The following is a 46,548-nucleotide window of genomic DNA, read 5'->3' on the forward strand; positions in this document are numbered from 1 at the left end:
CAGTTCCTTAATGTTTGTACCTGTCAAAAACAGAATGGATTATCAAAATAGAATTAGAAAACGACAACAAAATAAAATTAAATACCAATATGCCTTTTTTCAATAAATTTATTCCGGACAGCAGTGCGTAAAAACGGGAATCTAAATAACAGGATTTCGGTTTTTGACCCAAAGGTCAAAGCCTTGTGGGCAACTTGATTGGGTATGAAACGAGCGAAATACCTCTATGGCTCTGCCGAGGATAGTTCGTTTCAAGAAATTCTTATTTCTTTTTTTAACATATGATAGTCTAAGTTGGTAAAATTTTACTGTTTTCAGGTAATATTTTACAGTTTTTAATTTATTTTATTCTCTTCCTTTGTTAAGGATATGTTAATTAATCTGTGTTGATTTTTTATGGTCATAAAAAACGTAACACTTCTTTAATTTACCATATACCTCTAAAAATTAATAACTTAAACTAAACTAACTTATGAGAAAACTAAAATTTATTTTAGGAGTTTTTTCTTTAGCTACATTTAGTCTTCATGCAAGTAGTTCAATACTTAATTTGAATGCTTCTGGCAAGCTAAATTCTAGTCCAATTGAAAAAGTTTCAAATTTAGACCAAACCATTGACATTTCAGGAACGGTCTCTGATGCAGACGGGCCATTACCAGGTGTAAATATTGTGGTAAAAGGTGCGTTAAAAGGAACACAAACTGATTTTGACGGGAATTTTTCAATTTCAGTTGAAAGCAGTAATACAATACTGGTATTCTCTTATTTAGGATACAAAACCCAAGAAGTTGTCATTGGAAATAATACAAATATTAATGTTGTTTTAGAAGCAGACATTGCGGGATTAGATGAGGTGGTTGTAGTTGGATATTCTACCAGAAAGCGTGGCGAATTAACAGGATCAGTAAGTACTGTAAGTTCTGAGGAAGTTCAAAACACAGCAAATAGAGATGTTGCTAAATCTTTATCTGGTAAAGTGTCAGGTTTAATTGTTGCCGATAGAGGTGGTTATCCAGGTTCTACAGATGCTGACGATATTACACTTTTAATACGTGGTGTTTCAACATTAGGAAATAATTCTCCATTAATATTAATTGATGGAATTCCTTCAGGCTCTTTTCAGCAATTAGCGCCTCAAGATATTGAGTCTTTATCTGTTTTAAAAGATGGTGCAGCTGCGATTTATGGAACTAGAGCAGCAAATGGTGTCATTTTAATTACAACAAAAAGAGGTAAATCAGGAAAGCCTAAATTCAATTTCTCCTCACAATATTCAATTTCTCAATTTTCTACTTTTCCTACTCAAATGTCATCAGAGCAGTATGCGATTTATGAGAATGAAATAGCGGAAAGAAATGGAACAGCGTTGCCCTTTTCTCAATCAGATATTGAACTGTTTGCTAATGGTAGTGATCCAATAAATTTTCCTAATACGAATTGGGGGGATTTAACATTTGCTAATTCTTCACCAGAAACAAGAAATTCATTATCTATATCAGGAGGAAGTGAAAACGTGAGTTATTTTGTAAGTGGAGATGCGCTTTCTCAACAAGGTATTTATAGATCTGGGGATTTAAAATTTAAGCAATACCAATTACGCTCTAATATTGATGTTAAGTTATTTGAAGGGTTTAAATTGGGAGTTGATTTAACAGGTAGAATAGGTGAGACTAATGAGCCTGGTGTTAATAGATCAAATATATACAAACATGTATACACGAATTTACCAACAGAAGTTGGAGTATATCCTAATGGGTTACCTGGTTTTGGTGGTGAAAATGGACAAAACCCATATATAATGGCTAGTAATGCATCTGGTTTTGTGAATAGAATTACTCACAATTATAGAGCTAGAATTTCTTATGACTGGAAACTAGATAATTATATTGAGGGTTTAAGTATAAGAGGTTTTGCAGGTCTTGGGCAGGTTAGCTACGAAAATAGATCTTGGGATAAACCTTGGACATACTATCAATTAGTTAATGGTGAATATGTAGCATCCGAAGGATTCCAAGTAAGTCCAGATAGAGTGCTAGAAGACACTTTTAATAAAAGCAACCAAACATTATTGAATACCACAATTCATTATTCGAAAACTTTAGGAGAAAATCATAACATAAGTACTTTTGTTGGATATGAACATTCTTCAACTAAAAATCGCTCATTTTTTGCTCAAAGAACAGGTTTTAATTTAGAATCAATTACGGAGTTAGATCTTGGAGCAGGAGATAATCAAACAAATGGAGGTACTTCTCAAGACTTTGGGTTTGTGAGTTATTTTGGGTCTTTATCTTACGATTACCAAAAGAAGTATTTTATTGATTTAACTATACGTCGTGATGGTTCTAGTAGATTTGCTCCTGGAAATAAATTTGGTACTTTTCCTGGTGTAGCAGTATCTTGGGCTATAGATAAAGAATCATTTATGGAAAATGTAGATTGGATTGATGCTTTAAAAATAAGATCTTCATTTTCAAGAATGGGTAATGATAGAATAGATCAATTTCAATATTTAAATAGTTATGCTTTAGGTTATCCTACAAACAGACAAGGTAATGGTTGGTATCAACCTAATGGATATGTTTTTGGTACGCCAGGTGTGGCTTTAGGAGGTTTTGGTAGAAGTGTTGTTCCAAACGAAGCGGTGACATGGGAAACAGCAGACATGATGAATATTGGATTAAGTTTTTCATTATTTGAAAGCAAATTATCAGGAGATTTTAATTATTTCTACCAAAAGCGATCTGATATATTAGTTGGGAGTAGCGGTGTTCCAGATATCTCTGGTTTAACAGGAAGTGCTCTACCAGATGAAAATATTGGAGAAGTGAACAATTTTGGTTGGGAATTTGAATTAGCTTGGAGAGATAAAATAGGCGAAGTAGATTATAACCTTGGTTTTAATTTTACAAATGCTCAAAATGAAGTGGTTACTCTTGGAGAGTCCGATAATGTACCTGAATATAGAAAAAGAGAAGGGAAATCTGTAAATTCTTATATTGTATTCCCTACAGCAGGTATTTTTAGAGATCAAGCACAAGTGGATGCTACAGCAGTTAAAAAAGACGGTACCGTAGAAGGAGAACCTATTTATTTAGACACGAATGAAGATGGCGTTATAAGTGCCGATGATAGGATAAGAGTTGATACTTCTGCTATTCCAGAAATACAATATGGTATTTATGGAGGAGTGAATTATAAGAAATGGAATTTAAACTTTCTTTTTCAAGGTCAGGCGCAAGCAGATGTTTTAGTGTTTTTTGATCAAGCAGGAGCTAAACCAGATTTTGTCTTTAATGATAGATGGACACCTAATAACCGTGATGCGTCATACCCAAGAGCCTTTGGTCAAGGTGATACGTTTAGTGGGGTGCAAAATCAAATAGGGGCTGCCCAAGTAAATAGTGGCTTTGAAGGTGCTGATTTGTATTTAAAAGACGCTTCTTTTTTAAGATTAAAAGAGATAGAAATAGGATATACCATAACAAAAGACATTACAAAATTTGCGGATATTAAAATATCTCTAAGAGGGTTTAACATACTTACAATGTTCTCTGATATATATGATTTAGGTCTAGATCCAGAGGCGACAGGTTACAATAACTTTAGAAACAGTACTTATCCGTCATTAAAAAGCTATACTTTAGGTTTAAATGTTAATTTCTAGGTTTATGATGAAATGTAATTTAAAAAGAAAAAAAATGAAAAACATAAAGATAACATCGATTATTTGTCTCGTTGCCTTTTTTGCAATTTTTGGTTGTGAGGATGTAATAGACGTAGAACCTCAGGACAGGGTTACAGAAGTAGCTGTCTATGACGATATTGATCAGGTAGAAGCCTTAGTGTATCCAATGTATAATAGTACAGAAGGTTGGGCTATAAGAAGAAATGAATTTTGGGGTCAAAGAGTTAACCTTGAAGGGGCTTCTTTTGAAGCTAAATTTAATTTTAAAGACTTTAATACTATTTACCAATTAAGAAATGGTGGATGGTCTAAGTCTAACGTTGGATTAGCATTTGCTGTTAAATGGCAAAACTATTGGTCTTATGTACAAGCTACCAATGAGTTTTTAAGTAAAATAGATGATAGTCCAGCGTATGCTGCAGACCCAGACAAAGCAGAGGTTTTAAAAGCAGAAGTAAGATTTTTAAGAGCTAATTTATACACTAAGTTAATTAAATATTTTGGAGGTGTACCGCTATTAACAGAGCCTGCGAAAATTTCAGATAGCTTTGATTATACTAGAAATAGTTACCAAGAATGTGTTGAGTTTATTGTAGCGGAGTTAGATGCCGCAGCGGCAATATTACCACTAACACGTTCAGCGTCAGAATTTGGTAGAGCAACAAGGACAGCAGCTTTGGCTGTAAAATCTCGTACATTATTGTATGCTGCTAGTGATTTGCATGATCCAAACCTATTACCTCAAACAACGAATACTGAGCTTTATTCTTATCCTGTTGCAACTAAATGGGAGGATGCTGAAAATGCTGCAAAAGCTGTGATTGACATAGTAGGTGAGGATGTTTTAATTCAAGTAGCAGATGCTCAAGCATATCAAGCATTATTCTTGTCTCCTAACAATAATATTATTTTTGCAAGACCTTACGCAGCTGGTTTATATGAAGTTGGTACAGGCGGATTTAATGCTGCAAATTCATTACCAGATCAAGCGCAATCTCCTAATGGTTATGGTGGTTGGGGTCTGTGCTCTCCAACTCTTAATTTTACTTTAGAGTTTAATTTTGATGATGGAACAAGCACAGGAGGTATTACACCTGCAGATCCAAATGCTAACAGAGAGATGAGGTATTATGCAAATCTTAATTTTCAGGGAGCCGATTTTAGAGGACGTCCAATTAATTATGCATTGTCTGATACTATACCAGGTCAAACTGAACCTGCATTCCCTCATGGATTAGATTCTCCACAAGGAGGAGGTAACAAATTACATGCATCTAAAACAGGCTATAATATTAGAAAGTTTCAAGACGAATCTTTAAGTGCAACTAATGGTATCTCTGCTGATCGTCCGTATATTTTATATCGAGTAGCTGAAATATACTTAAATTATGCTGAAGCTCTTGCTGAGCAGGGTAAGGATGGTTTAGCTAGTACTTACCTTAGTAGAGTGTCTGTTAGAGCACTACAACCAGCTATTAACTTAACGGGAGATGCTCTTAAAGAAGCTATAAAAAGAGAAAGACGTGTGGAACTTTGTTTTGAAGGACACAATTTCTTTGATGAGAGACGTTGGTTAAACGAAGACAATTTAGGTTTTGATATCAAAGGATTAAAGTGGAAGGTAGATACAAGTGGGGTTTTATCTTTTGAGGAGTATTCGCTCTTTCCTGATCCTGCTCTAGGTAGAGTATGGTTAGATAAACTATACTATTTACCTATACCTGAAGGTGACTCAGAAATAGTTCCTACATTAATTCAGAATTTTGGTTATACAGAATAGTATTAAAAATAACTAGTTAATATAAAAATACCGAAGACTTAACCCCTTCGGTATTTTTTTTATCTTTAAAGACGTTGACTAAAATCAACTAAACTAAACCAATGACATCAAAAAAATCAACCAAAAAACGCTATAATATATTGGCACTTATTTTTGGAACAGTTGTTATTAACTATTTAGACAGAACTAATATATCTGTAGCAGCTTCGGCTATTAGTGAGTCTCTGAAATTAAGTACCGTGCAAATGGGGTCTATTTTTTCTGTATTTGGTATTGCCTATGCAGCGTTACAAATTCCAGGAGGTATTATTGTAGATAAAGTAAGATTACGTTTCTTATACGCGTTAATGCTTTTTTTGTGGTCTGTAGCTACTTTATTTCAAGGTTTTGTAAATTCCTTTAAAGTTTTATTAGGATTAAGAGCAAGTATTGGTGTTTTTGAAGCGCCATCTTATCCTGCAAACAATGCGATAGTAACGAAGTGGTTTCCAGAAACCGAACGTGCTTCGGCTATTGCCATATATACATCAGGTCAATTTATAGGGCTTGCATTTTTATTTCCTGCTTTAACTTTAATTCAAGATAAAGTAGGTTGGAGAGGGTTACTAATCATATCAGGTATTGTCGGAATTGTTTGGGCTGTCGTTTGGTATGCATTTTATCGTGATCCAGATCAGCATAAAACGGTTAGTGACAAAGAGTTAAAACTCATAAAAGACGGTGGTGGCTTTGTGAATACAGTTAAGAAAGCCTCTAAGAAAGAAACGTTTAATTGGGATGATTTTTTTGAAGCTTTTAAACATCGAAAGCTTTGGGGAATTTATCTAGGTCAATTCTGCATGGGTTCCATGTCCATATTCTTTTTAACTTGGTTTCCAACATATTTGGTAGAATATAGAGGATTTGATTTTATAAAATCAGGGTTTTTAGCTTCTATACCATTTTTAGCAGCATTTTGTGGTGTGCTTTTAGCTGGATTTTCCTCAGATTTTTTAATAAAAAAAGGAAAAACACCCGAATTCTCAAGAAAAGCACCCGTATTAATTGGATTGTCTTTATCAACCTTAATCATAGGTGCAAATTTTACAGATAGTACATTTTTAATTATTTTATTCTTAACAATTGCCTTTTTTGGTAACGGGCTTGCGTCTATTACATGGGTATTTGTATCCTTAATAGCACCAAAACGTATTATCGGGCTTGTAGGAGGTGTATTCAATCTTATAGGAGGCTTGTCTGCTGTTATTGTACCGTTTGTAATTGGCGTACTGGTACAAGATGGCGATTTTAGTCCAGCTTTATTTTTTATTGGAGTTTTAACAGTTATTGGATTTCTATCATTTTTATTAGTGGTTGGAAAAGTAAAGCGAATAGAGTTGAAAGAATCAGGAGATGAAATTAAAGGTATAGGTTCGTGAAAAATTCATGATTTAAAAGAATAATTCTAAAAAAATATCATTAATGAATGTTACATGTAACTACTAGATAAAAGAGAAGAAGATATGAAAATAACAGATATAAAGGTGTTTCCAGTAAACATTGCAGGTAGAAGTCAATTAAATATTAAGGTTGAAACTGATGCTGGGATTTATGGTTGGGGTGCTTCAGGAATTACGGGAAGGGAGTTTGCAGTTATCGGTGCCATTAACCATTACCGTCCATTATTAATAGGTAAAGATCCAAGGCAAATAGGTGCGATTTGGCAAGACTTGTATCGAGGCCAATATTTTGAAGGCGGAAGAGTATTAACTGCAGCCATTTCTGCTATAGACATTGCACTTTATGACATTAAAGGAAAAGCTTTAGGTGTTCCAGTCTATGAATTACTTGGAGGAAAACAGCGCGATTACGTAGAGTGTTTTGCATCATTACGATTTAGTAGTAAAGAAGAACTTATTGATAGAGCAAAAGTACTTATTAAAGAAGGCTGGCGCATGTTACGTTTAGCACCTGCCGAATATGAAGAAGGGAAATATGCTTCAGAATTTGAACCAAGAGATTCCATCGCGATTATAGCCGATTGGGTTTCAGCATTACGAAAAGAGGTTGGAACAAAAGTGACTATTGGAATAGATTATCATCACAGGTTATCTGTTCCAGAAACAGTTTCTTTTTTGCAGCGAATGCCAACAGGAACTTTAGATTTTATTGAAGAACCTATTAGGGATGAAATGCCGGAAGTCTATCAAGAATTAAGAAAAATGGTAAATGTGCCTTTTGCAATAGGAGAGGAGTTTTCTAGTAAATGGCAATTTTTACCCTATATCGAAAAAAATATTACACAATTTGCAAGAATAGATGTTTGTAATGTTGGTGGAATTACTGAAGCCATGAAAGTAGCGAATATGGCTGAAGCACATTACATAGATTTATTACCTCATAACCCAATTGGTCCTATTTGTACAGCAGCTACTATTCACTTAGCAGCGGCTTGCCCTAATTTCACATGGTTGGAAGAAATGAATACACCTGTTGAAAACCCAGGATTAGATGATATCAACTATTATCCAGTGCAACCAAAATTAGAAGGCAATCGTTACAAGGTTTCAGATGCTCCTGGTTTGGGAATAGAGTTTAATGAAGACCTGGCACTTAAGGAAGGGTTTAATATTGTTGAGACACCGCGTTTAAAGCGAAAAGATGGATCTTTTACAAACTGGTAATTACATAAAACTTTAAATTCACAATGAAACTAAATTTCTTACTATCTATTGCATTTTTACTAGGGTTTTATAATGCTCAAGCTCAAGAGAGTCCAAATATAATTATCATGATGACCGACGACCAGGGTTACGGCGATATTGGTGCACATGGGAATCCTTATTTAAAAACACCACAAATAGAATCGTTAGGAGAACAAGGGTTAGAGATGACACATTTTTTTTCATACCCTAATTGCTCCGCTTCAAGAGCAGCGCTTTTAACAGGTAGATACCCTTACAGAACTGGAGTAACCGCTGTGACCCAAGTGGATCATTTTATGAATACATCTGAAATTACAATAGCAGAAATTCTTAGAGATAGTGGATACAGAACGGGCATCTTTGGCAAATGGCATTTAGGGGATAATGCTCCAATGCGCCCAATAGATCAAGGTTTTCAAGAAGCTTTGGTTCATAGAGGTGGCGGTATTGGTCAAGCTGCAGGACCAGCGGGAAATACCTATTTTGATCCTGTTTTAGAGCACAATGGCATTCCAAAGAAATATGAAGGCTATTGCGATGATATTTTCACCGAAGCTACCATAGATTTTATTAGAAAAAAGGATGGTAAACCATTTTTTGCTTATTTAGCAACAAACCTTCCCCATTTTCCTTTACAAGTACCAGAAAAACGAGTACAACCTTATCGGGATATCGGCTTGCATGAAGACAACGCCCTTACATACGGCATGTTAGATAATATAGATTATAATGTTGGAAGGGTTATTAATACCTTGAAATCACTAGGAATAGAGGATAATACCATAGTAATTTTTCTGTCTGATAATGGCCCTCGTCATAGAAGAACCAAGAATGATTCCTATCCAGGTAGATGGGTAGCGAATTTAAGAGGTACTAAAACAAGTGTTTACGATGCAGGAATAAGAGTTCCGTTTTATGTGATGTGGCCTGAAAAAATCAAATCAAAAATTAAAACTTCTAATATGGGAGCTATAATAGATGTGTTACCAACGCTATTAGATGCAGCAAATGTAAGGCCTCCAAAAGAGGTTGCTTTTGATGGGCAATCCTTATGGCCACTTTGGACTAAAAATCAATCAGAATATCTTAAAAATCGCAAGTTTTTTGTTCAAATGCATTATGGTCCCACACCTTTTAAGTATATGCATTTTGCAGTAAGAACTCAAAAATATAAGCTGGTAAGTCCACACGATTTTCCTCATGGCATTGTACATCAGCCTACAGATTTTGTGCTTAAGAATGTGCTAAAGAATTTAGAGCTTTACGATGTTGAAAACGATCCTAGTGAGCGTATAAATATAGCCAAAGACCATCCTGAAATAGTTGAAATGCTCTTGGAAAAATATGATGATTGGTTTGACGAGGTTAATGAAGAAAGAGATGCAAAAGGAATTCAACGCATACACCTTGGAACTATGGAGCAACCACAGGTCATTTTATCTCGTTTTGATTGGGGAGGTCCGCGAGTAATTTCTCGTTTTGATTATGGAGGTCCACGCGTAGTTGAAGATAATCAATTGGGGTATTGGCGAGTAAGTACAGAAGAAGGCGTTTATAAGGTTGTATTGGACTTACCTGAAATAACTTCAGATGGAATGGCTCATCTTAAATATGGCAAGTTACATCTTAAAAAGACAATTAAAAAGGGAGAGAAAAAAGTAATTTTTAATGAGATAAAATTACCAAATTCAGAAGGTAATTTTCATGCGTATTTTAAAACTGACCGCTTAGCGATTGGTCCTCTTTTTGTAGATGTAATTAAATTGAATAACTAAACAATTAATCCAGGAATATTTATAACCCAATAATTTAAAGGATAATATAGACTTAATAAAGGTTAACTTTTAACTAGCAAATGGTGTATTCTACAGTTAATTTTGAAAGAAATTGATTTAGAACCCCATAATCATGTTTAAAAACGAGCATTTTTTTAGAAAAAAAGCACTCCTGTCAGCATTTATGTTATTGTTTTTTTTTGTTACTATTCGGCTTTCTGCACAAATTTATCCCAATTCCGATCCTTCAAATTCGGGAGGTTGGATTCTTAATACAGATGTTAGTGATGAATTTGATGGAACTGTATTAGATGAAGTAAAATGGCAAATACAAGGGAAAGATGGTATTTATAAATCTAATTTCAAAGGAAGGCAACCATCTCAGTTTTCGCCAAATAATGCATTAGTTGAAGACGGTAAACTAAAAATTAGAACAAAATGGGAACCTGATTTTCCGTTTGATTCGGATTGCAGAACTGAAGGGGGAGTTGAGCGTTGTTTTGAAAACATTACTACAGCAGCAGTAATAAGTAAGCAGCAATTTCAGTATGGTTATATGGAAATTATGTGTAAAGCTGCCAATGCAGAAGTTACCAGTTCTTTTTGGACAACTGGTTTTCAGTCTGAATTGGACATGTTTGAGATGTTTGGAGGTCATAAAACCAATGATGCTTGGAAAAAACGTTTAAAGTTTAACATGATAAGTTGGGATCCCAACAATTATTACTATTTACCAGATGGGAATGGCCCCGCTTATACCGAGAATATTCAAGCAAGTGAAAACACAGCAGATGCCTTTCATATATATGGTTTTGACTGGACTTCAGAATATGTAAAGGTCTATATTGATGGTGTACTTACTAGTGAAATATATAAAAGTGATGTTACAAATAACGGAACAGACCCAGATGCTTGGGTAACCGATGTGCCTTATTGGGTATGGGTAGATTCTGAAACTTTTTGGTGGTTAGGTTTACCTGAAGCGGCCGATTTAGCAACACCAGTTGATTACGAAATTGAATACATACGGGTTTGGCAAGAAAGCAAAATATCGGTTACTGCCACAGCAAATGCTTCAGAACCGAGCACCAATGGGGAATTTAAGATAAGCCTTCCTAATGGCAATTTGGCTACTCAAGATATAAATATTAGTTATACTGTAGGAGGTACAGCTTCTCAGGGTGCAGATTATTCTGCATTATCTGGAATAGCAACAATAGCAAGTGGTAGTAATAGTACGCTTATTGCTATTAATGTTTTGGACGATACTGAAGTGGAACAAGATGAGACCGTTATAATTACTCTAACATCGGCTAGCATAGGAAATGTAAATACTGCGCCTGCTCAAATTAATATTTCTGACTCAGCAACGATACTTACAGCTGGTGATATTGCGATAGTAGGATGGAAAGCCGAAGGGAATGAAAATGGAGCAGTAGCCTTTATGTTACTAAAGGACATTACAACAGGAACAAAGGTTTCTTTTTCTAACAGGTCTTGGAAGGGCACACAAGATGGTTGGACAGGAGATTATAGTGTTGATGATGTTTGGACGTGGACAGCTACTATGGCACATAATTCTGGTGAAATTCTTGTCTTAGATTCTGATGGCCAGGTAAAAACCGTTAAAGGAGGTTCTCAAATTGTGGTAGGTAACACTGTTCATGATTTGGCAGGTAAAATAGCATCTTCAGATGATGATTCAGATTTTGATCTTTCAAACAGCGGAGATGCCATATTGGTTTATCAGGTTTATGGAACATTTTCTGAACCAACAGACCCTAATAGCTCAAACTGGATTACAGGGATAAATATCAATGGTGGTTGGGGAACAGGCGGAGGAAATACGTTTTGTGCACTTCCTACTGCATTAACAAATGGATTGAATGCAAATGCAGTAGGTTCAGACCAAAATAATGGAGTTTATAAGGAAAAATTATTAGGAAGTATTTCTTTGCTTAGAAATATGATTAATAATAGTTCAAATTGGATTACAGATGAAAGTTTAAATTACAATTTATGGAGTTATAATGAGAGCTTGAATAGCAGTTCTGGAGATATTGGTATAGCTGGTACACTAGGTTTAAATACTATCCAAGATTCTAATAGAATAATTGTTTATCCAAATCCAATAAATACATTTTTTTCAAAAGACTTGTACATCTCATCGCCTATTACTAATCACGTTAATATCTATAATATTTCCGGGGTAAAAGTTATAGATCAAAATAAAGAAGTAGATCCATTAATACTACCTCTTGAAGGTTTAACATCAGGAATATATTTTATTTCTTTGAAATCGGAAAGAGGAACAATAACAAAAAAAATAATAATTGAATAAGCTTAGAAAAATGAAAAATCTTACTTTAAAAACAATAATGTTAATGGCAGTTTTGACTGCATGTAGCATGTATTTAGAAGCACAGACTGCAGGGACTAAACCAAATGTAATAGTAATATTAGCAGATGATTTAGGATATGGAGATGTAGGTTTTAATCGTGATGGAAGCTTTCCAGCAGATTTAGGAGTCATACCAACTCCAAATATTGATAATCTAGCAAATGCTGGGGTTATTTGCAAAAATACGCATGTTGCCCATCCATTTTGTGGCCCTAGTAGGGTGGCTATAATGACAGGTATGATGCCGCATAGAATTGGAGCACAATACAATTTGCCTAATAATATCACAACAACTTTGGGTATTCCTACTAATGAAACCTATTTCCCAAAATTACTTCAAAATGCTGGTTACAATACAGCAGCTATTGGTAAGTGGCATCTAGGGTTTGAAGAAGGTTCTTACCAACCTTTAGATAGAGGTTTCGATTATTTCTTTGGTTTTTTAGGTGGAGGAAAAGGCTACTTTGAAAATGGATATGAAGACAATTATTATAATAGATTAGGAGGTAGTAACCCTGTTACAAATGAGTACCAAGACCCTTTGTGGAGAAATAGAGGATACGTAGCGGAAAATGAATTTAGTGATGCTGTAGATGAAGACTATTTAACAGATGTGTTGACAGATGAAGCCATTTCATACATAAGTGCAAATGCAGCTTCTTCTGATCCTTTTTTCATGTATGTATCCTATAATGCACCACATACACCATTGCAGGCTCCCGCTGCAGAAATAGCGCAGTTTAAAACAGATAACCCTAATTTTGAAACTTTAGTGAGAAATAGTAGCTACATGTACAATGCGAATCAAGTTAGCGATTCAAAAATGGAACAAGATGTAAGAGATGATATTGGTGATGCAGCTTTTGATGCCATGACTCAGCCGGAAAAAGATGCTGCTATTGCTGCTGCTAGAGAGGCAAAAATAGAAACGTTTACACAAGCCAGAATAACTTATGCCACTATGGTTTCAAATATGGATACCAATATAGGTAGAATTGTAACAGAGCTTAAAAAAGATATCAATGAGTTTAATAACACAGTGATTATATTTTTAAGTGACAATGGGGGCTACACCTATAGTAAAGGAGCTGTAAATTATCCATTAGATGCGCTTAAAGGAAGTGTAAAAGAAGGCGGACATAAGGTGCCTATGTTTGTGCATTGGCCTGCTCAAATAACGTCTTCGGCTACATATAATCATCAAATCAGTTCTTTAGATTTATATCCAACATTGGTAAATCTTGCAGGAGGGACAATTCCTAACGGAAAGGTTATTGACGGAACGGATTTCATGGATAATTTAATTGCTGGAAATGATACGAGAACAGATGAAGCTTTATTAATTATGAGGCCTTATAACGGATTTCACAACGGTGGTTTAGCAATGGGTAAGTGGAAAATTGTTAAAACGGGTAGTAATGGTTCTTGGAAACTATATGATATTCTAAATGATCCAGGAGAAACTACAGATCTTAGAAGTACTGAACCTAATGCAGAACAAATTATTCAAGATATTTTAGATCAAGCTATTACACATGTGGCAGAGTACAAGGATGTAAAACCTGCATGGTATGACAATGATGGTGATGGTTCTGGACACCCTCATAGTTTTTTATGGAATGATGGTACTTTACCGGGTTACAATAGGCTTTTTGAAAGTTCGCTGCTATTGCTTGAGAGTGAAATAAGCGAAATAAGTATAGAAGGTGTAACAGATGCTGTAGAAGGAGAAACCAATGGTATTTTTACAGTAAGCTTGCCCCAAGGGGTTACAGCTAGTGAAGATATAAATATTACCTATACAATTAGTGGGGAAGCAACTAATACTACAGATTACAGTACTCTATCTGGAACTGTGACTATACCAAATGGAAACAATAGTGCAAACATAACTATAGTATCGGTAGTCGATGGCTTAGATGAGATAAGCGAAACGATAACAATTACCTTACAGTCAACTAGCACAGGTACTGTAAATAGTACACCTGCAAGTATTTACCTTTTAGACGCTATTGTGCCAACAACTTTAACAGCGGGCGATATTGCTATTGTAGGTTGGAAAGCGGGATCTGGAAGTGGAGCATTAGCATTTATGCTTTTAAAGGATATAACTGCCACTACCAAAATATCAATATCTAATAGATCTTGGAAGGGATCACAAGATGGTTGGACAGGAGACTATAGCATAGATGATGTTTGGACATGGACAGCAGGGGGATCATTTAATACTGGAGATATTTTTAAATTAGATGCTGATGGTTTAGTAAAACAAGTAACAGGCAATGCCGAAGTGGTTGTTGGTTCAACTTCACATGATCACACTGGAAAAACTACAGAAACTAGTGATGGTGATTTTGACCTAGCTACAGGAGGAGATGGTATATTAATTTATCAGGTAGATCCTTTTGTTTTACCAACTAACCCAAATTCTAGTTCATGGATTACAGGATTGAATACCAATGGTGGTTGGGGTACTGGAGGTGGAAATACGTTTTGTGCACTTCCTACTGCGTTAACAAATGGCGTAAATGCAAATGCTGTTGGTACAGATCAAGACAATGGTATTTATAATGGGCCATTATCTGGTACGCCAGGGCAATTAAGAGCAAGTATTAATGATAGTGCAAATTGGACAATTTCTGAATCTACTGGATATAATTTATGGGCATTTAACAAAACTTCAGTAGGAGTATCAGGAAATATAGGTTCATTGGGAACCTTAAGCCTTGACAAGAATAAGTTTGATAAACTGTTTACAGTTTACCCTAATCCTGCTAAGGAATACTTCATAGTCAATTTTAATAAAAATATAAACAAGGCCGATATTGAAATAGTAAACCTAACAGGAAAAGTTCTAAAGAAAGAACGTATTAGTAAAAACAAATCTTTTAAGGTTGATGTTTCTAATTTACCCTCTGGATTGTATTTACTAATGGTTAAGTCAGAGGATAATGTAACAATCGATAAAATTGCAAAGATGTAGGGAATATTGGGGTTAATAACAACATTTCATAGAGTGGATTAATTATTTTTTCTAAATTTAATCATGTATCAGGTGCCAAATTTTATTTTGGCACCTTTTTGTTGGTGTAAGGTCAATACTAAATGAATCATGATTTATTTTGTCATCTTCCATAAAAATCCTTTATTTTAATTAACGTCATTTCGGTATAAATTTTAATATAGTGTCACACTTTAAAATGCTGAATTTTATACGTTTGTCATTTCTACAGAGCGAGGAACGAGTGACGAGAAATCTCAGAAAGCACGAGATTTATTAGAAAGAGAGAAACCAATGTAGTCTTTTGGTTAATCTTAACTCCTAAATAATAATAATAATAACATGAGTTTTCTATATAGTATTCCCATCAGTTATGAATGAATTGTCACTTTTTCTAAAAATCACTTGAAAATAAACACCACCAATATAATTAGCATGAGTAACTTCAAAAGAAACAGTTGAAAATTGCCCTGAAGTATTTGTTCCAATACTCGTTGTGAGCATTTGTCCATAAACCTCCATTTGTTCTTGTTCTTATACGTAATAAATCTATTTGTGAAGATTCATTACTAAATTTTACTTGTATAAATTTATTAAGTACTGGCATCTACATCGCCATAATCTCCACCGTTAGAGTCTGGTGCATACATAACAGCATTTTTAGAAGTAGCTGAATAGGTCATCACCAACACGCCATTAGGGCTATTGGCAAAAACCGAACCAAAGGCGGTAATTCCAGATTGAGCGGTCCGGCCTTCCCATGTTAAATCAAAAGAATAAGCGATTTGGGCATTTAATTGAAAGGCACTTAATGTTCCAATAAAAGGTTAATAATACAATGTTTTTGAGTAATAGTTTTTTCATAATGTTCTTATTTTTATTTATATTTATGTAAGAAATGAATTATAATACCGAAGTTACGTACGTTCCTAAATAAATAATAGTATTAAATTATCCTCTAGTAGTTAGTAGTACTAAATTATCTGATTTTTAATAAGATACAGATTCATGTATTATTTAGGGTAATTTTTGATAACTAAAGGATAAATATTGCTAAAGAACTTAAGGCTATCACACTTAATTTTATCCATTTGGTATTGTAAAGAGTATCTAGTGTTTTTCAAGAGCCGACAATGCCAGATTAAAAATTAAAAAGAGCAATTATTAAATGTAATTGTTTGAATAACAAACAGTAAACTAATAATTAAAAACATGAAATTAAAAAGTACGTATGATACCAAGAAACCAAGAAGCATTTGTTTGCTGTTCGTTTTTCTTTGTTTTTATGGAACGTTGTTGGGGCAGAACCTTCCAATAACTGTAAAGGGTATAGTAACTAGTTCAGAAGATGGTTTACCAATTCCAGGTGTTGCAGTTGTGTTACAAAAAAGCGGAAAAACTACTGGAGCTGTAACAGACTTTGATGGGGCATATCGAATTGAAGCCAGCATTGGAGACGAGCTTATATTCAGCTATATAGGTATGCGTAAAGTAAACCAAAAGGTTATTGGACCTCAATTAAATGTACAAATGGATCCTGAAACCAACGAACTCGAGGAAGTTGTAGTAATTGGTTTTGGAACTCAAAAGAAAAAGGAAGTTACGGGAGCCGTTAGTCAGGTTAAAGCTGAAGAAATTGAGAATGTTATTACCAGTGATATTGGGCAAGCTTTACAAGGACAAATAGCTGGTGTGAGTGTAACCGCAAATAGTGGTGAACCAGGTGAGGGTTCAGGTATTTTAATTAGAGGTGTGTCTTCTCTAACAGGTTCTAACTCACCATTATGGGTTATAGACGGTGTACCACAGTCTAACGGAGACCCAGGCTTAAATCCTAATGAAATTGAAACAATTGATGTATTAAAAGATGCTGCTTCTGCAGCTATTTATGGAACACGAGCTGCTGGTGGGGTAATATTGGTTACTACCAAGAAAGGGAAACCAGGCAACACCAGAATTAATTTGGAGTTTGTGAACGGGTTTCAAATTATTACGCGCCAAACGCCTTTGATGAATACGCAGGAACAAATTTTCTTTGATCTTAATAATCCAATACGAAATGGAAGCCCAGCAAGATCAGATAGATTTAGTTTATTAAATGATAATGATTTAAGAGACCTTACTGAAAATGATTTTGCCAGAATTTCTAGATATAATGTTAACATGTCTGGAGGTAATAATGATGCTAATTACAGTATTGTGATGGGATTTTTTGAGCAGGACGGTATTGTTGTAAATTCTAGCTTAAAACGATATAACTTGAGAGCAAACCTTGAGCTAAAAAAAGATAAATGGTCATTTGATAATGGTTTTGGTTTTACGATTGATGATAGAGAGCGTCCCAATTTTAACTTATTAATTCTTGGGCAAAGAGCATTTCCATACCTTGATGAGGTTGGTACTGGAAGTTCAAATGTGATTAACGAAAACGATGAAAGTGCAGGTCCCTTACAGCAAGTATTGGAGGCTTTAACTAGAGATAGACAGGTAGATAGGTATAGATTTGAAGCCCGCTCAAACATTAAGTATAAGATAAACGATAATTTAGAGTTAACGACTTTAATTGCAGGTGTTTTTACAAATCAGAAAGAAAAGCAGGTGCAACCAAGATTCAATTTATTTGATTCTAATGGGGTGAACTTAAGAAGCGATGAAGATAGTTTTGTGTTTGAAGGTAGAGAGGAAACCGTTTTAATAAACTGGAATGGAGGAATTAATTACAAACAACAATTTGGAAAGCACAATATTGGAGTTCTGGCTTTAATGAATATAGAGCAGGATTTCTACACCTCTATTGGTACAATTAATAAAGGATTAAGTTTTGCGACACCAACAAATCTATCACTTGGTACCGTTGGAGCAGAAGCAATATCCAGTGGTACAATTAGTGTAACTAGAGGTACAATAAATGTCCTACCTGATTACAGGATAAAACGTGTTGGTACAATTGGACGTATTCAATATGATTTTGATGACAAATATTTGTTTAGTGCCAGCGCTAGAATTGATGCTTCAAATCAGTTCTCAAAAGACAATCGTTCTGCGTTTTTCCCCTCTATATCTGCTGGGTGGAATATTTCTGAAGAAAAGTTTTGGAGAGGAGGTATTAAACGAACAATAAACAATTTAAAGTTAAGAGGTAGTATTGGTACTACTGGTAACGATCGTTTTGCACCTAACGCAATTTTCAGTCCTGTAACCACAAATTATAATGCTAACTTTTCTAGTGGATCTGGAACAAATAGTTTGAATCCTGGAATTGTGCAACAATCATTTGGAAACCCTGCACTAAAATGGGAGGTGACCACTCAGAAAAATATAGGTATAGACTTAAACATGTGGAAAAACAAATTGACGTTTACCGCAGACTATTATACTACTGATAAAAAGGACTTGCTGTCTAATATTAGATTAAACCCAAGTTTTGGAGCACCTGCAACAGCTGAACGTTTCCAAGGTACTAACTTTGCAGTATTCAATGTAGGTAATATGACTAATGAAGGTTTTGAAGCTTCTTTGAGATACCGTCCAAGAACTGGTAAAGTAAGATGGAATATTCTTGGAACCTTAACAACTAACAAAAACCGAGTTACAAGTATTAACGGGAATTTAGATCAGCAATTATTCCCAACATTAACAGTATTCGGAGATATAGAGTCTTTAGCTACTGGATTAAGAGTAGGTAGAGAAGCTGGTTCATTCTTACTTTTTGAAACAGATGGTTTATTGAGAACTCAACAAGAAGTAGATGATTACAATACCCAATTCCCTGGAGAAAATGCACAATTGGGCGATTTGAGGTATGTTGATGTTAATGGGAATGGTGCTTTAAGAGATGAAGCAGACAGAGTATATAAAGGTAGTGGATTGCCTGATTATGAGGTAGGGCTAAATATTCAAGCTACCTACAAAAATTGGTTTTTTGCCACAAACTGGTATGGCTCCTTTGGTAATGAAGTTTACAATGCAACAAGAGCTAATGCTATGAGACAAGGCCGCCATAAAGATTTGCTTTTCCAATTTATTCCTGGAGTAAACGAGGACACTAATATTCCTGCATACAGAAGTAATAATAGAGGTGATGCTAATTTTAATGGTAGTTCCGATTTCTTTGTTGAGGATGGTTCCTTTATCAGATTAAGAAATATCGTAGTATCATACTCACTTCCTAAGGATGTAACAGAAAAACTTGGTTTTTCAAGATTTAATATTTATGCGAATGCGCAAAATGCATTAGTTATTTCTAAGTATACGGGACTTGACCCAGAAGTTGGTGGTAATAACATTCAAGTAAAAGGAATTGATAGAGGACTAATTCCAATTAGTGCCAGTTTTAATTTAGGTTTAAGATTAAATTTTTAAGAAATGAAAAATATAAAAATAATATTTACAATACTTTCAGTTATTCTGCTTGCATGGTCGTGCGAAGAATACTTGGATGAACCAAACCCAAATGCTCCAGAGCTTCTTGAAGCGGTAAATAATTTGGAGGATACAGAAAAGGTACTTAATGGGGTGTATAACTCTTTATTTAATCATTTCTTGTTAAGTATAGAAGAAGATAATTATAGATCTGATATAGGGTCTATGAGGAATAGAATCACGCCTAATGTTGGTTTAAATGAACATCTAGACTACTACTTTAAGACGGTAAACCCTAGTACAAGACGTGTAGACCAGAGATGGGGTGCTCTATACCGAGGGATTTTCTTTGCTAATCAAGCATTGGCAGCATTAGATCAAATCCGTCCTGGTCTCGAAGGAGATGATTTAGATGAATGGAACCTTCAACGTGCTCAAGCATTGTTTTTTAGAGGAACATATCACTTTTACTTACACTCGGTATTTAACGAAGGAAAAATAATTATTAGAGATGGTTACGAGCCAGATGTCACAAAACGTCATAAAGATGTATCTAGCTCAGAAGAAGTGATAGCATTTTTTAGAAAAGATTTAGAAGAGGCAATAGAATACTTACCGATGCCATCTGAAATTACAGAGCTAGGAAGAGTAAGTAAAGGTGCCGCTACCATGATTTTGGCCAATTCGTATTTATATGAAGGTACTCAAGGAGGTACAAGAAACATGGTACTTATTAATCAGGCGATGCAACTGTATGAATCTTTAAGAGATGATTTTGGATATGCATTGGAAACCGAGGTTAACCCAATTGAAGGTTCTATGATGTTTACCACAGCTGGTGAGTTTAATAGCGAGTCTATTTTTGAAATAAATTATACGACAGATTTTGGCTTAGAACTTAATGAATTTGATGAAAGAAGTCCACATAATAGATTAGCTTCAAGAGGGGGGCATTTCAACTTTAGAGGTCAGGACTTTATGCAACCAGCAACTTGGTTAATGTTGGCTTATGAGGAAGAACCAATAGACCCGAGCAACCCTATCAATACAGTAGTTACTGGAGATGGTAATCAAGACACAAGACGTGTATCTTTGAGAGCATCAAATATGATATTCTTAAATGATGATTTGGATACGCCGGTTTATGGCGGACCTAATGCTATGAATGCTGGAAGATTTACAGGTTTAGCAAGTAGAAATTTAACTATTACAGCCTTTAAGAAATATACCAATCACGATCTAGGTGTTCCAGACGAACAGGCAACCGGTAGCTCAAATCGTTTAAAATCTGGTAAAAATGCAATTGTTAATCGTTTATCAGAAGTACTTTTAAATCTTGCAGAGTGCTATATTTATAATGGAAGGGTACAAGATGCCATTAATGAAATTAATAAAATTAGAAATAGATGGGCATTGATGCCGTTGGACATTAATTCACAGCTTAATAATGATGGAGTGCCTTATGATGAAACAAGTTTAATGGAACATTTAATGTTTATTGAAAAGCCATTAGAATTATCTGTAGAAGGTCATGCTACTCGCGTAATTGATTTAAGAAGATGGGGAGTGGCCTCGCAAAGATTTAATGATTTAAGTCAGCAATTTTATAGAGGAACATTTTATCCTAAAGACGGAAGGCGTATCGTTACGCCAGAATTAGCCAGAGGGCCATTAGCAACAATTACAAGAGCGCTAAGTGATATTGAAACAATACCACTTAGTGAAGTTCCTGCAGATGCAGATACAAGACAACAAAGGAACATTTTTAATGAGTTCCCACTTTCAGCAACAAATTACTCAAACAATAATGGCTACTTACCAATTCCAGCGGAAGAGGATATAAACAATAACGAATTCGAAAATTAATTAAAATGAAAAAATATAGTTTTATAATATTACTGTTTGTAGCATTTTGGGGTTGTGATAAGGACGACTTTGAAAGACTTTCAGATAATACGCAAGCACAAATATTTACACCTAGTATATTTCAGATAAATGAAAACTCAATTGGTAGGCCAATTGCGATAAATATTAATAACTTTAGTTCTATATCGGATGCTTCACAAGGGGTAGTTTCTAGGAGTTGGGCCATTGAAGAGGGAGCACGTTATCTGAAATCTACATTTGAAAGAAAGGATAGTTTAAATTTAGCGGCATTTATAGATCCAAATTTGGGCTTGGGAAACTCGGCCGAAATAGTTCATGTATTATTTCAAAAAGAAGGAGAGACTTTAGTGACTTTGAAAAACAAGTTCAATAAAGAAGTAAGTCTTTATGGCAATACCGCCGTACAAGGTAATGATGGTTTATGGCAGTTAACAACAGAATTAACATATGATGTTTATGCCGATTTAAATACGGAGGCATCGATCTCGAATGAAGATGATACGCAAGTATTGGCAACACTTAGTGCGAGCCAAAACCCAAGTTCTGATGATACCAGTGGTTTTGCTACAATAACTATTGAAGCAGGATCAAGCCTTACTTTTACAGATTTAACAACCATTGGAAGACCAGACGAAAGGCTATGGGAATTTGAAGGTGGTACTCCAAGTACCAGTACAGAAGAGAAGCAAGCGGTAACCTTTAACAGATTAGGAGATTATTTAGTTATGCTTACCACGTTTCGTGATAAAGTAGGAAGTGCTCTAAATCCTGCAGAACAAACAAAAACGATTCCAGCAATTATTACAGTAATTCCATCAACCAAGCCTTATGTAATTACTGGAAATGCTTCTGCAGAGGATGATAGTGATGATGATGCGGGAACAAACATAATTACTTTAAGTGTAAACGGAGAGATAGATGCAGTTAGTGGAGTTGAAGGTAATTTTACGGTAAACGTTCAAAACATAGGATTTAATCAAAATTTTACAGTAACTTCAGCTAGAAAGAGTAATGATGATGCCACAACGGTTGAGTTAACTTTAGATCAGCCAATTCTAAATTCAGATACAGTTACACTTTCATATAATGGTACAGGGATTACATCTATAGACTCTAGAACCCTAGAGACTTTTACTGATGTTCCTGTTGATCCAGTAAACAAGAATTTATTAACCAATGCATCAAATCCAAGTATGGAAAATTCGGTTGATAATGACAGGAACGTTAATACACAGGGATATAATCTCTTTGTTGGTGGAGGAGGGAATAACCTTGATAACGCTAGAAATGTTGACGGTTCACTACAGATAAATCGAACGACAGAAAGAGCTAGTGACGGAGTAGCATCTTTGAAATTTGATGCTGTAATGCCATTAATGGCTCCTGCATTAAGTATTTCTAATAGAATTATAAGTAACTCAAACATTATCGCAGGAGAGTATAAGCTAACTTTTGACGTATTTGTAGAAGAAAGTACAGGTACGTTTACAGTACTTAATGTTATTCAAGGAGGCGAACCCCGAGGACAATCAATAATGCTAGATCCACCTGTTATTGGAGAATGGTTTACCATTGAACGTAATTTTACACTTGCTGCTGAATTACAACAGTGGATTGTCTTTAACTTTAGAAATCAAGACAATGCAGGAATTACAGGTAGACAAGTTTTCTATATAGATAACTTGCAAGTAATAGCATTAGAAACAAGATAACTTATAAATAATTGAGTTAGTTTTTAAGTTTAATAAAGTCGTGAACGCTACGTTTACGACTTTATTATTTTCAGTTTCTAACCATAGAATTTAAGGTAATTAAAGATTAAAACAGGTTATTTAAGTATTAGTAAAGTTTGTCAAAACAAATTACCTTTAGCTACCTTTTAATTAAGTTTTGTTGTGTCTAATTTTGCATTAGGTTAATTTATGAATAAGCTAAAACACACTGTTCTTCTTCTATTAGCATTGTCTTGCCATGTATCTTGTAAGTCTCAAGAAAAACCCAATATCATATTCTTGTTTTCTGATGATGCAGGATATGCAGATTTTGGGTTTCATGGGAGTAAGGTTATGAAAACTCCTAATTTGGATAAGCTTTCAGAAGAAGGAGTAAGATTTACACAAGGCTATGTAACAGATGCTACTTGCGGCCCTTCTAGAGCAGGTCTAATAACTGGAAAATACCAACAACGTTTTGGTTATCAAGAAATCAATGTGCCAGGTTATATGAGTGAAAACTCAAAGTATTTAGAAGATGATATGGGCTTGCCATTAGATCAAAAAACAATAGCAGATTATTTAAAAGAATTAGGTTATACAAATGCTATGTATGGAAAATGGCATTTAGGCAATGCAGATCGTTTTCATCCTTTAAAAAGAGGGTTTGATGAATTTTATGGTTTTAGAGGCGGAGCCCGAAGTTATTTTGGATACAAAAATTTTGAAGGAATTCACCATGACAATAAAATGGAACGCGATTTTGAACACTTTGAAGAACCTAATGGTTACGCAACAGATGTTTTCGCCGATAAAGCAGTATCGTTTATAGAAAGAAATAAAGACAATCCTTTTTTTATTTATTTAGCGTTTAATGCAGTACATACTCCAATGCAAGCGACTCAAGAAGATTTAGATAAATTCCCTAATTTAAAAGGTAAGCGCAAAGAAGTTGCAGCTATGACATTGGCTCTTGATAGAGCTTGTGGTAGAGTATTAGATAAGTTAAAAGAATTAGGATTAGACGATAACACAATTATTGTATTTTCTAATGATAATGGTGGGCCAACTGATAAAAATGCATCATTAAATTTACCGCTAAGTGGAACAAAATCAAACCATTTGGAAGGTGGTTTAAGAGTGCCGTTTTTAATGAAATGGCCTCGTAAAATTAAAGGAGGAGCCGTTTATAATTATCCAGTTAGTACATTTGATTTATTGCCAACATTTTATGCTGCTGGAGGCGGTGATGTTGCAGATCTAAAAGATATAGACGGTGTTAATCTAATGCCTTATGTTAATGGATTAAACAAAGCAAGACCACACGAAGATTTATTTTGGAAAAAAGAAACACGTGCAGTATACAGAAATAATGATTGGAAATTAATTCGTTTTGCGGATAGACCAGCTGAACTATATGATGTATCTAAAGATCTTACTGAAGAGAATAATTTAGCAGCAAAGTACCCCGAGCGTTTAAAAAGTATGTATAAAAAATTATTTGAATGGGAATTAACTTTAGAACGCCCAATGTGGATGTTAAAACAACGTTTTGAAAAATATGATATAGATCGAATGGATCGTTATAGAACTCCAGAATTAGTAAAAAAAGAAATGAAGCAATACACACAAAAAACAAGAATAAAAAACTAAAACAGGATGAATAACACAAATAACTATTTACTTATTTTTATATTAAGTGCTTTTACTTTTTCTAACATAAGTTGTACACAAAAAAAACAAGAAAAAATAGTTACAGAGAAAACGATAACAAATAATGAGCCATTACCTTTTTCAGACCCAGAAAATACAGGAGGATGGGTTTTAAACAAAGAAATTAGCGACGAATTTGAAGGAACTTCAATAGACACTACTAAATGGTTTGTAGAAGGACAAAATGGTGATTACTATATCTGGAAAGGACGCGCACCATCTCAATTTGTGCCTCATAATGTTATTGTAGAAGAAGGAAAGTTAAAGTTAAGAACCCAATGGGAACCAGATTATGAGTTTGCGAAAGAAAGTTATGCAGACGGAGCTCATAATGATACTTATGGAGTTCATGAAGGAAAACCAATGCCAGTAACTACTGCAGGTATAGTTGGTAAAAAGAGATTTTTAAATGGCTATATGGAAGTGAAGTCTAAAGCTGGTCATGCCGCCATTACTGCGGCGTTTTGGGCTATTGGTTATGAGCAGGAATTAGATGTTTATGAGCAATTAGCAGCACCAAAAATAGACGGTTCAATTAAAGCAAATACAAATAGAACTGCAGTTCACGACTGGAGTCCACCAGCGGTTAGACCAACAAAAGTTTTTGGTTACGACGAAACACTACCATATACAACTTCTGATGATTTTCATATATACGGAGTTGAATGGGGAGAAGATTACTTGAAAATATATAGAAACGGCAAGTTTGTTCATGGCTTTACACAAGACGAATTAGGAACAGATTGGGTTTTAAATAATCCTATGGAAGTTTGGTTAGATTCTGAGATTTTTAAATGGCTAGGAGTGCCACATAAAGAAGAATTACCTGTCGATTTTGAAGTGGAATACATGCGTGTATGGCAAAAATCATCAGACAATTTATTAGTAAAAGATAGAGCTTTTTATGGCTTTGAAGGACCAATATTATTTGAAGAAAACCCACGCCCTTTAGATATGGTACCAGAGGATTCAAAACCAAACGACTATCAAAAATTCTGGATTTTTGATGAAGGTTCTTCTAATTATTTAAAAATTCATGAAGGTCATTACGCAAGTGGTGTAGAAAGTTTAAAGTTCTCTGGATATGGGAAAAATGAGCATTTAGAAGTTGATAAAGTTGTAGCCAAAGCACCAGAAGGATCTTTAGATCTTCCAGTAGGAGATTATACCTTATCTGCTAAAGTTTGGTTAGATCAAGGTAGAATTACAGATACAATTCATGTGACTTTAATGAACCCAAAAACAGAATTAGTATTTAATGGTTTAAAAAAGTTACCTAGAAAGCAATGGGTGAGCGTTAATACTGATTTTTCTAGACAAGAAGTATCTGGAGATAATGATGGTATGGTTATAGAAATCCGTAAAGAAGATTTACCGGAAACTAAGGCCGCTAAACTCTTCATTGATGATATTTCAATTAAAAAGAAAAAATAAAAACTAATAAATTAAATAATAGAATTAATATAATTTATGAGTACTCATAATAAAGCGATAACAAATACCTCAGAGAGTCCTTATGTGAAATTGAAGAGCATCAATTTTGGTGACTGTAAATGGGATAAAGGCTTTTGGTCTGAAAAAGTAAAAGCAGCACAAGACAAAATGCTTCCATACATGGGAGATGTGCTGTGTGGTGATATTGGTCACGGATTAAATAACTTTAAAATTGCTGCAGGAGAAAAAGAAGGAGAGCACAAAGGGTTTTATTGGCACGATGGTGATTTCTATAAGTTTATGGAAGCCAAAACCTATATTTATGGACTTACCAAAGACGCAGCTATTTTAAAAGAATTAGATGAATACATCGAAATTATTGGAAGGGCTCAAGAAGAAGATGGATATATTCATACACATATACAAATCACCGATGGTGCCGATCGCTTTGAGAATAGAAAATACCATGAAATGTACAACTTTGGGCATCTGTTTATTGCAGGTTCTGTACATTATCGTTTAACAGGGCAACGTAACTTTTTAGACATAGCTATTAAGCAGGCAGATTTACTCTACACTTATTTTATGCCAGACACAAAGCACTACCAACGTTTCGGGTTCAACCAAACGCAAATTATGGGGCTGGTGGAGTTATATAGAACAGTAAAAGATAAAAAATATTTAAAGCTTGCCGAAAAGTTTATCAATAGAAGAGGTACTTTTGAAATAATACATGATTCCACAACAGCAGGTTACCCTATTGGAGATATGGTTCAGGAAAGAACACCTTTAAGAGAATCAGAAGAAGCAGTAGGTCACGCAGTATTAGCTTTATATTACTACGCAGGAGCCGCAGATGTGTATGCAGAAACTGGAGAAAAAGCCCTTATTGATGCGCTAGATAAATTATGGGAAAACGTAACCGGAAAAAAAATGTATGTTACTGGAGCTGTAGGTCAAGCACATTATGGTGCTTCCACAAATTTAGACATGATTGAAGAAGGTTTCATTGACGCATACATGATGCCAAACATGACAGCTTACAACGAAACCTGTGCAAACCTATGTAATGCTATGTTTAGTAGTAGAATGATGGGGATTAAGGAAGAATCTAGATATGCAGATATTATTGAATTAGTCTTGTATAATAGTGGTTTGTCTGGTATAGGTATAGAAGGAAAAGACTATTTCTATTCTAATCCATTAAGAATGGTAAATAATTCTAGAAATTATGATTCGCATGACGATGTAACAGAAAGTCCGGTAAGACAGCCATATTTAGAGTGCTTTTGTTGTCCACCAAACTTAGTACGAACCATATGTAAAAGTTCAGGATGGGCTTATAATTTATCTGAAAATGGTGTAGCAGTAGTATTATTTGGAGGAAATAACTTGGACACTACTATGTTAGATGGTTCTTCATTAAAGCTATCTCAAGATACAGAATACCCTTGGAAAGGTTTAGTAAAAATAACAATAGATGAATGCAAAAATTCTGCTTTTGAAATTAAAGTTAGAATCCCTAAATGGGCAGTTGGTAGTACATTAAAAGTAAATGGAGAAGATACTGGTGTTGCTACTATTCCTGGTACTTTTGCAAATATAGAGCGTGTATGGTTCGCAGGAGATACGATTACCTTAGATATGCCAATGGAAGTTACACGTATAGAAGGGCACAACAGAATTGAAGAAGTAAGAAATCAAATAGCTATTAAAAGAGGACCTATAGTGTACTGTATTGAATCTCCGGATTTACCAAAAGACACTTCAATATTAGGCGTATATATTAAAGGAGATGCTAACTTAGAAGCTGAACATAAAGAAGATTTCTTAGGCGGTGTAACTGTTGTAAATACTGAGTTGCTTTTAAGAGAAGATAAAAATGACGATATGTACCAAACAGTAACTAAACCAGTATTAAAATCATATAAAACACAATTAGTACCATATTTCGCATGGAGTAACAGAGGTCAAGCAGAAATGACAGTCTTTATGCCTGTGATTTGGTAGATGAATTTAGAATTACGCGTAAAAAAAGAAATGTTTTTGGCGTAATTTTTTAGTATCTAAATAACTAATCTAGATTAAAATAATTATTTTGAAAAAAACACTCACTTTTTGTTTTTTATTGTGCATTTTGTTAGGCAATCATAGTATTGCTCAAAATACAACAACAACTTTTAAAGAAGTTTTTAAAGAATTTCCAAGGCAGGAAAAAAACCTAAGAAAATGGGATGCTCCCGTAGTTGCTGATTTAGACCAAGATGGTTATTTAGATTTATTAATTAACGATCACGGATTTGGTATTCAAGTATGCTGGAACAACAAAGGCAAATTTGCTAAACCTTACGATGTAATTATGGGAGATTTACACGGAGTTTCTGCTGGAGATATTGATTTTGATGGTAATATTGAAATTGTAATGTCCAGAGGAGGAGGCTCAGGTAGTAATGCTCGAAATTCAAAAATGTATCGCGTTGTTGGTAGGGAATTTATACCAATGGAGGACTTTAAAGAACCATTAGCCTTAATGCGTGGTAGAACAGTTGGTTTTGTTGATATAGATAATGATGGTGATTTAGATTTGTTAAATTTTGCATTTCCTGATGGGGCAAAAAAAGGACTAACCGAAAACTATCTTTATGAAAATAATGGAGGTGAGTTGGTTTTAAATTCTACCCTTCCTGCCAGTAAAATAGATGGACAAAAAGTCTTGCTTACCGATTTTAATGGAGATAACGTCATGGATATCGTTATGTATGGTCATGGCAATGTGAAAATATATCAAGGGGGTGAAGGCTTTACTTTTGATGATGTTAGTAAAAAAGTACTTCCTAGAAGTATTGATGAAGTTACAGGAGTTGTAGAAATTGATTATGATAATGATGGGGATTTTGATTTGTATTTTACAAGAGGATTAGGTTTTGAAATAGGTGAGACATTTTTTGATAAAGCATCTAAAACATTAGGCTTTTATACAAAAAGGGGCGAGTTTAATTTTGATAATATCGAAACTGGCGATGTACTTCAAATGGAAAATTTTCAGTCACAATGGCCCAATAACGATACTTTTTATATTGGAGAAGCATCTTATGATTATGAGTTTGAAGGAGAAACCCATTCCGGAAAAAATATAAGATTAGTAAATAGTGATGCTCTAGGATTTCCAGATAATGCAAATTATAAAGAAAAGAAAGGTTGGTATATTGGTTATGTAGGGAATAAAAAATGGAAAATAGCAGGGTTTCTTTGGGCGCCTGCAACAGGTACTGTAAGAGGTGTAAAGGATTATCCCAAATATGACAATCCCGAAGGACTTTCAGATATTTTATTAGAAAATAAAGGGAAGAAGTTTCAGGATGCTACTAAAAAAATGAACCTTCTATTTAAAGCTCATTCCAGTGCTGCAACAGTAGCGGACTTTGATAATAATGGCTTTCAAGATATTTTAGTTGTACCAAGAGGAAACCTTGTAAACGAAAACGAAGCAATCGTTTTTATGAATAAAGGGGAATCTGGTTTTGAAAAATTGCAAGGACATAATATCATTTCAACAGAATTGGGAGCAATCGGTATGGCTGTTGAGAATTTAGATTTCAATAATGATGGTAAAGTGGATGTTGTGATAGGAAACGAACGTGGTAAATGGCACCTTTTCAAAAATAACGTTACTAAAACGAATAATTATCTCGTAGTGCAAGTAGGAGATGCACCGTCAAAAAAAGCAACAGCTTTAGGCGCATTAGTAACAATCAAGTCCGGTAAAAATATTCAACAAAGACGTATAGGTTCAACAGGTGCACAATATTCTCTCAGTTTTAACAATATGGTTCATTTTGGCTTAGGCTCAAGTAATCAGCCGGTAGAAGTTAAAATAACTTGGACCAATGGAGAGACAGCTGAACATAAAATTAGTAAATTGAACACCACAACTTTCATAGGAAAAAAACTAACTAACTAAAATAAGATATATGGGTTCTTACAAAAAAAATGCATTTACATATGCCACAATTGTGGCCATGGGAGGATTTCTGTTTGGATTAGACGCTGCTTTAATTTCAGGAACAACCAAATTTATTTCAAAAGAATTTGCACTATCTTCTTTAGAGTTAGGTACAGTTGTAAGTGCTCCTGCTTGGGGTGTTTTACTAGCGTTACTCTTCGCCGGTTGGGTTAGTAATAGGTTTGGACGTAAAAGAGCCATTCAAATTATTGCCATTTTATACATCGTATCGGCGGTATCTTCGGCATTCGCACCGAGTTATATTATGCTCGTTATTGCGCGTTTCTTGGGTGGTTTGGCCTTTACTTCTATTTCTTTAGCATCCATGTATATTGGGGAGATTGCACCACAAAAGTATCGTGGGAAGCTAGTTTCCATGATACAAATAAATATTGTAATTGGCCTCTCGGCAGCATATTTCATTAACTATTTAATTGTCGATTTAGTAGCTTCTGGTGCAGACTGGGTATCAGAGTGGGGACTCGATACAAATACATGGCGCTGGATGCTTGGAACAGAAATATTGCCAGCTGTTATATGGTTAGGACTATTATTCTTGGTACCTAGAAGCCCGTCATGGTTGGTGTTTCAAAATAGAATAGATGAGGCAAAAACAACGTTGCGAAAGTTAATTCCTGAAAATGAAGTTGAGCATCATATTACAGATATGCAAGAAAGTTTAAATAAAAGCTCAGACGATCGTTCGTTAAGAGCACAGTTCAAGGAAATTATGGGTAAACCTATGCGGGTTACACTAATCATTGCACTTACTATTGCTATTGCACAACAAGCGACTGGAATTAATGCGATTTTGTTTTATGCACAAACCGTAATTGAACAATTAGGAATTGGTAGTGATGCTTCGTTTTTACAAGCCATTTGGATTGGATTGACTAGTGTAATATTTACTGTTTTGGGATTATTACTTGTAGATAAATTAGGAAGAAGACCATTAATTATTTGGGGAATGGTTTGGATTGTGGCTAGTTTGGGCTTATGTTCTTATGGTTTCAGCCAAGCGCGTTATACTGTAAGTCAAGAAGCAGTAGTAGAAATGACTGAAATACCAAATTCTCAAAGACTCAATGCGATAGTTGGAGTAGAATATAAAAGTGATGCTGAATTTAAAAGTGCTCTTAAGGACACTTTGGGAGAAGACGATGCAAGAGATTTTTCTGGGCTATTGATTCAGAAGTCTGCTTCTTTAAATGCCATGCTTATTTTCTTTGCAATATTAAGTTTTATTGCGGCTTTCCATTTTTCCGTTGGTCCGGTAATGTGGGTCCTCTTTTCAGAAATATTTCCAATTTCTATCAGAGGAATTGCAATTCCTGCAATTACCCTTATTACCAGTATTGTAAGTATGCTAGTACAGCAGTTTTTTCCATGGCAACTCGATAAGTTTGGTATCAGTACAACCTTGTTAGTCTACGCTATAATTGTTGGTATTGGTTTAATTATTCTATTTAAATATCTAGTTGAGACCAAAGGTTTAACCATTGAAGAAATCCAAGAAAAATTTCAAAAGAAATAAAAAAGAACTTGCTAGCTTAGCAAGCATAAAATAAAAGAACTAATATGAGTTTATTTGATAATAAAGAATTTGTAGTAGGCCCATTTATGAAAGTAAGTGATCCTGCTTTAGTTGAAGTTGCTGCATTTGCTGGTTTCGATTTTGTGATTATAGATTTGGAACATGGTCCAAATACTATTCAAACAGTTCAAAATCATGTGAGAGCGGCACAAGCAAAAGGTATTGTTCCAGTAATACGAGTTCCAGAAATCAATGAGAATATGATTTCTAAGGCACTTGATATTGGCGCAGAATATGTGCAAGTGCCGCAAATTGAAACTGCTGATGATGCAAGACGTGTGGTAAAAGCAGCAAAATTCTTTCCAGAAGGAGCAAGAGGTGTTTGCAGATATGTAAGAGCAGCAGACTATGCTTCTATGCCAAAAGAAAATTACTTTGGTAATGCTAATAAAACAACGGGAACTATTATTCACATTGAAGGGAATATTGCTTTCAATAATATTGATGAAATACTCCGAGTAGATGGCATTGACGTCATTTTTATTGGACCTTATGATATGTCCCAATCTTGTGGTGTTCCAGGACAAGTAAACCATCCAAAAGTAATTTCTCAAATGAAGGAAATTGTTGAAAAAGCGGCCCCTCTAGGAAAAGTGGTTGGTACATTTGTGGAGAGTCCAGAATCTGCAAAACAATGGATAGATTTAGGCGTAAAATATATTTCTTATGCTGTGGATGTTGGAATTTATTTTGATGCTTGCAAAAATATTGTAGATAAGGTAAGAGAATAAACACTAGCTTATGGTGTTAAGCCTTTCCATACTGTTATTCTTTCTTTTAATATTGATATTTTCCATTTCAAAATGGAAAGTACATCCCTTTATAGCCCTGATTCTTACAGCCCTGGTACTGGCTTTAGCGTTGGGAATGGGTGGAGAGAAAAGTGTGCAGGTATTATTAGAAGGTTTTAGTGGTACATTACGTGGTATTGCCATCATCATTATTCTTGGGGCTTTTATAGGAGAAGTACTTCAAGAAACAGGGGGTGCGTTTCGAATAGCAAACCGCATCATAAAATGGCTGGGTGAAAAAAAGTTGCCTTGGGCCATGGGGTTTACGGGGTATGTGGTTTCCATTCCAGTATTTGTTGATGTTGCATACATTTTGCTACAACCCGTTGTAGAATCGCTTTCCGTAAAAAGTAAACGTCCTGTTTTATTTATTGGTTTATCATTAACCGCTGGATTAACGGTCGCTCATACATTAATACCTCCAACACCAGGTCCATTGGCTGTTGCTGAATCACTTGGTTTAGATATCGGAAGAATGCTTACCGTCAATCTTATAGTGGCAATTTTTGCAATGACAGGTGGTATATTTTGGGTATTGTTTTTTGTTAAAAAAACTTGGCTTAAATATGATGAAAAACTTAAGAAAACAACAATAGGTTCAGAAAATAGGTATGATAACAAGACAAATTTTCAAAAAGGAAATTTATTTTATGATATTTTACCAATACTTGCTCCCATTATTTTAATTGGATTGGGATCTTTTCTGTCTTTTGAAACAGAAAACGTCCTAACCCAAATTTTCAACTTTTGTACAATTCCCTTAGTAGCGGTTTTAATAGGAGCTGTTATTGCCGTTTTTCAAATTAAATCAAAAGATAAAAGAGGCACTACGAATAGATTGGTAGAACAAGCGATAGTAAAATCGGCATTAGTTATCATGATAACGGGTGCTGGAGGTTCATTGGGTTATGTTATTCGCGAAACTGGAATACAAGATCAAATAGTTACAGTATTTTCTCAATTTCCATTCTTAGGTATTTTATTACCCTTTATTGTTGCGGCAATTTTAACAACATCCACAGGTTCAATAACTGTGTCGTTAGTAGGAAGCGCATCAATGCTGGGACCAATGGTAGATAGTTTACCTATATCACCTGAAATGGTAGCAGCCCTAATTGGTTGTGGTTCGTTTTGTGTATTCCATGCCAATTCTAGTTTTTTCTGGCTGCTTAATCGGCTGCATGAAGTGCCTCCCAAAGTATTGTATCGCACATTTACTGTGCAATCTTTGGTGATGGGGCTATCGGGTTTAGTAGGAGTTTTTATTTTGTTATTATTTGGTCTGTAAATGATTATTTTTCATTAATTTAATCTATTCGGATTTCACTAAAACTAAAAATTTTTTAATTATGAAAAAGTTAATGATTACCATTTGTTGTGGTTTCATTTTATTTCTGTCATGTAAGAGTGTTCAAAGTCAAAAGCGGAGTGCAGATGCCGTTGATTCAAAAGTAAATACTTATGTAAAAAATATAGAAATCGTCGGACGAGGTGTCATTAACACTATAAATAGTCCAAATGTAAAACTGAAAAGTATAGATATTGGCGATTGTAGTTGGACAGACGGTTTTTGGGGTGACAAATGGAAAGAAGCTGAACAGGTGATGATTCCGCACATGGGATCCATTTTAAAGGGCGATATTGGTCATGCGTATAACAATTTCAAAATAGCGGCAGGCTTAAAGGAGGGCAAGCACAAGGGATTTGCATGGCATGATGGGGACTTTTATAAATGGATGGAAGCATCTGTTTATTTATATGGTGTTAATAAGGATGAAAAAATCATAAAAGAATTAGATGAAATAATTAAAGTTATAGCAAAAGCACAACAGCCAGATGGTTATTTGTCAACTTCAATTATCATTAGGGAAGATTTGGAACCTTTCGAAAATAGAAAAAATCATGAGCTTTATAATAGTGGACATTTATTAACCAGTGCCGTTATACATCATCGTGTAACGGGCAAAACCAATTTTTTAGAGATAGCTATGAAGCATGCTAATATGCTGTACAAGTTGTTCCAACCCCAACCCCAACATTTAAAACGGTTTGGCTTTAATCAAACCCAGATTATGGGATTGGTTGAACTTTACCGGACTACGAAAGACAATAGGTATTTGGAACTCGCTGAGATATTTATAAATATGCGAGGTAAAACTAAAATTATTAGGAATAATATTACAAAAGAATATTCTGTTGGAGATATGGTACAAGAGCGCATTCCTTTAAGAAAAGAAAGTGAGGCCGTTGGTCATGCAGTTTTAGCACTATATTATTACGCGGGAGCTGCCGATGTTTATGCAGAAACTGGTGAACAGGCTTTGATTGATGCGCTCGATAGGCTTTGGGATAATGTAGTACACAAAAAAATGTACATCACGGGAGCCTTAGGACAAACACATTTTGGAAGGTCCTCTAGGAAAGATAATATCGAAGAGGGGTTTATGGCAGAATATCAAATGCCGAATTTAACTGCCTATAATGAAACCTGCGCAAACATTTGTAATTCTATGTTCAGCAATCGTATGTTAGGTATAAAAGGCGAAGCAAAATATGCAGATATTATGGAATTGGTGCTTTATAATAGTGCACTTTCTGGGATAAGTCTGGATGGAAAGCACTATTATTATTCTAATCCGCTAAGAAAAATTGAAGGGGCTTTGAACTATAAAAAAATGAATACCGAGTTTCCCCAAAGACAGCCTTATCTAAATTGTTTTTGTTGTCCACCAAATTTGGTAAGAACTATTGCAAAATCGCCTGCCTGGGCATATAGTAAATCTTCTAACGGTATTTCCGTTAATCTTTATGGTGGTAATAAATTAGATACCAGATTACTGGATGATTCAAAAATTAAACTGAAACAAGAAACAAATTATCCATGGGAAGGGCAGGTTAAAATAACTATTGAAGCATGTAAAAAAGACCCCTTTGAAATTTTATTACGTATACCAGATTGGGCTAAGGGAACAAAAGTCATGGTAAACAATAATCCTATTGAAAAAATTGAAGCAGGAAGCTTTGCGGTTATTGAGCGCCAATGGAAAAAAAGTGATATAATTTTAATAGATATGCCTATGGACATTAAATTTGTGGAAGGGCACCCTAGAATTGAAGAAGTTCGCAATCAAGTAGCACTTAAAAGAGGGCCTGTTGTGTATTGTCTGGAATCTGTAGATTTACCCAAAAACGCCAACATTTTTGATGCCTATTTATCATCTGATAAAATGCTGGAAGCCATATACAAACCAAGTCTTTTAGGAGGTATTATGGCTATAGAAGGCGAAGTGCTTATCCGAAAGGATAATTTGAAAGGTATGTACAATGAAGTTCAAAAACCCAAATTTGAATCTTATAAAACCCAATTTGTTCCATACTTTACTTGGAGTAACAGAGGAGATAAAGAGATGACGGTATTTTTGCCAATTATTTGGAATTAATAGATTTAATTCTAACCTAAAATTGTTTGGATTACAAATAGGGTAAATTCGTTATATTATATGTTATTAATGGCTAATGTTTTTGAAGTAATTTTTCTAAACTTAGCAAATTAATTACGTTGTATAAATATCATAACTATGATGAAAGCTTATTATTTTCTATTCGCTGTACTTATTGCATTTGGATGCAAAAACACAGAAAAACCGAAAGAAGAAAAGAAAAAACCAAACATTTTATTTTTAGCTGTGGATGACTTAAGACCAGAAATAGGGGCTTATGGATCAGAAATAGCTGTTACCCCTAATATAGATGCTTTGGCAGCAGATGGTTTGCTGTTTAACAAAGCCTATTGTCAAGAGCCTATTTGCAGCCCTTCTCGTGCTAGTTTAATGACTGGAGCAAGACCGGAAACAATTAATGTAATTGAGAACTTTACCTATTTCAGAGATGCAAACCCTGATATTATAACACTTGCTCAGCACTTTAAAAATAATGGTTACGAAACCACACATACAGGTAAGATTTATCACAAACCAGGTTTTGCTGATCTAAATTTGTCATGGAGTAGAAAACCAGCCTATGATAAAATGACGGTTGAAAAGAGTAAAACACCAGGAGGATATGCACTCCCAGAGAATCAAGCTTTTTCAAAAAAGGCAACAGAAGAAGTGATTGCGAAATATGGCAAAAATGCACCTAGAAACGGTTTAGGTAAAGGGCCCGCTTACGAAAAGGCAGATGTTCCAGATTATTTCTACGAAGATGGTTACAATGCTGAATTAGCCATTGCAACACTAAAAGATATGCAGGAGAAAAATCCAGATAAACCTTTCTTTTTGGGTATGGGTATGAAGAAGCCACATTTAAATTGGATGGCTCCAAAAAAATATTGGGACATGTACGACCCAGCTAAAATTAAGTTAGCAGAACAAACTGAGGGACCAGAAAACGGCGCAGCAATGGGTTTACATCCATCTTTTGAATTACGTGCTCGTTATGGAATTCCAAAAAAAGGACCTATAGATGATGAAATGGCAAGAACCCTAAAGCATGCTTATCTAGCATGTATTAGCTACGTAGATGCACAAATAGGTAAAATGATAGATGCACTTGATGAAGCAGGTCTAAGAGATAATACCATAATTATGCTGTGGAGTGATCACGGATGGCACTTAGGAGATATGGGTATTTGGGGGAAAGCCACAAATTATGAAATTGCAACCAGAGTGCCTTTAATAGTTTGGACACCAGATATGACCAAGGAAGTTCGTGGCAAAAAAACAGATGCTTTGGTTGAATTGGTGGATATGTATCCAACTCTATGTGATTTGGCTGAAATAGATTTACCAGAACATTTAGAAGGAAAAAGTTTTAAAACTTTATTGAGTAAACCCAATACACCATGGAAAAAAGCGGCATTCAGTCAATTTCCAAATCCAGCATTGAGAGAATGGGCTGCAAATCCATTATCTCAAGGTATGCGCGAAACCTATTTTGGGCCATTAATTGAAGAAGTAGAAGAACGCATTAAAAAACAACAAGGAGACAAATGGGACAGAAACCTGTTTGAAAATAATGTAATGGGGTATGCAATGCGTACAGAAAGATATAGAATTATTATCTGGAAAGACTATAAAAACCCAGAAAGTGAACCTCTATTTGTAGAACTGTTCGATCATAAAAATGATCCTGCAGAAACTAAAAATGTAGCAAAAGATAATCCTGAAGTCGTTAAGACACTTATTGCTCAATTTAATAAAGGTTGGAAAGGAAGTCTTCCAAACTAGGTAGTTTTATTCTATGGGTTTTATCAACAAGATAAGCAAGCCCTTTTTAATTTCTATATTCATCGAATAGAATTATGTATCATATAAAGCCATTTAATATTTTATCTGCGCTGTGTTTTTTATTCTTAAATGCAGTTTTAAGCTTTAACAGTTGTGCAGCTCAGACAGGTTTAGAGTCAGGTACTGAACTGACTTTTTCTGAAAACGAAGAAGTTATACCTCTAGAAAAACGGTCGAGAAGAAAGTTTGATAATGCCGTTATAGCAGATCTTGATCAAGATGGGTATTTAGATTTACTGTTAACAGAACATTCTAGACGCGTAGAATTGTTTTGGAATAACAAAGGAACGTATCAAAAAGGGAAGCCTTTTATTTTTGGAGATACTCATGGGATTGCAATTGGAGATTATAATTTTGATGGCTTAGTAGATATTCTAGTACAACCTGGGGGAGGAGACGGTAAAAATCCAAGAAGGTTAAGAGCGTATACAGTAAACCTTGATAGGTCGATAAGCAAAGAAAACGAATTCAAGCATTTTGAAGCTAGTAGAGGACGAGCAGTTAAATTCTTTGATGCTGATAATAATAGTGAACTTGATTTGATTCTATCTGCATTTCCACCAAATAATAAAATTGATAGAGCACATTTTTTATATCAAAGAGATGAAGACCAGGATTTTTCATTTGTAGATTTTTTGCCATATGCCGATCGTTTTAATATGCGAACTACCTTAACGGATTTCAATAATGATAATATTAAAGATTTTCTTTTTTATGGAGGGGATAAGCTTATTGCTGCTCAAGGAAATGAAGGATTAGGTTTTACAGATGTTACGAAAGACGTTTTAGGTGATTTAACGAACACTAATTTAGTAAATAGTATTTCTGAAATTGATTTTGACAATGATGGTGATTTTGATTTGTTTTTAACACGTTCTAAACACCCTTTTGATTCTGAAAGTGATTATAATGAAGAAACTAAAACTTTTTACTTTTTTCATAGGAGAAAAGCTTTTAAGCACGAGCTTAAAATTGAAGGTGATTTTAACTTAGAGAATTTACAAATGGCTAACCCACATTTTGATGTCTTTATTGGTATCAATAAAAAGCTATATGAACGAACAAAGGATAATCATGGGCATCATGATTTTACCTTAACTCAAGAAGAAGCAAAAGGTTTTCCTGAAGATACCAAGGTTAAAGGGTTATATATAGGCTATTTAGGTAATAATGTATGGCGTATTGCTGGCCATACTAATTCACCAACAGCTGCGGTTATTCATAATGTTATTGAAAAGCCTGAAACCATAAAACTAAAAGAGTTACCGGCTAAATTATTAGAAAATAAAGAAGGAAAATTTATTGATGTTAGTGCAAAATATAGTGTTGATATTATAGAGCAGACAACTAGTACTGCTACTGGCGATTTTAATAATGATGGGTGGACTGATATTTTTGTTGTTCGCTACGGGCATTCTGCATCAAAAATTGAACAGATTTTACTTTTAAATCAAGAAGGTAAGAATTTTGTTCGTGCAAAAAATCATGGTATTCTTAGAGAAGAGTTGGGAGTAACAGGAATGGGAGCCGATGCTTTCGACTATGATAAAGATGGCGATTTAGATATTATATATTGTAACGAACGCGGAAGGTGGCACTTGTTTACCAATAATCTTACATCTAAAAATAACTTTGTAAAGATAAATGTTGGGAATTCACCTTCTGGGAAAGCTTCCGCCGTAGGTGCGGTACTAAGTTTTACATCTTGTGGTAATCAGTATAAACGAGTTGTAGGTGCTACATCTTCTTCTTATTCTCAAAGTTTTAATACGTATTTACATGTTGGTTTAGGGAAGTGTGAGGATATTAAAAATGTTGAGGTAACCTGGAGTAACGGAGAAAAACAAACCTTGTTTATAGAAGGCCTTAATAAAATCTATAAAGTAGGTAAAATTTAGAGTTTCAAAATAAACCAAATAACTATTCAAATGAGAACTAAACAAAAGAAACAAAAGCTAATGCTGATAAAATGTCTATTCAGCTTTTTATTAATTACAGCATTAATAGGCTGTAATAAAACATTAACTGTAGAAGAACAAGCTTTGGAGAAAATTGAAGTACTAGAGGCTTTAATGAGTGAAGCTAAAAGTAAATCTATAGATGTTACTAGAGAAGAAACACTTTTATGGTTTTCTAAAGAGTTTATAAAATTTGCTGATTGGGATGAAGCTCATAAGCCTGAAGTTGAAAAGCTTTTTGGGTATTACAGTTTTTATGAAAAAGATAAAGCTAAATATGCCGAGGAATTGCCGGACTTTGAAAGAGGAAAAGTTATTGAAATTTTGGATAAAGGGATAGCAGAACTTAACAAAGTTTTAGATGGAACTATAAAAAGAAGACCTGTTTCTAAAATAGATTGGGGGAATGTTGAAGTTGCAGATAATATGTTAAAGAATAACGGAAAACCTGTTTTTCTTTTTGATTATTTTTCTAAAACTGTTGGTGCGCCTTTAACCGATAAAAATGTTTATAATGATCATTTGGGAGCAATTTTTCACGGAGGACAAAGGCTTTATGAGGTAAATATGGATAGAGCCGTTAACCCATTTATATTAAACGAAGATAGAACCTTTAATGAAAAAATAGAGTTGATTACAGAAATTCCAGATACCAATGTTGGATTTCTTATTCTTTGGAACATGGGTATGCCACAATGGATTCATGACAAAGAACCAGAAGTTACAAAAGGAAGATCTTTATTTACAGGTTTTGATATTGACAATCCTTTAATGAGAGACGTTTGGAGCGATGTTATGAAAAAAACAGGAGAACTCACCAAAGGTAAAAAAGTAACCCAATTGGGATACATCTTATCTAATGAACCTCATTGGTTTTCAGAAAAAGGACATTGGACACAGAATTATAAAGAGATGAATTCAATTTCATCTTATACCGTAAAAAAGTTTCAAAATTGGCTTGCTGATAAATATAGCAATAACATAAAAAAACTAAATAAAAACTGGGAAAGTGATTTTAAAGAGTTCAATGCAGTAGAGATTGAAATACCAATGGAAAAATCCTTAAGAGGGAAACCTATATGGTACGACTGGTGTCGTTTTAATATGGATAGAAGTACCGATTGGTTTACATTTTTAAGAGATCAGTTATTGGAAACAAACCCAGATGCAGATACCAACATTAAAATAATGCCAAAAATGTTTAGGGAAGATTACCGTTCTCATGGTATAGATTTAGAAGCTTTAACAGATATTACTACAATGATTGGTAATGATGGAAAAGCTTACGGTGGCAGAAATTTACGAGCTACTAAACCAGAAAAATGGGAAGAAAAATACGCTTACTGGTGGGATGAGTTAAGCTTACCATATGATTTCTTAGAATCTGTGGCTCCAAATAAAATAAACATTAATTCAGAAACACACTTTTTATCTGCTTCAGCTTGGAGAGATATGAATATGTCACCCGATTATGTGCGAAGTGTTTTTTGGTTGGCAACCTTACAGGGCATGGATGCTGGTATTTCTTGGTTTTGGGCTAGAGACCCTGATGGCTCGCCAGAAGATCGTTTAGAAGGTGAATTGGATTTCTTTGACCCAGCTTTAGCAGGTTCATATGCAGGTTCTGCCAATATGCAACCACAAACAGTAAATGAAGTGGCACAAGTATATATGGACATGAACAGCTTTTCAGAAGAAATAGTTGCACTTCGTGAACAAAGAAGACCAATAAGAATATTTCATTCTGAAACTTCAGCGATTAATAAAAAACATTATATGACAGAACAGTTTGATCTATATGAATCCCTACATTTTGAAGGTTTTCCAGTAGGTTATGCCACGGAAAAAGTAATTAAGAAACAAGATAACAGCAAATGGGATGCAATCGTTGTTTTTAAAACTGACTATGTCACAGATTCTGAGTTTGAGACGTTACAAAGCTACCTAAACAATGGCGGTACTGTAATACTTGATAGTAAAAACAGTTTATCTAAAAATGAATATGGTGAATCACGAGGTAAGAGCCTTTCAAAAGGTAAGGGTAACTTAATTGTTATGGATGTAGCTAATACTGTTTTAGAAATACAACAAAAAGCACTTGAAGTAGTATCGGATGCCTTACCAGAAGTTACGTTAACTGAATCTAACGGAACAGCATACAAAGGTTGCTATTGGCGAGTAGTTAAAAATGAAAAAGGGTATTTGGTAAACATATTGAACATTGGTAAAAATGATGCTAAATTAAACCTTGGTCTTAAAAATGGTAAAGCAACTACGATTACTAACATAATGACTGGAGACGTTTTGAATTCAGAATTTGAGTTAAAATCAAATGGTGTTTTATTATTGGAAATTAAAGAATAATAGATGTTGCACGAAAATATATTTAAAAACATAAGTGAAGTTTATATGAAATACATTAAAACAATAACCATTAAGTTTAATTTAAGCTATTTAGTAGTGTTATTTAGTATTAGTTGTTTTGCCCAAGATTTTAAAACCGTTTCTGTTGAGAACAATTATAAAGATTGGGGTTGGAATAATGTTCATATAGCTAAAAATAAATATATAAGCCTTGCAGTAGTACCAGATGCCGGTGGTAGAATATTAGAATATAATTTAGGAGAGGTACCTTCTCTTTGGTTAAATCCTAAATTAAAAGGAAAGACGTTTCCTGCCACTGATGAAGTGAAAATGAAAGAGTGGAGGAATTTTGGAGGATACAGATTAGTACCAATTCCTGTCGAAAATTGTTCAGTTGATAAAAATGGTAATAAAGGGAAACGTTGGCCTCCGCCAGCCATAATTGGTGACGCAAAATATGATGTAGCTATTAGAGAAAATAAATTAGGCCATCAAACTATAGAAGTGAAATCTGGTGTACAACAACTTCCTGTTCCAAAATTTTTTGGTAACAAAGGCTTTGTTTATCCAAATAAAATTGAAGAAGAATTACAATATTCGCGTAGCCTTTATATAGAACCACATAGTAGTTTGGTGTATATAGATCATACACTTAAAAATGTAGGAGAAACAAAAGTAAAAAGAGGACTTAAAATTTCTAGTCAGCATGTCTCAGAAACAAAACGGGGGATGCATGATGGGGAGAATTATGTTGCCTATATACCTTTTGATGAGAACTTAAAATTACCTAATGGTAAGCAGTTCGAAGTTACTACAAATCCAGATTTGCGTTGGCAATACTTGAATCGTAACCGCTTTAAATTGGATAAAAATAATCCAGAGCATATTGAAAAATATTATAATCATGGAACAAATTGGAAAGGAGAAGTAGCTCCTGGTATTTACGAAGTTGAGTATGATTATAATCAAATGGCAGGTTTTCACATCATTGCTTCAGATTCGTGGTTATGTTATGTCAATAAGAAAACAAATACAGCTTTCGTAAAAATTATGGAGCCTTATAACCCACAGTTGGAATACGATCATGGATTAAATAATGCGATTTTTTGTAGTGGTTTATCCGAAGGTTATATTGAAACCGAAGTCATGACGCCTCTTTATGATTTAGCACCAAATGAGAGTTTTAATTATAGAGAAATTCATGGAGCAGCCAAGATTGAAAATGCTCCAATATTAAATGTAAATTTAGCAGGAGTAACAACACATAAAATGACTTTTGATTTGAAATTAAATAAAGTCACAGGAACTTACGGTGTGTTTATAGAAGGAAGAGCAATATTACGTTTGTTAGATGCTTCCGGAAATGTTATTAAAGACATTAAAAAAGATATGGTTAACCCTTTGAAATCATTTTCATTTGAAGCTTTTTTGAGAGATTTTATTAAAGTTAAAAGTTGTGAGCTTTATATAGAAGATGTAAATGGTAAGCTAAATTTACTCGATTCTTATTCTCTTTAATTGTTAGGGTTTGATTAAAACATACTATCGGCTGAATACCAATTAAACCTATTCCAGAGTTATAATATCAAACTAGAAACCCCAATACGTAAAAATCAAATGAATTACAAGGAACAGCCGTACATATTCAAGAAATCCAGAAAACGTATTGAAATAATTAACTCAAGAGGAGTTCAATGTGATGAAATTTATGATTGCATTTCTTATTTGGAATTACTGTAAAATAACGTAAGATCGATATATTAAAACCTGACAATCAGTTGTTTAATTGTTTTAATAAAGAAACTATGTCATTCCGAATGCTACGGAGAGTAAAATATATTTTACTTGAACGTATAATAGCGTAGCTATTGAAGAGGAATCCCATCCTTATGAGATTTCTCGAAAGTTTATCTTGAGTACTTCGACTACGCTCAGCATAAACTAAAGTCGAAAGGCTCATACTTCACTCTGTCGAAATACAAACACCTGAAAATCATTTGTTTAATATTATTTTTATAAAAAAATTAAATCGAACTGACGTTAAAATAAAATAATGATTTTTTGCTTTATACAAAATATAAAAATAAAGCATAGCCTCAGTTACCTCTTTTTCTATTGAAGTAGAAGGCGGAAAAGGGTGTTTTATTACGGTTATTTCAAATGAGAATTGGTATTAAATCTACAAAAATGAGGTTTTACGGTTTTGCCTCAACTGAAAAATGATAATAGTGTGTTATTCATCGAAAATGCGGAAAAACCACTTCTATTTCCACATCGGTTATTCTTACATTTATCAAAAAATTTTAAAGCCCCACAATAATGAAGAATCTAAAAGTATTACTACGATGTTTTTTTGTAGTAAATCGTCTTTCTATCATATGGAAAGAAATTAATACCTCCTTTACAAACAATATAAACATTTTGTCTTCAACATTATGTAAAAATAATCTGCCTCATAGTATTTATTTAAAGAACTCGTTTAAACTTTTTGTTTTTAACCGAAAATGAGATGAAATTTATTCAGATGAGGCACTTTTTGCAAGGCATAGCAGAGCTACGCATAAGAAAAGTAACAAAATATGGGTGAATTTCAGCCATTTTTTAGGAAATAGAAAAAGTTTAAACGAGTTCAAAAACTTAATGGTCCAATCAGAAGAAAGCAGTCCTGAAAAATTATGAACTCTGATTAGTAGTTGTTCGTACTTGTCTTTAAATAAATAGACTGCTAGAACAAGGTCGTGTAATAATATAGGTTTTGTTCTAGGAGGTTAAAGGTTTTATATATTTTTATTTTACCGTAGAGCGAGCAAATATCTCAGAAATTAATTAATCTAACCCCTGTGCATTTTGTAACCATTTTGTAAAAATAAAAGGCAGTAATGAACCTATGACCAAAAAGGTCGTAATCAAATATAAAACTATATAAAATAGTATTCAGATTAGAGTAATGTTATTTCTGAATATGAAAAGAGGGCAAATGACCATAAACTTAATAGCCCTAACTAATTTGCCCTCCTTTTTATATTTTTTTGAGATAGCTGATAAATCTGGCTTAAATATTACAAATTCATATTGCTAACCCACTGCTTTTAGAGATGTTGGTAAACTTAAAAGTTATATTTCCAGAAAAGCTATTTTTCCTTTAAAAGAGGATGAGGATCAAGTTCTTGATTTAGATATTTATTCGACTTATTAATAATTGATTTTATCTTAAATTTAAATCAATCTAAAGCATTTTTAGTAATAAACCACCTCCAACCAATAATAGCCATTTGTAGTTTATTAGCTTTTGTTAAATCTAATCGTCTTTTAGAATAACTAGGTAAAACTATTTTGTTAACCTTAGCTAAAAATTTAAATACTTGCTTTTGCATTTTATAAAAATAGTAAAACTTATTCTAGACTAAGTTTTACTTTTTGTGAAATTCATATAATGGAGATAATAATTAATATTAAATCAATTATAAGTTTGGCAAGTGTTATCATGTTTTTAGGTTTTAAAGGTTATTAAATAGACTATTGGTATCAATGTTTATTGAAGATATATATTTAGCTATATGTTAACCAAACGTTTTAATGAAAATCAATGAAGTTGAATATGAATTTGTAAGTAAAAAAATAAAATTGATTACTATATTTAAGTGACTGTCTTCATTTATGTTTTGTTTTATAACTATAAAGAGTCATTATTGTTTCAATATTTAATAACTGTAGGGGTATTTTAAGAACTTTTTTAATTATCAAGGGAAGAATTATTTTAAAAATGATGCTTTTTGACAGTTTCATCTTTTTAAAAACATTAAAGCATAAAAAAAGACACCCAATATGGATGCCTTATAATTATGCAGCTTATTATAATTATTTTATTGGTCTCAAAAATAGTTAAAACTATGCACTTTAGTGCATGTCGCTTTAGCTTCTAAAAATTTCTACCTTTGTAGTATGTCGGAACAACGATCAAATGGACACAGTGTATCTCGCTTATCAGTTCACATAGTTTGGAGCACAAAATATCGTTATCATGTTTTGAAAGGCGACATTCAAAATCGATGTCGTTCCCTTTTGATACAAATATGCGATGCGGAAGATGTACAGATCCTAAAAGGTGTAATA

The 46,548-nt window shown here is 34.1% G+C and carries 25 protein-coding genes and 1 pseudogene; 24 read left to right on the top strand and 2 right to left on the bottom strand.

Translation table 11 applies throughout. The features are described 5' to 3' along the window. Positions 1-472 precede the first annotated feature (472 nt). The 7 genes from EM932_RS18140 to EM932_RS18170 all read left to right on the top strand — a co-directional run bounded on the left by EM932_RS18140 (position 473) and on the right by EM932_RS18170 (position 15,311). Positions 473-3,667, top strand: a complete 3,195-nt coding sequence (locus EM932_RS18140) for a SusC/RagA family TonB-linked outer membrane protein (RefSeq protein ID WP_135878626.1) — start codon at positions 473-475, stop codon at positions 3,665-3,667. Positions 3,668-3,701: 34 nt separating this feature from the next. Then, on the top strand, positions 3,702-5,468 hold the full coding sequence (locus EM932_RS18145) for a RagB/SusD family nutrient uptake outer membrane protein (protein ID WP_135878627.1): 1,767 nt from the start codon (positions 3,702-3,704) through the stop codon (positions 5,466-5,468). A 101-nt stretch (positions 5,469-5,569) separates the two neighbouring features. Continuing rightward, complete coding sequence (locus EM932_RS18150) at positions 5,570-6,886, top strand: MFS transporter (RefSeq protein ID WP_135878628.1); 1,317 nt, start codon at positions 5,570-5,572, stop codon at positions 6,884-6,886. 84 nt (positions 6,887-6,970) lie between these two features. Beyond that, a complete protein-coding gene (locus EM932_RS18155; RefSeq protein ID WP_135878629.1) occupies positions 6,971-8,131 on the top strand; it encodes a mandelate racemase/muconate lactonizing enzyme family protein in 1,161 nt (386 codons plus the stop codon). 23 nt (positions 8,132-8,154) lie between these two features. Beyond that, positions 8,155-9,927, top strand: a complete 1,773-nt coding sequence (locus tag EM932_RS18160; protein WP_135878630.1) for an arylsulfatase — start codon at positions 8,155-8,157, stop codon at positions 9,925-9,927. 133 nt (positions 9,928-10,060) lie between these two features. Then, entirely contained in the window at positions 10,061-12,268 is a 2,208-nt protein-coding gene (locus EM932_RS18165; protein WP_135878631.1) for a T9SS type A sorting domain-containing protein, read from the top strand. Between the two features lie 10 nt (positions 12,269-12,278). Beyond that, a complete protein-coding gene (locus tag EM932_RS18170; RefSeq protein ID WP_135878632.1) occupies positions 12,279-15,311 on the top strand; it encodes a sulfatase-like hydrolase/transferase in 3,033 nt (1,010 codons plus the stop codon). A gap of 369 nt (positions 15,312-15,680) precedes the next feature. Here the strand turns inward: EM932_RS18170 and EM932_RS20970 are convergent, their stop codons facing one another. Continuing rightward, the gene (locus EM932_RS20970; protein WP_170179845.1) at positions 15,681-15,851 is read right to left on the bottom strand and encodes a hypothetical protein; all 171 of its coding nucleotides are present in this window, start codon (positions 15,849-15,851) and stop codon (positions 15,681-15,683) included. A 690-nt stretch (positions 15,852-16,541) separates the two neighbouring features. Here EM932_RS20970 and EM932_RS18175 point away from each other — a divergent pair. The 16 genes and pseudogenes from EM932_RS18175 to EM932_RS18250 all read left to right on the top strand — a co-directional run. Next, the gene (locus tag EM932_RS18175; protein ID WP_135878633.1) at positions 16,542-19,691 is read left to right on the top strand and encodes a SusC/RagA family TonB-linked outer membrane protein; all 3,150 of its coding nucleotides are present in this window, start codon (positions 16,542-16,544) and stop codon (positions 19,689-19,691) included. Between the two features lie 3 nt (positions 19,692-19,694). Beyond that, positions 19,695-21,557, top strand: a complete 1,863-nt coding sequence (locus tag EM932_RS18180; RefSeq protein WP_135878634.1) for a RagB/SusD family nutrient uptake outer membrane protein — start codon at positions 19,695-19,697, stop codon at positions 21,555-21,557. A gap of 5 nt (positions 21,558-21,562) precedes the next feature. Beyond that, positions 21,563-23,290 (top strand): SwmB domain-containing protein, encoded by a 1,728-nt coding sequence (locus EM932_RS18185; RefSeq protein WP_135878635.1) that lies wholly within the window; start codon positions 21,563-21,565, stop codon positions 23,288-23,290. Positions 23,291-23,500: 210 nt separating this feature from the next. Next, the gene (locus EM932_RS18190) at positions 23,501-24,943 is read left to right on the top strand and encodes a sulfatase-like hydrolase/transferase (protein WP_135878636.1); all 1,443 of its coding nucleotides are present in this window, start codon (positions 23,501-23,503) and stop codon (positions 24,941-24,943) included. Positions 24,944-24,949: 6 nt separating this feature from the next. Beyond that, positions 24,950-26,437 carry a family 16 glycosylhydrolase gene (locus tag EM932_RS18195; RefSeq protein ID WP_135878637.1) on the top strand — a complete coding sequence of 496 codons (1,488 nt, stop codon included), beginning with the start codon at positions 24,950-24,952 and terminating at the stop codon, positions 26,435-26,437. 36 nt (positions 26,438-26,473) lie between these two features. Then, positions 26,474-28,447 carry a glycoside hydrolase family 127 protein gene (locus EM932_RS18200; protein WP_135878638.1) on the top strand — a complete coding sequence of 658 codons (1,974 nt, stop codon included), beginning with the start codon at positions 26,474-26,476 and terminating at the stop codon, positions 28,445-28,447. An 88-nt stretch (positions 28,448-28,535) separates the two neighbouring features. Next, the gene (locus EM932_RS18205; protein WP_135878639.1) at positions 28,536-30,398 is read left to right on the top strand and encodes a CRTAC1 family protein; all 1,863 of its coding nucleotides are present in this window, start codon (positions 28,536-28,538) and stop codon (positions 30,396-30,398) included. 10 nt (positions 30,399-30,408) lie between these two features. Beyond that, a complete protein-coding gene (locus EM932_RS18210; RefSeq protein ID WP_135878640.1) occupies positions 30,409-31,974 on the top strand; it encodes an MFS transporter in 1,566 nt (521 codons plus the stop codon). 44 nt (positions 31,975-32,018) lie between these two features. Continuing rightward, on the top strand, positions 32,019-32,765 hold the full coding sequence (locus tag EM932_RS18215; RefSeq protein WP_135878641.1) for an HpcH/HpaI aldolase family protein: 747 nt from the start codon (positions 32,019-32,021) through the stop codon (positions 32,763-32,765). 10 nt (positions 32,766-32,775) lie between these two features. Next, entirely contained in the window at positions 32,776-34,113 is a 1,338-nt protein-coding gene (locus tag EM932_RS18220; RefSeq protein ID WP_135878642.1) for a GntP family permease, read from the top strand. 61 nt (positions 34,114-34,174) lie between these two features. Next, on the top strand, positions 34,175-36,265 hold the full coding sequence (locus tag EM932_RS18225) for a glycoside hydrolase family 127 protein (protein ID WP_135878643.1): 2,091 nt from the start codon (positions 34,175-34,177) through the stop codon (positions 36,263-36,265). A gap of 138 nt (positions 36,266-36,403) precedes the next feature. After that, on the top strand, positions 36,404-38,053 hold the full coding sequence (locus tag EM932_RS18230; protein ID WP_135878644.1) for a sulfatase: 1,650 nt from the start codon (positions 36,404-36,406) through the stop codon (positions 38,051-38,053). 74 nt (positions 38,054-38,127) lie between these two features. Beyond that, complete coding sequence (locus tag EM932_RS18235) at positions 38,128-40,011, top strand: CRTAC1 family protein (RefSeq protein WP_135878645.1); 1,884 nt, start codon at positions 38,128-38,130, stop codon at positions 40,009-40,011. A 30-nt stretch (positions 40,012-40,041) separates the two neighbouring features. Then, the gene (locus tag EM932_RS18240; protein ID WP_211344321.1) at positions 40,042-42,435 is read left to right on the top strand and encodes an alpha-amylase family protein; all 2,394 of its coding nucleotides are present in this window, start codon (positions 40,042-40,044) and stop codon (positions 42,433-42,435) included. A gap of 3 nt (positions 42,436-42,438) precedes the next feature. Next, on the top strand, positions 42,439-43,953 hold the full coding sequence (locus EM932_RS18245; protein ID WP_211344322.1) for a hypothetical protein: 1,515 nt from the start codon (positions 42,439-42,441) through the stop codon (positions 43,951-43,953). A 24-nt stretch (positions 43,954-43,977) separates the two neighbouring features. Continuing rightward, positions 43,978-44,139 (top strand): annotated as a pseudogene (locus EM932_RS18250) (IS982 family transposase); the annotation flags it as partial. A 1,517-nt stretch (positions 44,140-45,656) separates the two neighbouring features. Here EM932_RS18250 and EM932_RS18255 read toward each other — a convergent pair. Further along, positions 45,657-45,809 carry an SsrA-binding protein gene (locus tag EM932_RS18255; RefSeq protein ID WP_135878647.1) on the bottom strand — a complete coding sequence of 51 codons (153 nt, stop codon included), beginning with the start codon at positions 45,807-45,809 and terminating at the stop codon, positions 45,657-45,659. A gap of 568 nt (positions 45,810-46,377) precedes the next feature. On the opposite strand from EM932_RS18255, the gene EM932_RS18260 reads away from it, so the two are divergent. Next, the coding region (locus tag EM932_RS18260) for a transposase (protein WP_211344282.1) at positions 46,378-46,548 on the top strand (171 nt) is incomplete at its 3' end.

The organism is Flavivirga rizhaonensis (genome assembly GCF_004791695.1).
GTDB classification, from domain to species: Bacteria; Bacteroidota; Bacteroidia; order Flavobacteriales; family Flavobacteriaceae; genus Flavivirga; species Flavivirga rizhaonensis.

Coding starts and splice junctions, on each gene's coding strand:
- EM932_RS18140 (WP_135878626.1), top strand. CDS start 473: ATGAGAAAACTAAAATTTATTTTAGGAGTTTTTTCTTTAGCTACATTT.
- EM932_RS18145 (WP_135878627.1), top strand. CDS start 3,702: ATGAAAAACATAAAGATAACATCGATTATTTGTCTCGTTGCCTTTTTT.
- EM932_RS18150 (WP_135878628.1), top strand. CDS start 5,570: ATGACATCAAAAAAATCAACCAAAAAACGCTATAATATATTGGCACTT.
- EM932_RS18155 (WP_135878629.1), top strand. CDS start 6,971: ATGAAAATAACAGATATAAAGGTGTTTCCAGTAAACATTGCAGGTAGA.
- EM932_RS18160 (WP_135878630.1), top strand. CDS start 8,155: ATGAAACTAAATTTCTTACTATCTATTGCATTTTTACTAGGGTTTTAT.
- EM932_RS18165 (WP_135878631.1), top strand. CDS start 10,061: ATGTTTAAAAACGAGCATTTTTTTAGAAAAAAAGCACTCCTGTCAGCA.
- EM932_RS18170 (WP_135878632.1), top strand. CDS start 12,279: ATGAAAAATCTTACTTTAAAAACAATAATGTTAATGGCAGTTTTGACT.
- EM932_RS20970 (WP_170179845.1), bottom strand. CDS start 15,851: ATGGAGGTTTATGGACAAATGCTCACAACGAGTATTGGAACAAATACT.
- EM932_RS18175 (WP_135878633.1), top strand. CDS start 16,542: ATGAAATTAAAAAGTACGTATGATACCAAGAAACCAAGAAGCATTTGT.
- EM932_RS18180 (WP_135878634.1), top strand. CDS start 19,695: ATGAAAAATATAAAAATAATATTTACAATACTTTCAGTTATTCTGCTT.
- EM932_RS18185 (WP_135878635.1), top strand. CDS start 21,563: ATGAAAAAATATAGTTTTATAATATTACTGTTTGTAGCATTTTGGGGT.
- EM932_RS18190 (WP_135878636.1), top strand. CDS start 23,501: ATGAATAAGCTAAAACACACTGTTCTTCTTCTATTAGCATTGTCTTGC.
- EM932_RS18195 (WP_135878637.1), top strand. CDS start 24,950: ATGAATAACACAAATAACTATTTACTTATTTTTATATTAAGTGCTTTT.
- EM932_RS18200 (WP_135878638.1), top strand. CDS start 26,474: ATGAGTACTCATAATAAAGCGATAACAAATACCTCAGAGAGTCCTTAT.
- EM932_RS18210 (WP_135878640.1), top strand. CDS start 30,409: ATGGGTTCTTACAAAAAAAATGCATTTACATATGCCACAATTGTGGCC.
- EM932_RS18215 (WP_135878641.1), top strand. CDS start 32,019: ATGAGTTTATTTGATAATAAAGAATTTGTAGTAGGCCCATTTATGAAA.
- EM932_RS18220 (WP_135878642.1), top strand. CDS start 32,776: ATGGTGTTAAGCCTTTCCATACTGTTATTCTTTCTTTTAATATTGATA.
- EM932_RS18225 (WP_135878643.1), top strand. CDS start 34,175: ATGAAAAAGTTAATGATTACCATTTGTTGTGGTTTCATTTTATTTCTG.
- EM932_RS18230 (WP_135878644.1), top strand. CDS start 36,404: ATGATGAAAGCTTATTATTTTCTATTCGCTGTACTTATTGCATTTGGA.
- EM932_RS18235 (WP_135878645.1), top strand. CDS start 38,128: ATGTATCATATAAAGCCATTTAATATTTTATCTGCGCTGTGTTTTTTA.
- EM932_RS18240 (WP_211344321.1), top strand. CDS start 40,042: ATGAGAACTAAACAAAAGAAACAAAAGCTAATGCTGATAAAATGTCTA.
- EM932_RS18245 (WP_211344322.1), top strand. CDS start 42,439: ATGTTGCACGAAAATATATTTAAAAACATAAGTGAAGTTTATATGAAA.
- EM932_RS18255 (WP_135878647.1), bottom strand. CDS start 45,809: ATGCAAAAGCAAGTATTTAAATTTTTAGCTAAGGTTAACAAAATAGTT.